The following is a 57671-nucleotide window of genomic DNA, read 5'->3' on the forward strand; positions in this document are numbered from 1 at the left end:
ACGTCACCACCAACGCCGCCGCGACCGGCGAGTCCAGCGGCAACCGCACCTTTCACGGCTCGACTTACACCGGCGGCACCGGCGGCACGAACAAAGACAACAACGGCGGCGGCACCGGCGGCCGCGGCTCAGGAGGCGGCGGAGGCGCAGGCGGCATCTTCGGCGTCTATTGGTACGGCGGCGCCGGTGGCCCCGGCGCCGCATGGATCACAGCACGCACACGACGCAGCGTAGAAAGCGAGGGAGCATGAGCACCCAGGCATGGCCCGACACGTTCACCATCAAGACCCGCCGCGACGACGGCACCGCATGGGCCGACTACAACCCCACCCTCGAACAAGGCGAACCCGGCTTCGAGACCGACACCGGACTGTTCAAGATCGGCGACGGCATCGCACAGTGGACCGAGCTCCCGTACACGACCACCTCGTTCTACAGCGCGACCGAGGCCGCGCGCCTGGAGCTAGACGCCCGCATCCCCGGCGCACGGCGCCACACCATGAACGCGAACACCACCATCACGATTACCGACCCGCCGAGCGGCTACGGCGGCAACATCACCGTGGCCCTGGTCCAGGACACCACCGGCGGCCGCACCGTGACGTGGCCCGATGGCATCCGCTGGCTCAGCGGCAGCGCGCCCACCGTCGACGCCGATCCCGGCGCCATGACCATCATCCAGCTCCAGTGGTTCGGCGAATGGACCGGCCGACATCTCAGCTAGAGCGTGACTCCCGAATAAAAATGGCTCCATCCGCAACACTGGGCATCGTGTCACGTACCGAGTTACAAACTCGGCCAAGGCTCGTGAAGTTCGGGGTAGGGCAGATCGCCCCGGCTGTAAAGGGTCAGGTACCGACCGTGCCAGAATCCAGTGTCCGCCTGCTGATCTGCGGCCCACTTCACTAGGAAGCCCACAGGACCGACTGACAGTTCGGTCACATGGTCTACGACGATTCCACGTGATCGACTTGCGGTCATAATGTGCGGCCCGTTGGACAGGATCTGTATGGATCGGGCGTCGTCATCCCTCGCGCGCATCCGCGCGGCCCGTTCATGAGAGTAGAACGCTGCCATTTGGATGGACCGCGAAGACTCGTCCCCGTTCAGGTAGGCCAGTAGGTCGGACGGGACAGCAAAGTCGTTGGCGGCGATCTTGCACCCGAAGTGCTTCAGTACGTACCGCGCAAGTTCAGTCGCGTGGGTGCCAATGGGCTTGGGGAACACATCCCGGAAGTAGATACGTCGGGCGTCGGCAAGGGAGTCCCAGTTGGCGTGGACGTACTGACTAAACAGATCCCAGGCGCGGTCGGAGTCCTGGCTTCGTGCGTTGTTGCACTCGGCGCACAGATTCGGCCTGAACTTTGCAAGGTCGGAGTTTGGACCCTGGACGTGTTTGACCTGCATGCCGTCCGTCCAGAGAACCTTCGTCCCTGACGTGAACAGGCCTTTGAGGTCCACGCGTTTGAACTTGTGTTCCCCGGTCAGTGTGGTGTCGCCGCACCACCAGCACTTCCCATCGAACGGTGTTGAGTACTCCGCCACCTCGTCGGCCGTGCGGTAACGCTGACCATGTTCGTTCTCCACAGCACCGTCCCGCTTCTTCCATATCAGTTGGACCTTCGAAGCTTATGTGTACCGACCGATGCCGCGCGGCCGCCTGGCGGTATCCACTCCCCCTCCTCCGCTTTCCAGGAGGAGGATCATTTCGCCAGGTGCATCCGAGAGAGATTAGGAGACACCTCCTAGGCCACAGCAGCCCGTTCACCCGCAGGCTGTGGGCAGTGTCAACTCGTGGAAGCAATCGGCTCGGCCAGTAGCTTCGTGAACACCTCCCGCGGGGTGAGGAAGCCGAGTACCGCGCGTGGCCGGTCGTTGAGCTCGTCGGCGATCGTGTCCAGGTAGGGCTGGTGGTCGGTGATCTCGATGCCCTTCGGCAGGTACTCGCGGATCAGCCCGTTCGTGTTCTCGTTGGTGCCGCGCTCCCACGGCGAGTGCGGATGAGCGAAGTACACCTTCAGGTCCGTGGCCGTGGTCAGCGCGGCATGCCGGGCCATCTCGGTCCCCTGATCCCAGGTCAGGGAACCGAGGATGTGCCGGGGCATGCCGCTGACCGTATCGATGAGCACATCTGCGAGGCCGTCGGCGTTCTTACCTGCGGGAAGACCGCAGATCAGGGTGAACCTGCTGGTGCGCTCGACCAAGGTGGCGGCCGCGGACTTGCCGCCCTTCCCGATGATCAGATCGCCTTCCCACGATCCAGGAACCCTGCGGTCGGAGGCCTGCTCGGGCCGGTCGTCGATCGAGACCATGCCGACGATCTTCGCGCCGGTGCGCTCGCCGAGCGCCTTACGGGGCTTGCGGCGGGTGCGCTTGGAGCGCAACAGGATCCCGGACTTGGCGAGCTCGCCCTTGGGCAGCGCGTAGATCCACTGGTAGATGGCCTCGTGTGAGATGGTTCGGCCTCCGGCGTCAGGGGAATGCACCATGGTGTCCACGCTGTCGTCGGTAGCTTCACGGTGCAACCTGCCGGCGATCTGGCGGGGCGTGCGTGAGTGGCGCAGATCGGTGCGGACCCGCAGCTCAAGCTGCGGGTCCGCGTCGATCTTGCGGGTCTGTGGTCTGCTACGGCGCCCTCGTGCTGCGCGGTCGGCGGCCACTGGCCGGTAGCCGCCGGCCGCGCTGGCGTTGCGTTTGCGTTCGCGCCAGATCACCGTCGGGTTCCGGCCGATGTCCTCACCGATCTCCGCGTCGGACAGACCGGCCTTGATCCCGACCGCGATCTGCACTCTGTCGTCCAGCGTCAGCTGCCGCCGCCCCAACCCACCACTCCTACCGTGTCACCAGCATCATTGCTACGACGCTATGACACCGCCGTGGGTTAGGTTGAAGCCCACCCCACAGCCAGCACGAGAGGACCAGCAGTGGCCACGCACGACCTCATGTCCCGCGGGACGATGATCGCCAACCTCAACGGCTTCGCCAAACGGTGGCGCGAGAACATCGACTCCTGGGACAACGTCCAGCGTGGCCACTCCGAATCCTCATCAGCACAAACGTTCTGGTCCGACCTGCTCCGACAGTTCGGCGTCATCCCCGAACGCATGACCATCTTCGAGGCCGACGCGCGCCGCGCCTCCACCGGCAACACCGGCAGCATGGACGTGTTCTGGTCCAGCGTGTTCCTCGGAGAAGCGAAATCCGTCGGCAAGGACCTCGATGCCGCCTACCACCAGGCCCTCGACTACCTGGCAGGCGGCAGCGTCAAACAGCACGAATGGCCCAAGTACATCGTCGTCACTGACTTCGAGCGGATCCGAATCGACCGGCTCGGCGACCAGCCGTGGACCGCTGAGTTCGGCATCGACGACATCGCCGAGCACGTCGACCAGCTCACGTTCCTCGCCGGCCACGAAACCGTGTCCAAGAAGGAAGAAGCCGACGCCTCCATCGAGGCCGCCCGCATCATGGCCCAGCTGTACGAAGCCATGACCGGAATCGACGCCGACGCCCCCGTCGCCGACGACGCCGCCACGGACGCCGACGACGAAGACGACGCCATCGAACAAGCGTCGATCTTCCTCACCCGCCTGCTGTTCCTGCTGTACGGCGACGACGCCGGCCTATGGCGCGACGACCTGTTCTACGACTACGTCCTCAACTACACCCAGGACGACGGCGCCGACCTCGGCCCCAAGCTCCACGCCCTGTTCGACACGCTCAACACCCCCGCGAACAAGCGCAGCCCCCGGCTCGGCAACATGCTCGCACAGTTCCCCTACGTCAACGGCTCCCTGTTCACCGCCGACAACCGAGTCGAGTACTTCGACGCCGCCATGCGCGAAGCGCTCCTCGACGCCTGCCGATTCCGATGGACCCGCATCAGCCCCGCCGTGTTCGGCTCCATGTTCCAGCTAGTCAAGTCCAAGGAGGCCCGCCGCGCGGCCGGCGAGCACTACACGTCGGAAACGAACATCCTCAAGACGATCGGCCCGCTGTTCCTGGACGACTTACGCGGCGAGGCCGACCGGCTCATCCGCAACAAGTCCACCCGCGTCAGCGAGCTGAAGGCGTTCCGTGACCAGCTGGCCACCCACCTGTTCATCGACCCCGCGTGCGGGTGCGGCAATTTCCTGGTGGTCGCGTACCGCGAGCTCCGCCGCATCGAGACTGACATCATCGTCGAAATCCGCCACCGCGAAGGGCAGGCAGGCGCATCGCTGGACGCCACGCTGGAGACCAAGCTGACCATCGGCCAGTTCCACGGCATCGAGCTCAACTGGTGGCCCGCCAAGATCGCCGAAACCGCGATGTTCCTCGTCGACCAGCAGGCCAACCGCGAGCTCGCCAAGGCCATCGGCCAGGCACCGGAACGCCTGCCCATCACCATCACCGCCCACATCCACCACACCAACGCCCTCCAGGCCGACTGGAACGAGCTCATCCCCGCGGCGGCCGGCGCGACGTACGTGTTCGGCAATCCGCCGTTCATCGGGCAGTACACCAAGACTGCCGAGCAGACAGCCGACATGCGGAAGGTGTGGGGTACCGACTACGACGGCTATCTCGACTTCGTCACCGGCTGGCACGCGCAAGCCCTGCACCTGTACGCCGACGGGCGCCCCGGCGAGTTCGGCTACGTGACCACCAACTCGATCACCCAAGGCCAGCCCGTGCCTGCCCTGTTCGGGCCGATTCAGCGCGAAGGGTGGCGCATCAAGTACGCGCACCGCACGTTCGCGTGGGACTCAGAAGCGCCCGGCAAGGCCGCCGTGCACTGCGTCATCGTCGGATTCACCCGCGACCGCGGCGCTCAACAACGGCTCTGGGACTACCCCGTCGTCAACGGCGACCCCGTACGTCAGCAGGTAAGCACAGGCATCAACGCCTATCTCGTAGACGGCCCTTGGGTTCTGGTCGCTAAACGACTTTCGCCGCTCTCAACAGAAATCGCGCGGGCCCGATTCGGCTCAAAGCCAGTTGGAACAGCACTGATCATCGAGCCAAGCGAAAAGCCGGAGGTTAATGCCGATCCGGTCGCGCGCAAGTACGTCAGGCCCTTCCGCATGGGCATGGAGTTGGTTAACGGGCTCGACCGATGGTGCTTGTGGATGGCCACCGACGACTTCGACCCAGCCGACCTGCGCAGGTCCAAAGTGCTGAACACACGCGTTGCGAGCGTACGAGCGATGCGCGAGTCAAGTGCAAAGCGAGCGACGCAAGAGAGTGCAGCCACCTCGCACCTGTTCCAGGAAAACCACCAACCAAATACTGACTATGTCGGCATACCTGCCGTCGTCTCCCAAACCCGCCCGTATTACACGGTGGCCCACCTATCTTCCGATGTGATCGCCGGGAACAAAGTCTATACGATCCCCGACCCAGACGGGCTCCAGTTTGCATTCCTTTCGTCTGCGATGCTCATTACCTGGCAGCGGGCAGTCGGCGGACGGTTAAAGTCGGATCTCTCGTTCTCGAACACAGTCGTATGGAACACCTTCCCCGTGCCGGAGCTCACCGACGACATCCGGCAGCGGATCGTCAAGGCCGGCCAAGGCGTGCTGGACGCGCGCGACCAGCACCCCGGCCGGAGTCTCGCCGATCACTACAATCCGCTCGCGATGGATCCGGCACTGGTGAAGGCGCACGACGCGCTCGATCGTGTCGTCGACCGAGCGTTCGGCGCGCCGCGCAAGCTCACCGGCGAACGCCAACGGCTCGAGCTGCTCTTCCAGAACTACCAGGACCTCACCCGCGACAGCTGAGAGGCGAACACCAGGGGCCGGCCACCGTCACGGTGGCCGGCCCCTCGCTGTGTGACGCTCCGCACATACGGCCCGATCGGCGCCACGGCCGCAAGTTCTGCTGTCTGCCAGCTGTCTGACAGCTGTCGCTCGTTCGCAATCACCTGCACTTATGCGCAACCATCCGCAATGTCCCAGATACGACGAAACGCCAGGTCAAAACAGTGTTTGACCTGGCGTTTCGCTTGCTCCCCCGACTGGACTCGAACCAGTAACCCTTCGATTAACAGTCGAATGCTCTGCCATTGAGCTACGGGGGATCACACCGGCGACAGGCGGTGCCCGCGCCGATGTCAGACTCTAGCGCACACCACACCCGGCACGCCAAATCGCCCCCGCCCGCCGCCCCGATTCCATCCGATGCGGCAAGCGGCGTCCGGTTCCCGCACCCACTATCCTGGCTGGAAGTATGGGTCCCGGGCCACGTGCCCGAACCTCGGGAGCCGGTCGCCACACAGGAGGCCGGCCCGCGTCGACGGAGGAGAGCCGATGATCGGGATCGTGTTCGCGGCGGGCGCCGGCTACGTGCTGGGCACCAAGGCCGGACGGCGCCGCTACGAGCAGATCAGCCGCGCTGCCAAGGCCATCGCGGAGAGCCCCGCCACGCGCACCGCCCTCGACGCCGGACGTCAACGGCTGTCGGAGGCGCTGAGCACCGAGCCCCGCTTCACCAGAATCGAGTCGATCGACGACGAGACGTCGGTGTACATCCCGGAGGCGGAGGACCAGCACCGCTGACGGCGGGCCGGCCGGGGGCCGCTGACGGCGGGCGGCCAGGTCAACCGATGGGCCCGGTCAGCCGATGGGGACGTCGTCGCGCGCCCCCACGGCCTGGTCGAGCAGCCCGCGCCGGTACTGCTCCAGCGCCACCAGGTCGCCGAAGAGGGCCCGGTACCCGTCCGCGTCCTCGGCCGGGGACATACGCTGGAGTTTCGACTTGAGGTCGGCGATCTGCTCGCCCACCCACACTTCCTGCAGGCGTGCCAGGACCCCGCCGATGTAGCGGGGCACGTCCGCCTCCGCCACCCGCATGTCCTCCACCGCCAGTTCGGAGACCAGCGAACGCACTTGCGCGCCGGTCATCCGCGGCGTCCCGTCGCCGGGACCGCTGACGAGGTCCTCGCCCGCCACGGACACGGCCTCCACCCACTCGCCGCCGCCGAGGCCGGCAGACGTGCCGCCCGCCGCCTCGATCGCCGAACGCACGGTGGCGTACGCCGAGTGCGTGAAGCTGTCCGCGGGAAGCGAGTCGAACACCGCCCCGGCGATGCCCGGCTCCTGGAGAGCGGACTTCAGCGATTCTCGTTGCGGCCACAGCACCGGGTCGCGGCGATCCGGCCGCGGCACGGCGGGCGCCTCCTGCGGCTGCACGGGGTCCGCTCCACGTGCCCCCGGGCGCGCCGCCCTCTCGGGCGCGCGCCGACCGCTGCGACGCGATTCCTCGCGCACCCGGCGCACCACCTGCGGAATGTTGGGCCAGCCCACCCAATGGTCCGCGAGCCGTGTGGCGTACCCGTCGCGCAGTGACGGATCCTTGATGCGGGCGACGATCGGCACCGACCGCCGCAGCGCCTCGACCCGCCCCTCCTCGGTGTCGAGGTCGATACCGGAGATGATCGATCGGATCGCGAACTCGAACATCGGCACCCGGCGCGCGATGAGGTCGCGCACCGCGGCGTCCCCGTCGGCCATGCGCAGCTCGCACGGGTCCTGCCCGTCCGGCGCGATGGACACGAAAGTCTGGGCGGTGACCTTCTGATCGCCGTCGAACGCCTTGAGCGCCGCGGCCTGCCCGGCGCTGTCGCCGTCGAAGGTGTAGATGATCTCGCCGCGGAAGTAGCTGTCGTCCAGCAGCAGCCGGCGCAGCAGGGTCAGGTGGTCGCCGCCGAAGGCCGTGCCGCACGCGGCGACCGCCGTGGGGACGCCCGCCAGGTGCATTGCCATGACATCGGTGTACCCCTCGACGATGACGGCCTGGTGCCGCTTGGCGATCTCCCGCTTGGCCAGATCCAGCCCGAAGAGCACCTGCGACTTCTTGTACAGAAGCGTCTCCGGCGTATTGACGTACTTGGCCTGGATGGGGTCGTCCTCGTGCAGCCTGCGCGCCCCGAACCCGATGACGTCGCCCGTCAGGCTGCGGATGGGCCACAGCAGCCGGCGGTGGAACCGGTCCATCGGCCCGCGCTTGCCCTGCCGGGACAGCCCCGCGGCCTCGAGCTCTTTGAACTCGAACCCCTTGCTCAGAAGATGCTTGGTCAGCGTGTCCCAGCCCGCGGGCGCATAGCCGCAGCCGAACGTCCGGGCGGCCTCCGCGTCGAAATCGCGTTCCCGCAGGTACGCACGTGCCGCCTCCGCATCCGGCTGCGCGAGGCGCTCGGCGTAGAACTCCTGCGCCGCGGCGTTGGCGGCGACCAGCCGGGCGCGCGTTCCGCGGTCGCGCCGGATCGCCGTGCCGCCGCCCTCGTAGTTGATCTGATAGCCGGTATTGTCGGCCATCTGCTCGACGGCCTCGACGAAACCGATGTGCTCGATCTTCTGCAGGAAGCTGAAGACGTCGCCGCCCTCACCGCACCCGAAGCAGTGGAAGTGGCCGTGGTTGGGGCGCACGTGGAACGACGGGGTCTTCTCGTCGTGGAACGGGCACAGGCCCTTCATCGAATCGGCACCGCCCCTGCGCAGTGCCACATACTCGCCGACGATGTCCTCGATGCGGACGCGCTCTCGGATCGCTGCGATGTCGCGTTCAGGGATTCGGCCGGCCACACGTGCAGTGTAGAGGCGTGGGGTCGGCAAGGGCAGGCGCCCTGGCGTACCCGGCAACCCGCGCGCCCGTTCTGCCGGCCGAGCGCACGTTCACGCGCCCCAGGCTGGAAACGGTACTCGGAACGGCAGCGCCGCGCGCCGCTAAGCCCAGCCGGCCTGGTCGGAGCGGCCCTCGCGGTCGATGCGCTCGAGCCGGCTCTCGGTGTACGAGGCGATCTGGTCCACCACCACCCGCACACGCCGGATGTCGTCCGGGGCCCGGTCCCAGTCGGCGCGCAGCATCGGGTCCAGCGACCCGGGCGCGGTGCTCAACAGCCATTGCGCGGCCCGGTGGATCCGCTCACGCTCGCGATCCTGCCGCTTGCGGTGCCCCGGATCCGACATCACGTACCGCAGCGCGACCGTCTTGAGCAGCAGCACCTCCGCCGCCACGACGGCCGGCACCTGCAGGTCGGCGTCGTAGCGCGCGAGCCGTCCTCTCCCCGCGACCGACCGCGTGCCGGCGATCGCCGCCGACGTGAAGCGTCCCACCAGTTCGCTGGTCATCCGCTTGAGCGCGACCGACGACGGAAGGGTGCCGTCGTAGACGCCCACCGATTGCACCACCGGCAGGACGGAGAGCCTCTGCGCGGCTTCGATCAGCTCGTTCTCCCCCACCGCGGAGAACTCGGACCAGCCCATCGCGGCGAGGGCCCGCTGCTCGGCGGGGTCGGCCAGTGCACGCAGGTCGATGCGCCCCGAGATCACGCCGTCCTCGACGTCGTGCACCGAGTAGGCGACGTCGTCCGCCCAGTCCATCGCCTGCGTCTCCAGGCTCTGCCGCCCCTGCGGCGCTCCCTGGCGGACCCAGGCGAGGATCGCGGCGTCGTCGTCGTAGGCGCCGAACTTGGCGCCTGGGGCCTGCCGCAGCCACGGGTACTTCATCGCCGCGTCGAGCGACGCCCGCGTGAGGTTGAGGCCCAGGCCCTCCCCCTGCGGGCCCAGGACCTTGGGTTCGAGGCGGGTGAGGATGCGCAGGTTCTGCGCGTTGCCCTCGAACCCGCCGCACGGCGCGGCCACCTCGTCGAGCGCCCGCTCCCCGTTGTGGCCGTACGGCGGATGGCCGATGTCGTGGGCCAGCCCGGCCAGATCCACCAGGTCGGGATCACATCCCAAACCGTCGGCGATGCCGCGGCCGATCTGCGCCACCTCGATCGAATGGGTCAGGCGCGTACGCGGGGTGTCGCCCTCGCGGGGACCCACCACCTGGGTCTTGTCCGCCAGCCGGCGCAGGGCCGCGCTGTGCAGGACGCGGGCGCGGTCGCGGGAGAACGCGCTCCGGTGCTCCGCATCCGCCCCGGTGAGGCCGGCCGTCTTGGGCGCCTCGTCCCCGATGCGCTCGAGGTCTGCGGTCGTGTATCCGCTCACCGGCGTCCTCACTCCTTGATCACGTCGGGAAAGTCGGCCTGGTAGTGGGTGAGCTGGTACCACAGCAGCGCACCCGTCTCCCGCACTATGCCCTTGAACTGCGCGGACCGGGTGGTCACGGCCGGTCCGCTGCGAGTGGGCGCGACGGTGGCCTCCAGCCCGGAATCGCGTGCCATCGTGCGCGCCCGCAACGAATGCCACGGGTCCGAGGTGATCACGATCGAGTCGACGCGCCGACTCTGCAGCATGGCCGACACCGCGTCGATGCTGCCGAGGGTGTCCGAGCCGACCGCCACGGCGAGCACGCTGTCGCCCGGCACGCCCTGCCGGATCAGGTATTGCCGGCCCGCCTCCGCCTCGGTGGTGGAATCGCCCTGGATCTTTCCACCGACGGTGACGACCATGGGCGCAACGCCCTCATCGAACAGCTCGGCCGCCATGTCCAGCCGGGCCTGGAACACCGGCGACGGCGTGCCGTTGTACTGCGCGGCGCCCAGCACGAGTATGGCGTCGGTCGGCGTCCTGTCGTCGATCCTCGCCACCTGCCACACGCGGAAAGCGGTGCCTGCCACCAGCAGCACGCCGACGATCAGCACACCTGCGACGCCTCGCCGCAGCCACCGCGCCAGCGTGCCGCCGACCCCCAGTCCAGTGTTCATCGCCGACCAGTCTGCCAGCGCGCGTGCCCGCGCCGCGACGCCGCACCCCGGGCCGATACATCACCCCGTCGATACGGCTAGGTTCTGGGTATGCGACCCGCCCTTCCCCGCACAGCCGGACGCACCGCCTGCCCACCTGCCGCGGAGCATCCTTGCGTCGCCGGCACCATCATCCAGGCATCCCGTCGGTTGTTCGCCGCCGCGGCAGCGCTCGTCGTGGTGTTCGTGCTGGCGTGCACCGCGCTGCTCGCACTGCCGGGCGCTGCTGGTGCCGAGGCCCCCTTGCGCCTGCCGCAGCAGATCACCGACCACACAGACGCTCTCGGGGGACGCACGGGAGACGTGCAGGACGCGGTCGACGATCTCTTCGCGAAACACCACGTGCAACTGTGGGTGGTCTACACCGACTCCTTCGACGGCATGGACGGCGAGCAATGGGCGCGGCGGACCGCGGCGGCCAGCGGCTTCGGATCCGACACCATGCTGCTGGCCGTCGCCACGGCCGACGGAGCTTTCGGGTTCACCGGATCGGTGGCAGGCCTGAGCAACGCACAACTCTCGTCGGTCCAGAACGACGACATCGTCCCGAAGCTGCGCGAGGACGACTGGGCGGGGGCGGCGATCGCCGCGGCGGGCGGCCTGTCATCCGCCCTCGACGGGCCCGGCTCTGCGCCACTGGTCGTCGGCGTGGTGATCCTCGTCCTCATCATCGGCGGCGCCGCGGCATGGGTGTGGATCCGCAGGCGCCGCAGGCGGCGGGAAGAGGCCGCCACGGCACGCGGCACCGACCTCACCGACCCGCGCAACCTCGCCGGACTGTCCACCGAGGCGCTCGATCAACGCTCGCGGGAGCTGCTGGTGGAGACCGACAACGCGCTGCGCACGAGCTCCGAGGACCTGCGGGTGGCCACCGAGGAGTTCGGCACCCGCGCCACGGAGCCGTTCCGCACCGCGTTCACCGCCGCGCAACAGGCGCTGTCGGCGGCGTTCGGCATCCGCCAGCGACTCGACGACGCCATTCCCGAGACGCCGGACCAGCGGCGCAGTCTGCTCGTCGACCTTCTCGTGCACACCGGCCGCGCCAACGCCGCGCTGAACGAGCAGGTCGCCGCATTCGACGCGATGCGCGACCTGGTCATCACGGCGCCGGCCCGGCTCGACACGCTGACCGAACACCTGGTCGCGTTGAAGGCCCGCTTGCCGCGCGCGCAGTCCACCTTCGAAGATCTGCAGTCACGCTTCGCAGCCTCCGCCCTCGCCGCCATCGCGCCGAACATCACGATCGCCCGGGAGCAGGCCGACTTCGCCGACGAGGGCCTCGAGGCGGCGCGCGCGGCGGTGTCCGGCCCCGGCGGCGACCCCACCGACGCGGTACGCGGCATCCGCACCGCCGAGCGCGCCCTGGACCAGGCGGGGACCCTGCTCGACGCCATCGACTCCGCGGGATCCGACATCCGGCACGCCGTCGCGGAGATGGCGGCGACGCTCGCCGACGCGCAGCAGGGTGTGGACGCCGCCCGGAGTCTGTCGGACTCGGGATCGGTCCAGGTGGAGGCCAATCGCGCCCGGCTCGACGAGGCGCGCGCACGCGTGGAGGCCGCGCTGGCCGACGCGCAGCAGCACAAGGAGTCCGATCCGTTGGGCACCTTCGAGGCGGTGGTCGAGGCGGACGCGGCGCTGGACACCGTCTACGCGGAGACCGCGGACCGGGTGCAGGAGAACCGGCGGGCGCGGGCACTGGTGGACCAGACCATGGACAGCGCGCGGGCACGGCTCGACGCCGCGGAGAGCTTCATCACGCCGCGACGGGGCGGCATCGGCCCGGAGCCGCGCACCCGCCTGTCGGAGGCGCACCGCCACTACGACGAGGCGCGACGCCTCCGTGACACCGACCCGCAGGCGGCCCAGCGCGAGGCCCACGCCGCGGCGTCGCTCGCCCAGCAGGCGCTCGACCTCGCGCAGCGGGACTTCACGCACTGGTCCGGGCCGGGCGGCTACGGCGGCGGCTACCGCGGGCGACGTTCCTCCGGGGCCGGGGCGATGCTCGGCGGGATCCTCATCGGCTCGATCCTCGGCGGCGGCCGCGGAGGCGGCTTCGGCGGCGGCTTCGGCGGAGGCGGCGGCTTCGGCGGCGGCGGAGGCGGCGGCGGATTCAGCGGCGGGGGCCGGTTCTGAAGTTCCGCATCCCCCGCACCGCGGCGGCGCCGGACACCCGGCCCGGCTCCGACGGAGGACGGGGGCACCGCGGCGACGGCGGCGCGAGCGCGGCGGCCGCGGCATTCCGGGACACCATCGCCGTAGGGTTCGGGCTCTTCCCGCTGGGTCTGGCCTTCGGCGTGCTGCTCACCCAATCCGGGCTGGCATGGTGGTGGGCGCCGGTGTTCTCGATGATGATCTACGCCGGGTCGCTGGAGTTCCTGGCCATCGGCCTGCTGCTCGCCATGACGCCGCTGGCGCAGGTGGCCCTGACCGCGTTCATGGTGAACTTCCGGCACGTCTTCTACGCGCTTTCCTTCCCGCTGCACAAGGTTCGCGGGCGGCTCGCCCGGACCTACAGCATGTACGCGCTCACCGACGAGTCGTACGCCGTGACCGCCACCCGCCCGGATGCGGAGCTCACCGGTGGACGGGTCCTGGGCATCCAGATGTTCTGCCAGCTCTACTGGGTCGGCGGCGGGATCGCCGGGGCCCTGGCCGGACTCGCGATTCCGGGGCGGGTGGAGGGCCTCGATTTCGCCCTGACAGCGCTGTTCGCCGTGCTCTCCGTAGACGCCTTCCGCGTGCGCAGAGACATCCCCACCCCGGTCCTGGCGCTCGGCTGCGCGATCGGCGCGCTGTTCGCCCCGTCCGACGCGTTCCTGGTGGTCGCGATGGGCGCGTTCACCGCCGTCCTGCTCGCCCGCTACGGCGTGCGCCGCGCGCGTTTGCGGCGCAGCACGCCCCGGGTCAGGTGGCCGGAGCCGGACGCCGCGGGCCCTGAAGCGCCGAACGCCCGCGAGGGGGTGGGGTAGCCATGCCGTCCACCGGGTACCTCCTCGGCGCACTCACGGTGATCCTCGTCGTGACGTTCGGGCTGCGCGCGCTGCCGTTCGCCTTCGTCGCACCGGTGCGCTCGTCGTCGCTGCTGCGGTTCCTCGGAGCCCACATGCCCGTGGGCATCATGGTGATCCTCACGGTGTACACGCTGGTGGGAACCCCGCTCACCGTCGCCGGGGCGGTCCCCGCGGCGACGGCGCTGGCGGTGAGCGTGGGGCTGCACCTGTGGCGTTCGAACGCGCTCGTCAGCATCATCGGCGGAACGGGCGTGTACGTGCTGCTACTGCAGTTGTGGGGCTGACGGGGTCCGGCAGCAGCCCCAGGAGCATGTCGATGCTCGTGGACTTGCCGCCGCCGACGGGCCGGTACCCGGTCCGTCGATCACGGATCGACCGTGACAGATGTCATGATCGTCCCGGTGTCCGTTCGTGACGCGAGTCATTCCGCCACGCACGCACACGCCTGCCCACCGCCGAGAAGAAGGCCGATGATGACCCTCCCCAGCGAACCGAGTCCCCGCGCCCGCCGTCCCCGCAATCCGCTTTCGGCGCTCGCCCGGTTCCTGGGCCGCCACGAATGGTTGATGCGTCTGGCGCCTGCGATCATCCTGGTCGAGTCGTTCATGCGCCGTTGGACCGGCAACCGGCTGAGCCTCGTGGGCATCGCAGGGCTGCCGTCGGTGCAGATCACGGTGCCCGGCCGGCGCACGGGCATCCCGCGCACGACGGCGCTTCTGGCAGTGCCGCTGGACGACGGCTTCGTCGTCACCGGGTCCAATTGGGGCCGCGCCAAGACGCCTGCCTGGGCGTGGAACCTCGGCGCAGTCGGCCGCGCCGAGGTGCATGTCGGCGCCCGGATCGAGACCATGCGGGTGGACCGCGTCTCCGAGGCCGAACGCGCGCAGTACTGGGCCGACATCGTGTACTACTGGCCCGGCTACGAGATGGAGCAGCGGCTCGCGCCGGGTCGGCGCTTCCCCATGTTCCACCTGCGCACGGACAGCGATGCGCACGCGAGCGGCCGGCGGGCGCAGGGCGCCGCCCCCGTCGGTGAAGGCACCGACGGGGGCGGCGATCGAGCGGCGCCCACCGGGCATCGGCCGCAGGGGAAACGGCCCGCCTGATGGACTGACCCGGACTCGATTCAGCTCAGCCCGGAGAGCGAGTCGATCAGCCCGGAGCTACCCAGTCCGGAACTGCCCAGGCCCAGGTCGGTGCTTCCCAGGCCCGACTGCGCGAGTGCGGTGCTGCTTCCGGCGCTGAAGAGTTGGAAGATCACGTTGACGGTGATCGGCGTGTCCCCCGAGACGACGTTGTTGGGCACTGTGTCCTGCTTTCTCGTGGTGTGGCTGGTGATGCAGCGGTGGGCTTCCGTGCCCAAGCCTGTGGACGGTCCGGGCCGGGCTGAGTCGAGCGGTTCTAGACCAGGCCTGCCTGGGCGCCGCCGTCGACCGGGCCGGTGTCCCCCGGCGTCGTCGGGACGTTGCCGTTGCCGATCGCGCTGCTTCCCAGGTTGAAAAGCTGAAGGATGACGTTCGAAACCGCGGCGATCGCGCCGCTGGTGGGTCCGTTGATCACGGGTACTCCTGAACTGTGTTCCTGCACTGAGTGAGGTCGGCGCCGGGCCGGGCGTACGGTCGTCGGAGAACTGCGAATCCGGCGACGCCGTGGTGCCACGGCCCGGCGCTTCCGCTCCGGAGCGGGTCAGCTGGCGAAGAGACCGCCGCCGTCCTGCGAACCCGTCCCGCTGCTGCCGGCGTTGAACAGCTGGAGGATGGTATCGAGCATCACGGCGATGACGCCGTTGTTCTGGCCGTTGTTCACGTTCGTGCCTTTCGTAGCGGATTTGTGTCGTGGTGCTTGGCACCGCGGTCAGTTCTATCCGCCGGCCGGGCAGGAGCGTAAGCCTCGCAGACGATCGTTCAGATATGTCTTAAAGCACGGTGTGACGTCTCACAGAGGGGCTGGACCGCCCGTCGAACAGGCGCCTATGCAGCATCGAGAACACGTTCTGGCCATCAGGACGCACGTCCTATACAATATCCTCGACATTGTGATGTGGGTCACTTACGGTAACGATCGCGCACCAAACCACGATCGATATCCGCGGTCCGGGTCGGCACGCCTGGACGGCGGATGCGGCATGGTGCCGTCGCCCCTGCCGAAGTCCCACGGACTACCGACCACGGGGGGTCGAGATGACACGAACTGCAATGGACCGCGGCCGCACCATGATGCTCAACGGCCGGCCCGCCTCACACACGCTGGCGGACACGACCGCGCTCGCCGAGGAGGTCCTGCGGCACCACGCCGCCACCAGCACCGACTACCGCCTCTACCGGATGGCGGACGTGCACACGGAGATCGTCCGCTCCGTCGCCGCCGGGTTCCGCCTGGCCGCGCGTCTGCTCGACGGCGGCCCGCTGCCCACGGAGGACGAGCTGTCCGGAATCCTCACCCTGATCGCGGAGAAAGCGCTGGTGGGCGTCCCCCTCAGCGCCATGATGTCGCTGACCGATGAGACCGTCGGAAAGCTACGCGCCACCGTCCTCGCCCCGGCGGACGCACGCGACAACGAAGATCTGCGCGAGATCAACGACCGCATTTTCGCTTTCGCCCAGCACATCCACACCACGATCCCGATCTGCTACATCAATGCCGCGCGCCGGCCCGAGGGCCCCGGCACCGCGCCGTCCCTCGCAGAGGCGCTGCTGGCCGGACGCGCCCCGTCGGGGGACGTTCCCCGCGGCTACCTGGTCGTGCGGCTCGTGGTGGACCCGTGGTCCGCGGCGCCTTCCGCCGTGCCGAGGGGGACGGACCCCGCGCGCATCAGCGTGGGCCCGGGAGCGCTTCCACCGCACCTCGCGATCAAGGCCGGTCACGATCTGGGCGAGGCCTGTCGCCAGCTGAGTGCGACGTTCCCCGGCACGCTCATCGCACCCGAGCCGCACCACGGACTGCTTCTCGCGCAGGCTCCGGTGGACGCGTTGCGTGCAGCGTTGCGCGAGATCGGCACGGTCCTGGGCACGGAGATCTCCGCGGTCACCGACACTGTCGCGACGGCACAGATCCCCCGTGCCGTGGAAGACACCCGTGAACTGGCGCGCATCATCACGCGCCTCCGCTACCCGGCCGGCGTCTACACGTTCAGCGACCTCGCCGTGGAGTACCAGCTCACCCGCCCCGGCCCGGGACGTGACCGGCTCGCTGCGGCGCTCGATCCGCTCGCCGCCAACGCCGGGTTGATCGAGACGCTGGGCGTGCACATCGGCAACGACCTGGACCGCCGCCGCACCGCCACCGCCCTCGGGTTGCACCCGAACACCGTTGATCACCGGCTCAAGCGCATCGCCAAGCTCACCGGGCATGACCCGACGCGGGCGCGCGGCCTGCGGCACCTGCATGCGGCGACGGTGGTCGGCCGATTCCTCCAGGCGCCGATGCCCCGCACCGCCCACCTGGAGCAGGCGGCCGGCTCCCGCCTCAGCAGCCGATGAGGCGCTGCGCCAGGTAACCCTCCACCTGGTCGAGCGCGATGCGCTCCTGGGACATCGAGTCACGCTCGCGAATGGTCACCGCCTGGTCGTCGAGCGTGTCGAAGTCGACCGTGATGCAAAACGGCGTACCCACCTCGTCCTGACGGCGGTACCTCCGGCCGATCGCGCCCGCGTCGTCGAAATCGACGTTCCAGTTGCGCCGCAGCTGCCGGGCCAGGTCCTTGGCCTTGGGCGTCAGATCCGCGTTGCGGCTCAGGGGCAGGACAGCGGCCTTCACCGGCGCGAGCCTGCGGTCGAGGCGCAGCACCGTGCGCTTGTCCACGCCGCCCTTCGCGTTGGGCGCCTCGTCCTCGGTGTATGCATCGACGAGGAAGGCCATCAGCGAGCGGCCCAGGCCGGCAGCCGGCTCGATGACGTAGGGCGTGTAGCGCTCGCCCGCGGCCTGGTCGTAGAAGCTCAGGTCCGCACCCGAGTGCTCGCTGTGCGTCGAAAGGTCGAAGTCCGTGCGATTGGCGACGCCCTCGAGCTCGCCCCACTCGCTGCCGGCGAACTCGAACCGGTACTCGATGTCGATGGTGCTCTTGGAATAGTGCGAGAGCTTCTCCTGCGGGTGCTCGTAGAGCCGCAGGTTGTCCTCGTTGATGCCCAGGTCGGTGTACCAGCTGAAACGCTGATCGATCCAGTACTTGTGCCAGGTCTCGTCCTCGCCGGGCTTGACGAAGAACTCCATCTCCATCTGCTCGAATTCGCGGGTGCGGAAGATGAAGTTGCCGGGCGTGATCTCGTTGCGGAAGCTCTTGCCGATCTGGCCGATGCCGAACGGCGGCTTCTTGCGCGCTGTGTTGAGCACGTTCGCGAAGTTGACGAAGATCCCCTGGGCGGTCTCGGGGCGCAGGTAGTGCAGCCCCTCCTCGCTCTCCACCGGCCCCAGGAAGGTCTTGAGCATCATGTTGAAATCGCGCGGCTCGGTCCACTGCCCCTTGGTGCCGCAGTCCGGGCAGCCGAGCAGGTCCATGGCCACGGTGTCGGGATCATCGATCCCGTGCTTGGCGGCGTAGGCCTCCTGCAGGTGGTCCTGGCGGTGCCGCTTGTGGCAGTTGAGGCACTCCACCAGCGGGTCGTTGAACACCGCGAGGTGGCCGGACGCCACCCACACCTGGCGCGGAAGGATCACCGACGAATCGATGCCGACGGTGTCGTCGCGGCCGGTGATCATGCTGCGCCACCACTGGCGCTTGATGTTCTCCTTGAGTTCGACGCCCAGGGGGCCGTAGTCCCAGGCAGAGCGGGTTCCGCCGTAGATATCGCCGCTCGGGAACACCAGGCCGCGACGCTTGGCCAGGTTGACGACGGTGTCGATACGGTTGGACTTGCCTGCCACTGACTTACCTGCCAATCGGGGTGAGCTTCAGATGCGGGGCCCGCAGGCGCTCGCGATACCCGCTCAGCCTATCGGGTGACCCGGCCGGCACCCGTACCACCCGCCGCACTTCGACCCCGCATTGACATGCGCGATATCGCATATGAAAATGATTTGCATGGCGACGGTCGAGTTGGACAACGCGCGGCGACGTTCGCACGGGACGGCCCGCCCCGCTCCCCCGGCGGGGCCCCGGGCCCTCGACGGCCCGGCTCCCGGGGATCCGTCTCCGGAAATCGCGCGGCCCGGGAACGCGGCGCCCGACGACGCACTGCTCGACACCGCGGGCGCCCTGCTCCGGGCGCTCGCCGCGCCGGCCCGGATGGCGATCGTCCTGCGACTGCGCGAGAGAGACTGCTGCGTCCACGACCTCGTCGACGCGCTCGCGCTACCGCAGCCCCTGGTCAGTCAGCACCTCCGCGTGCTCAAGACCGCAGGCGTGGTCCTGGGCCAGCGGGACGGCCGGGAGGTGCGGTACCACCTGGTGGACGAGCACCTCGCGCACATCGTCACCGACGCGATCGCGCACGCGGACGAGTTGCTGGCACAGGCGCCGACGGCCGGGGACGAGGGTGCATCGTGACCTCCGCCGGCCGTCCCGCCGTCGGTGTGCGGTCCACCAAACAGCGCAGCGCGATCACCGCGATGCTCGAGGAGATCACGGACTTCCGGTCCGCCCAGGAACTGCACGACGAACTGCGCCGGCGCAGGGCCACGATCTCACTGACCACCGTGTACCGGACCATGCAATCGCTGGCCGAGTCCGGCGAGGTGGACGTGCTCCGCACCGACACCGGCGAGACGGTGTACCGGCGCTGCTCGTCCGGGCATCACCATCACTTGGTATGCCGCCGTTGCGGGTTCACCGTGGAGATCGACGGCCCCACAGTGGAGGCCTGGACCCGCACCGTCGCCACCGAGCACGGCTTCACCGACCCGAGCCACACCCTGGAGGTGTTCGGCGTCTGCTCCGAGTGCGCCGCCGGGGCCCGGTAGCCGGCCTCAGGCCTCCGCGCCCTCCGCCTCGGGGATCTCGTGCGGCCGGTACCGCGGCAGACGCGAGGCGGGGAGTATCGCGGTGGCGCTGAGGGCCGCGAGCACGAGCAGACCGAACTTGAGGGTCTGCAGCCGCACGTCCTCGTTGACCGCCACAGCACGGTCCACCTGTTCCGGTGAAGCGTCGGTGGTCGTCTCCAGGTGCTCGCGCAGCTGGTCGTTGCGCACGAAGTCCACCTTGTCCAGGTCCACCTGCGCCACGAGCGAGTCCGGGACTCCCGTCTGATGCGCGACGGCGTTGCCGATGCCGATCGACAGCAAGGACACGAGGATCGCCCCGATGACCGCCGTCCCCACCGCCGACGCGAGGTTCTGCGTGGTGCCCCGGATGGAGCCGACGTCCCCGGCACGTTCGGCGGGGACGCTCGTGATGAGCACGTTGAACACCAGGGTCACCAACGCGCCCTGGCCGATGCCGAACACGATCAGCCCGATGATCGTCGGCGCGGTCTCCCAGTTATTGCTGACCACATAGGCCAGCCACACCAGCGCCGCCGTGGTGAGGATGAACGACGTCACGCCGATGACGCGCGGGCTGAACCTCCGGTAGAAGCGCACGATCAGCGTGGCCGTGACGAAGACGGTCAGGTTGAACGGCAGCATCGCCAGCGACGTGTCGAACGCGCTGCGCCCCTGCACGATCTGGATGTACAGCGGCACCGTGAAGTTGAGCGCCGCCTCCATCGCGACGACGATGAACATGGCGTACACGGCCGCGCGCTCGCTCGACGAGCCCAGGACCGACAGGTCCACCAACGGGGTCTTGCCCGCCCGCACCCGCGCACGCGTCCACTGGAAGAACCCCTGGCCGACGACGAGTCCGATCAGCACCGACAACGGCGCGGGCGAGACGCCGACGATGTCGAACGGGGCTTCGGGCGTGGCGAACCACACCCCCCACGCATTGAGGTTCTGGAAGCCGACGGTGATGAGCACGATCGACGCGCCGATGAGCACCGCGGCGACGAAGTCGATGTCGATGCCCGCATCGCCCTCGTCGCCCCGCAGCGTGAAGCTGAGCAGGAATACGACGACGGCGATGCCGAGCACGATGACGAACGACGGGCGCCAGCCCACGGTGCTGGCGAGCGCGCCGCCGATGAGGAACGCGCTGACTCCCGACAACGCGCGCGCGGAGCCCAGCGAGCCGACGGCGGTGGCCTGCTGGTCGCCGCGGTAGTTCTCCGCGATCAGCGCGACCAGCGCCGGCACGATGATCGCCGCGGACGCGCCCGCCAGCCCCTGACCGGCGATGGCCCACCCCACGTCGGGCGCGACGAGCATGACCACCGACGACACGGCGAACAGCGCGACCACCGCGCGGTACACGCGCAGCCATCCCACCTTCTGGCCGATCTTGGCGCCCACCATCACCAGCGCGGCCACCACGAGCCCGTAGACGACGATGGTGCCCGCCACCGTGGTCGGTGACGCATCGAAGCTCTCGACCATTCCGCCCAACGAGACCGGCAGCACCGCGACGTTGAACGACATCAGCATCTGCGCCAGGAACAGACCGATCATCGGCGTCCACGAGGCCTTGACGGCGGCGCCTTCCGGCGCGGTGGTGCTGGTACTCACAGTGCGGGTTCCTCCCTGGAATCGATAGCCCGCGTGGCGTCGCCGTCCCCGTCCGGGCCGTGCGGGTCGGACGCGAACAGGTTGAGGCCCAACGCCCGTGACAGGTACGCGGTGGCCCGTTGGCCACGGACGCTGTTGCCGGCGGGGTCGAGTCGTGGGGAGAAGGTGCCGATGGCGCCCTTCCCCGGCGCGATGGCGACGATGCCTCCCGCCACGCCGGACTTCGCGGGGACCCCCACCTCGAACATCCACGTGCCGGAACGCTCGTACATCCCCGTCGAGGCGAGCACCGCGAGCGTGTCGCGTGCGGTCTGCGCCGACACCACGCGCTCGCCGGTCACCGGGTTGACACCGCCGTCCGCCAGCGTCGCACCCATGATGGCGAGATCGTGTGCGGTGACGCGCAACGAGCACTGCCGCGTGTAGACGTCCACGAGCGCGCCGGGGTCCACGTCGATGCGCCCGTAACTTTCCAGCAGCCGCGCGATCGCGCTATTGCGCTGGTTGGTCAGCATCTCCGAGTGATACGCCCCGCCGTCGAGTTCCAGCCCCCGTCCCGCGAAGCGCGAGAGCCCCGTGCGCACGCGCTCCCACTGCTCTGCGGGCGTCGCTCCGGGTATGAGCGCGGTCGTCGCGAGGGCCCCTGCGTTGACCATCGGATTGCGCGGGTGTCCGTCGTTCAGCTCGACCGCGATGACGGAATTGAACGGCAGGCCGGTGTTGTCGACCCCGACCCGCTCACGCAGGGCCGGGTGCCCGTGCGCCTCGCAGGCGAGGGCGAAGACGAAGGCCTTGGAGATCGATTGGATCGTGAAACCGGCGCCGGCGTCTCCGGCCTCGTGGACGTCGCCGTCGATCTCCGTCACCGCGACCGCGAACAGGTCCGGGTCCGCCGCGGCGAGGACCGGGATGTAGTCCGCCACGGCACCGTCCTGGTCTGTCCGGTACCGGCTGTGCGCGGCGGCCACGATCCGCTCGATCCGCTCCGGCGCAGGCAGGGTGCCGGTCGATACGGTCTGCGCGACGTCTCGCAACTCTCTGTGCACCACTGCCTCTCACGCCTCCTCTGCTACGGGGCGATTATTCCACGCGAAGAGTACCCGGACCGGGATTCGCGGCGGCTCCCTGCATGTGCGGGGGCGGCCTACTCCCCCAGCGCGGCGAACACCGCGCGGGCATCCGCCGCACCGCCGAGTACCAGCAGCAGCAGCGTCCGCAGCGGCTCATCGGCCAGGCCGGACCCCGGAAACGCGTACTGCAGCACCACATCAGCGCTACCGCCGGTCCCCTGCGCCACCGCCCGGAGCGTGCCGAACTGAGTGCGTTCCCGCGCGGCGGCGAGCAGCGCACCGAGCCGGTCGTCGTCGGGCACGTCCCAGGCCACCACACAGGTCACCGAGATCATCTCCAGCCCGTCCGCGATCTGCGCCACGTGCACTGCGCACGGGGCGCCGCCGAAGTGGAAGCTCACCGAGCCGTCACCGTTCGACTGCCTCGACGGCGACTGCACCTCCGCGTCGTCCGCCACCGAGGCGAGTCCGCGCGCGACCCGCCCACGCAGGCGCGCGACCGCGTCCACGTGCGCCCCGTCGCCTTCGGGATCCCCTGGCAGGCGGCTCATTTGACGCCTCCGAACCGGCGGTCGCGCCGGGCGTACTCCAGGCAGGCCGCCCACAGGTCGCGCCTGTCGAAGTCGGGGAAGAGCGTGTCCTGGAAGACCAGCTCCGCGTAGGCGGACTGCCAGGGCAGGAAGTTGGACGTGCGCTGCTCGCCGGACGGCCGCAGGAACAGGTCGACGTCGGGCATGTCCGGCTCGTCCAGGTACCGGGCGAACGTCTTCTCCGTGACCTTCTCCGGATCGATGCGTCCGGCAGCCGCCTCGCGGGCGATGGCGCGCGCCGCGTCGGCGATCTCCGCACGCCCGCCGTAGTTGACGCACATGGTCAGGGTCATCACGGAGTTCCCCGCGGTGAGCTCCTCGGCGGCCTCGAGCTCGGTGATCACCGACTTCCACAGCTTGGGCCTGCGCCCCGCCCAGCGGACGCGCACGCCCATCTCGTTCATCTCGTCGCGGCGCCGCCGGATGACGTCCCGGTTGAAGCCCATCAGGAAGCGGACCTCCTCCGGGCTGCGCTTCCAGTTCTCCGTGGAGAAGGCGTAGGCGGACAGGTGCTGCACGCCCATCTCTATGCACCCGCACACCGTGTCCATCAGGACGGCTTCGCCGCGCTCGTGCCCGGCCGTGCGGTTCAGGCCGCGATCCTGCGCCCAGCGGCCGTTGCCGTCCATAACCAGCGCGACGTGCCGCGGCACGAGCGCTGCGGGGATGTCCGGCGGCGTCGCACCGGAGGGGTGCAGGTCCGGTGGCCGTGGCGGCGCAGCAGGGCCCGGACCTGCGGCGCGCGCCGCCTCATCGCCCGTCCGCCGCGTTCGTCGTCGCTGGATCACGCACCTCATCCTGCCCTGATACCGCGTCCGCGCGCACGCCCGCCCCACCCGGCGCCGGGTGCGGGGCGACCCGCTCGATCATCGGCAGCGTCCGCAACTGACGCTCCAGGTGCCATTGCAGATGGGCGGCCACCAGCCCGCTCGCCTGCGACCGGGCCTTCGCCGGCGCCGCCTCGGCGACCTCCCAGACCCCGCGCTCAAGCGCCAGCATGAGCTCGAGCACCCCCTCGGCGGGGGTCGCCGATCCCGGCGGCCGGCAGTGCACGCACACCGCTCCGCCCGCCGCGACGTGGAAGGCCCGGTGCGGCCCGCCCTGCCCGCACCGGGCGCACTCGGTGAGCGCGGGCGCCCACCCCGCGACGGACATCGCACGCAGCAGGTAGGAGTCGAGGATCAGCCCGGAGGGCCGGCGCGCCGATGCCAGCGCCCGCAGCGCGCCGACCGCGAGAAGGTACTGGTCGCGGGCGGGGGCATGCTCCTCCCCTGCGAGCCGCTCGGAGGTCTCGAGTACCGCCGAGGCCGTGGTGTAGAGGGAGTAGTCGGCGACGATCGGTTCCGTGAACGCGTCGAGGATCTGCACCTGGGTGACCGTGGCGAGCCCGCGCCCCGGGTTGCGCCCCGGATACAGCTGCACGTCGATGTGGCCGAACGGCTCCAGTCTGCCGCCGAACCTCGACCGCGTGCGCCGCACTCCCTTCGCCACCGCGCGCACCAGCCCGTGGTCGCGGGTGAGCAGGGTGATGATGCGGTCCGCCTCCCCCAGCTTGTGCCGGCGCAGCACCACCGCACGATCCCGGTACAACCTCACCGCTCGGCCTCCACTCGCACCATCCTAGGCGGCGGGTCCCCCGTCGGCACCACACGCACTGTTCGTTCGAACGAACAGTGCTAGCGTCGGCTGCAGACGACCATCGACGGAGGTGCCATGACCGAACAGAGCAGGGCGGCCGCGAGCCCGGCGGACCCGGCCGCCGCCCCCGCGGCGGCCACCATCGGCGACCTGCATTCGGCGCTCGCCGCCGGGTCCACCACATCCGTCGAGCTCGTCACCCGCGCGCTCGACGCGGCCGAGGCGGCACAGCCCACCCTCAACGCGTTCCGCTACTTCCGGCGCGAGCACGCCCTGGCGGAGGCGGCGGAGGCGGACGCGCGCCGCGCACGCGGCGAGGACTCCCCGCTCCTGGGCGTTCCGGTAGCGATGAAGGACGACGTCGACATCGCCGGGCTGCCCACCGCGTTCGGCTGCGACGACTCCGGCCGGGCACCCGCCGCCGCCGACTCGGAGATGGTGCGCAGGCTCAAGGGTTCCGGCGCGATCATCATCGGCAAGACCAACTCGCCGGAGCTGGGCCAATGGCCGTTCACCACCGGCCGGTTCGGGGTCACCCGCAACCCGTGGAGCCCCGACAGCACGCCCGGCGGGTCGTCCGGCGGCAGCTCCGCCGCAGTCGCCGCCGGCATCGTGCCCGCGGCCATGGGGTCCGACGGCGCCGGGTCGGTGCGCATCCCCGCCGCGTGCACCAACCTCGTGGGAATCAAGCCGCAGCGCGGGCGGATCCCCTCGTTCCCCGAGGCGGAGCAGTTCCACGGGCTCACCGTCCTGGGGCCGCTCGCGCACACCGTCGCCGACGCCGCGCTGCTGCTGGACACGCTGTCCGGCGGTCACCCGCGCGACGCGCACCGCCCGTCGCCCGTCTCCACCTCCGAGTGGGTGGGACGCGACCCGGGCCGCCTGCGCATCGGGCTGTCTTTCGACTCCCCCTTCACCGCCACCCCGGTCGCTTTGGACCCGCGAGTCGTGGCCGCGACCGAGCGGGTCGCCAACGCCCTCGTCCGGCTCGGGCACGACGTGGTGCTCGACGGCCCCCGGTACGGCGTCCTGTTGGGCCTGAACTTCCTGCCCCGCTCGATGGCGGGCCTCGAGCAGTGGAGCCGCCGGTTCCCCGACCCGTCCGTCCTCGATGCGAGGACGCTCGGCAACGCCAGGAACGGGCGCCTGCTCGGCGGCCTTCCGCTTGCCGCCGCGCGCAAGGCCGAGCCACGCATCCGCCGGCGCATCGGGAAGGTATTCGACAGGGTCGACGTGGTGCTGGCCCCCACCACCGCGACGCCGCCTTACCCCGCGGACGCCATCGACGGCCTGGGCGGCTGGGACACGGACAAGGCCATCACCGCCTTCTGCCCGATGACCTGGCCCTGGAACGTCCTCGGCTGGCCGGCGGTGAACGTGCCCGCCGGATTCACCGACGACGGGCTGCCGATGGGCGCGCAGTTGATGGGCCACACCGGCAGCGAACCCCTGCTGGTGAGCGTCGCCGCGCAGCTCGAGTCGGAGCTGCAGTGGCACCGTGCCGCCCCGGACCGCTGGTGGTGACGGGGCCCGACACCGCGGGGGCCTCCCCGGCGGGCCCCTTCCCCGCCGCGTCCGCCCGTGACCGCATCCTCGCCTCGGTGCTCGGCGTCATCGGCGTCGCGGGCATCCCCGCGGTCACCAACCGGCGGATCGCCCTGGAGGCCGGGGTCTCGCTCGGGTCGATCACGTACCACTTCGCCTCCCGCACCGACATGCTGCGCGAGGCCCTGCTGCGGTTCGTCGACGAGGAGTCCCGCCGGCTGGGGGACCTGGCGCAGACCTACGGCCGCCGATTCGCCGACGGTGCGGCGCCGGATCTCACGGAGGCGACGAAGCTGGTCTCGGAGGTCGCCGAGGGCCTGGCGTTCACCGCCGAGCAGGTCGCCTCGTTCGAGCTGTACGTGCAGGCCGGCCGCGATCCCGCGCTGCGCGACGCGGCCGCCGCGTGCTTCTCCGCGTACGACGGCCTCGCGGTGACCGTCCTGGCCGCGCTGGGCCTACCGGACCCGGAGGATCTCGCCCCCGCCGTCGTGGGCATGATCACCGGGCTGCAGCTCCGACGACTCGCCACGGGCGAGCCCGGGCGCCGGGTGGGCGAGGCGCTGATGCTGCTGCTGACGACCTGACGGCAGGCCCGGCGGGTTCAGTCAGAACCCCAGCTTGCTCAGCTGCTTGGGGTCGCGCTGCCAGTCCTTGGCCACCTTCACGTGCAGGTCCAGGTAGATCTTCGTGCCCAGGAGCGCCTCGATCTGGGCCCGGGCCGCGGTGCCCACCTCGCGCAGCCGCGCGCCGCCGCGCCCGATGACGATCCCCTTCTGGCTCTGCCGCTCCACGTACAGGATGGCGTGGACGTCGAGCAGCTCGCCCTGCTCTGGCCGGCGGCCCTCGCGGGGGATGATCTCCTCGATCGCCACCGCCAGCGAGTGCGGAAGCTCGTCGCGCACGCCCTCCAGCGCGGCCTCGCGGATGAGCTCGGCCATCAGCGTGGTCTCGGGCTCGTCGGTGAGCTCGCCGTCCGGGTAGAACGCGGGGCCGGGTTCCATGGCGCCGATGAGCACGTCGCGCAGCACCTCGAGCTGCTCGCCGGAGGACGCCGAGACGGGGACCACGTCGGCGTCGCCACCGAGCAGGTCCGAGAGCGCCACCAGCTGCGCGGCCACCCGGTCGCGCCCCACCTTGTCGATCTTCGTGACGATGCCGATGATGCGTGTGCGCGGCGCGGACGCGCGGACCTGCTCGAGGATCCACCGATCGCCGGGACCGATCTTCTCGTCCGCGGGCACGCACATCCCGATGACGTCCACCTCGGCGTAGGTCTCGTGCACCAGGTCGTTGAGCCGCTTGCCCAGCAGCGTCCGCGGCCGGTGCAGCCCGGGTGTGTCCACCAGGACCAGCTGGGCGCCTGCGGTGTTGACGATGCCGCGGATGGTGTGCCGCGTGGTCTGCGGCCGGTTCGACGTGATCGCCACCTTGGAACCGACCAGCGCGTTGGTCAGCGTCGATTTGCCGGTGTTCGGCCGTCCCACGAAGCACACGAACCCCGAGCGGAACTCCGCCGCGCCCTCGCCGTGCCGCCGATCCTTATCGCCCATCGCCTGGACCTTCCGTCATGTCTTCGGATTCGGGACGGCCGTGGCCGCCGTCTTTCTGGTGGTCCCCGCCGACGTGCTCGGCGGGGACGGAGTCGGGGTCGCGCGCGGCCAGCACGGTGCTGATCCGGATGCGACCGCGCGGATTGGTGCCGCCCTCCCCCGTCAGGATCAGCCCGCCGGTGCGCACCGTGGAACCCGGCAGCGGGACGCGTCCCAGGGCATGCGCCAGCAACCCCCCGGCCGTGTCCACCTCCGGATCCTCCAAGTCGACGCCGAACAGCTCGCCCAGGTCGTCCAACGGCAGCCGGGCCGACACCCGGAACCGCCCGTCGTCCAGCTCCGCCACCGGCGGCGTCTCCGCCTGGTCGTACTCGTCCGCGATCTCGCCGACGATCTCCTCGAGCACGTCCTCGATGGTGACGAGCCCGGAGATCCCGCCGTACTCGTCGACCAGCATCGTCATGTGGTTGCGGCTGCGCTGCATGTCGTCCAGCAGTCCGTCGAGCCGCTTGGAGTCCGGAGCGAAGACCGCGGGGCGCATCAGCTCGCCCACGGTGACGCTCCGCCCGCCGTCCACGGAATAGTAGGTGCGGGTGACGAGGTCCTTGAGGTAGACGACACCCAGCACGTCGTCGGCGCTGTCGCCGATCACCGGGATCCGCGAGTGCCCGCTGCGCACTGCCAGCGAGGTCGCCTGCCCCGCCGACTTGAACCGCTCTATCCACACCATGTCCGTGCGCGGGACCATGACCTCCCGCGCCGGGGTGTCGCCCAGGTCGAAGACCGACTGGATCATCCGGCGCTCCTCGTCCGCCACCACGCCGCGCTCCTGGGCCATGTCCACCAGCTCACGCAACTCGATCTCGGTGGCGAACGGCCCCTGCCGGAAGCCGCCGCCCGGCGTGATGGCATTGCCGAGCACGATCAGCAGCCGGCTGATCGGGTGCAGCAGCGTGCCCAGCCACTGCAGCGGAAGCGACGATGCGAGCGCGATGGAGTAGGCGTGCTGCCGCCCCAGGGTGCGCGGCCCCGCGCCGATCACGACGTAGCTGAGCACGACCATGACCGCGGCGGCCGTCACCAGCGCCCACAACTGCGACATGGCGTCGATCAACACCGCGGCGAGCATGACCGTGGCCGCGATCTCGCAGACGATGCGCAGCAGCACCAGCAGGTTGATGTAGCGGGGGCGGACGGCCACGACCCGCTGCAGCCGCGCCGCGCCGGGCCGCTCGTCTTTGACGAGCTCGTCCAGGCGCGCCGGGGAGATGGACATGATCGCGGCGTCGAGCGCGGTGAACACGCCTCCCAGCGGGATGAGCGCGACGATGCAGACGAGGAGGACGATGATGTCGGCGTCCACCGTCAGGCCCGGCCCCGCGCCCCGGCTCCGCCGGTCGCGTCCCCGCCCTCAGGCCCGTCGCCGGTCGCCGAGCCGCTGTCGGCCTCCTCGGCGGCCAGGAAGCCCATGCGCCCCAGCAGCCGGCTGTCCCGTTCGGCGAGGGCGACCCGCCGGGCGGAGTCCTCCTGCTCCCGGTACCAGCCGTTCAGGAGCTCGGCCTGCAGCGCGAACATCTCGCGCTCCTCCTCCGGCTCCGCGTGGTCGTAGCCCAGCAGGTGCAGTACCCCGTGCACGGTCAGCAACGCCAACTCGTGCTCCACGGGATGACCGGCCTCACGCGCCTGGCCGTCGGCGAACTCCGGACACAGCACGATGTCGCCCAGCACCGCGGGCCCGGGCTCGGTGGCGTCGGGCCGGCCGCCCGGGGTCATCTCGTCCATGGGGAACGACATGACGTCGGTGGGCCCGGGCAGGTCCATCCACCGCACGTGCAGGTCGGCCATCGTGGCGATGTCCACCATCGTCATCGACAGCTCCGCGGCAGGGTGCACGTCCATGCGCGCGAGCGCATACCCGGCCACGTCGATCAGACCGGCCTCGTCGACGTCCCAGCCGGACTCGTTGGCCACCTCGATGCTCACCGTCGGGAACTCACTTCCACCGTCCACCTGTCGCTGCTCGTCCTCCGGCGCGCGTCCGTCCACGCGTGCCTCATCGCCGCGGCGAGGCGTGGCGCCCCTGGCCTGCCCGCCGCTGTGCCCTGTTGCCCGCGAAGTCGGCGGTGGCCGACTCGTCGTTCTCGAAGCGTTCGTACGCGTCGACGATGTCCGACACCAAGCGATGACGCACCACGTCCTGGCTGGTCAATTGGGTGAAGTGGATGTCGTCGATGCCGCCGAGGATCTGCTCGGCGGCCCGCAGCCCGGAGCGAGCCCCGCCGGGCAGGTCCACCTGCGTCACGTCACCGGTCACCACCACCTTGGAGCCGAAGCCCAGGCGGGTCAGGAACATCTTCATCTGCTCGGCGGTGGTGTTCTGGGCCTCGTCGAGGATGATGAAGGCGTCGTTGAGCGTGCGACCGCGCATGTAGGCCAGCGGCGCCACCTCGATGATCCCGGCCTCCATGAGCTTGGGGATCGCCTCCGGCGCCATCATGTCGTGCAGCGCGTCGTACAGCGGCCGCAGGTACGGGTCGATCTTCTCGTTGAGCGTCCCCGGAAGGAACCCCAGCCGTTCGCCGGCCTCCACGGCCGGCCGCGTCAGGATGATGCGGTTGACCTGCTTGGACTGCAGCGCGCTGACCGCCTTCGCCATCGCCAGGTACGTCTTGCCGGTACCCGCCGGGCCGATGCCGAAGACGATGGTGTTCGCGTCGATCGCATCGACATAGCGCTTCTGCCCCAGCGTCTTGGGGCGGATCGTCTTGCCGCGCCGCGAGAGGATGTCGAGACTGAGGACCTCCGCCGGCGACTCCGGGGCGCCCTCCGAGAGCATGCCGACCGTCCGCCGCACCGTCTCCGGCGTGATCTGCTGCCCCGAGCGGCTGATGCGCACCAGCTCCGAGATCGCCCGCTGCCCGAGCGCCACCGCGTCGTCGGTCCCGGTCAACGTGATGTCCGTGCCGCGAACATGGACGTCCGCCGCCAGCCCTTCCTCGAGGACCCGCAGATTGCGGTCGGCAGTGCCCAGCAGCGGACGGATGGAATCCGGATGCACCGTCACCGTGGTTCGCACCGTGTCCGAAGCGGCCGGTCGTGCTGTCACAGGATTGCTCTTGTCGGTCACGGGGTTGATGCGTCCTGCTTTCGATCGAAAGGGTGTCGGGGCCGGAGTGCCGGGACCGGGGTATTCGAGCTTGGGCCGTCAAGCTGGAGTCGGGCGGCACCGCTGCCACTCCCAGTCTACCGCCTCAATCGCCGGATTCGAGAGGAGAGCCGTCCCACCTGTGAGTGAGAACGCCAATCGCCCCCAACGCCACCGCCGCCGCCGCGGAGGTCCGCAACACCTCCGGGCCCAGCCGGACCGGCTGCGCGCCCGCCTCGGTGAGGGCCGCGATCTCCGCGCCATCCACCCCGCCCTCGGGGCCGACGATCAGCGTCACGTCGCCCGCTGCCGCGATCGCCTCCCCCGGCAGAGTGCCGGTGGCCGACTCGTGCAGCACCATCACCAGTCCGCCGGCGGCGGTGGCGTCCCGCACCCGGCGCACGAGCGCAGGAGTGTCGTGCAGAGGCTCGACGTCGGGCAGGCGCGGCCGGCGGGCCTGCTTGGCCGCTGCCCTGGCCGTCGTCGCCCACTTGGCCAGCGCCTTGCGTTCCTTGTCCTCCGACTTCCACCGGGCCACGCACCGCGCGGCGGCCCACGGCACGATCGCGTCCGCCCCCGCCTCCGTGGCCAGGTCGACGGCGAGCTCCGCGCGCTCGGACTTGGGCAGCGCCTGCACCACCGTCACACGGGGGTATGCCGGCTCGACGGTGCGCGCGCGTTCGCAACGCAGATCGAGGGCATCCCGGGACGCCCCGTCCACCACGCACTGTGCGACCGTGCCCCGGGTGTCCGACAGCAGCAGCCTGTCCCCGGGGCCGAAGCGCCGCACCGTCGCCGCGTGCCGCCCCTCCGGACCGTCGAGCGTCAGCCGGCCGCCCTCGGCGGGCAGGCTGTCGACGTAGAAGACGGCGCCCGCCACCGGATCAGCGGCCTGAGAACACGTCGCGGAGCCGGGAGAACAGGCCCGCGCCGTTCTGGCTGCGGGAGCTGACGATCTCCGGCCCGTCGGCCCCGACCGCCTCGCGGAACGCCGCGAGGGCCTCCGTCTGCTTGCCGTCCAAGTGCGACGGCACGACGACCTCCAGATGCACGACCAGGTCACCGCGCTGGTTCGAGCGCAGCCGCGGCATGCCCAGCCCCTGCATGCGGACGGTCTGCCCCGGCTGCGTCCCCGCCGCGATGTCCATCTCCACGGGACCGTCGATCAACGTCTCGAGCTGCATCGTGGTGCCCAGCGCCGCGTCGGCCATGGGCACGCGCACCGTGCAATGCAGGTGCTCGTCCTCGCGGACGAAGACGTCGTGCGGCTTCTCGTCGACCTCCACGTAGAGGTCGCCCGCCGGGCCGCCGCCCGGGCCCACCTCGCCCTGGGCGGCCAGCCGGATGCGCATGCCGTCGCCCACGCCCGCCGGCACTTTGATGGTGATCTCGCGCCGCGTGCGGACGCGCCCGTCGCCACTGCACTTGCGGCACGGGTCGGCGATGATCTCGCCGACTCCGCGGCAGCTGGGGCACGTGCGCATCGTCACCATCTGGCCCAGGAACGAGCGCTGCACGGACTGCACCTGCCCCGCCCCGCCGCATGTGCCGCAGCGGGTGGGCTTGCTGTCGCCGTTGGTGCCCTTGCCGCTGCACACGTCGCACAGCACCGCGGTGTCCACGGTGATCTCGCGGGTGAGCCCGGTGGCGCACTCCTCCAAGGTCAGCGACATGTTCAGCAGCGCGTCCGAACCGGGCTGGACACGGCTGCGCGGCCCCTGCCCGCCGCCGCCCGCGGCTCCGCCGAAGAACGCCTCGAACACGTCGCCGAGGCCGCCGCCGCCGAAGCCGCCGAAACCGCCGCCGCCGCCGAAGCCGCCCGCGCCCGCGGACTCCATCGGATCGCCGCCCATGTCGACGATGCGCCGCTTCTCGGGGTCGGTGAGGACCTCGTAGGCCGCGGTCACCTCGCGGAACCGCGCCTGCGCGGCCTCGTCGGGGTTGACGTCCGGGTGCAGTTCGCGCGCGAGCTTGCGGTAGGCCCGCTTGAGCTCCTGGTCGCTCGCGTTCTTGTCCACGCCCAGAATCGCGTAGTAGTCCCGTGCCACGTCCAGTCCAGTCCTCACCTGATCGAAACTCTTGTCATGCGCCGGCCCGCACCGGCCGGCCCGCCGCGGGGCCGCCCGTCACCGTCCGGCGATGGCCTCGCCCACATACCTGGCGACCGCGGCCACCGCAGCCATTGTCCCCGGATAGTCCATACGGGTGGGACCCAGGACCCCCATTCCGCCGAACGTCGTGCCTGCGGCGCCGTATCCGGTGGTCACGACGGAGGTGCCGCGGATCTCCTCGACGTTGGTCTCTTCGCCGATCCGCACCAGCACCCGCCCGTTGTCATGCGCTGATTCCAACAAGCGCAGCATGACCACTTGTTCCTCGAGCGCCTCGAGCACCGACCGCAGCGACCCCGGGAACCCCGCCCCCGGGGCGAAATCCTGCACGTTGCGCGTGAGGTTGGCGGTGCCCCCGAGCAGCAGCCGCTCCTGCGGGTCGTCCACGAGGGTCTCGATGAGGATCGTCGCGACGCGCAGCACGGCGTTGCGCAGGTGCGTGGGCGCCGTGTCCGGCAGCTCCGCCACCGCGGTGGACGCGTCGGTGAGCTTCTTGTCCGCCAACGCGCCCACGAACATGTCGCGTAGCGCCGCGAGGTCGTCGTCGGTGATGACGTCGCCGAGCTCGACGATGCGCTGGTCCACCCGCCCCGAGTCGGTGATCAGCACCAGAAGCAACCGCGCGGGGGTCAGCTGCACAACCTCCAGGTGCCGCACCGACGAGGCGTTGAGCGTGGGGTACTGGACGACGGCCACCTGATGCGTCAGCTGCGCCAGCAACCGCACGGCCCGGCGCAGGACGTCGTCCAGGTCCACCGCTCCGTCCAGGAACTGCGCGATGCCGCGGCGCTCGGCCTGCGACAGCGGCTTGATCGACGAAAGCCTGTCCACGAACTGGCGGTATCCCTTGTCCGTGGGCACCCGCCCCGAGCTCGTGTGCGGTTGGGTGATGTACCCCTCAGCCTCCAGAACCGCCATGTCGTTGCGCACCGTCGCGCTGGACACGCCGAGATTGTGGCGGTCCACCAGGGCCTTCGAGCCCACCGGTTCCTGGGTGGACACGAAGTCCGCGACGATCGCCCGCAGGACCTCGAACCGCCGATCCTCGGTGCTCGACACCGGACTTCCACCTCCTGGCTGCAACAGTGCAGAATGTTCCATCGCGTACGCGGGCGGGCGCCGCACTCGGACTGCGCACCGGGACCTCACACTCGGGACCTCACACTCGGGACGGCGCGGGGTCGCGTGCCGCACCGCCAGTCTAGTCGGACGGGGTCGGCCGGCGGCCGGGCCGGAGGGCGTACCGCCGTCCGCCGGCCGCCCGCCTCCGTACGCAGGCCCTGTGCATCGAGATCTTTTCGTGACTATCCTGCGACATGGCTGTTGCATACTCGACGGGGCTCTCGGCGCCCGCAGGACGGGGAGGACGGGACAACCGGCACGAGCAGACACGGTCCGCGAAGACGACCAGCTCTGCGAAGACGACCAGCGAGGACGGTGCGATGATCTTCAAGGGAGTCCGGGAGGGCAAGCCCTACCCCGAGCACGGCATGTCCACACGCGACTGGTCCAAGATCCCGCCCCGCCAAGTCCGCCTGGACGAACTTGTCACCGTCACCACCGTGCTGGCGCTGGACAGGCTGCTGTCCGAGGACTCGACCTTCTACGGCGATCTGTTCCCGCACGTGATCCAGTGGAAGGGGACGCTGTACCTGGAGGACGGCCTGCACCGCGCGGTGCGCTCCGCGCTGCGCGGCCGGCCCGTGCTCCACGCGCGGCTGTTCGATTACGACCAGCTCGCGCCCGCGCCCGCCCAGCACGGCGGGACGCCGCGGTTCGCCCTCGAGGACCTGGCCGAGTAGCCGGACCGCCTCGCCCTCCGGCCCGCCCGCGGCGGGGAGTCCACGGCTCACTCCAGGATGTCGCGCACCACGGCATCGGCGAGCAGGCGACCGCGGTCGGTGAGCACCAGCCGGTCGCCGGTCAGGACTGCCAGCCCGTCCCCCGCCGCCCGCTCCGCCGCCGTCCGCTCGGGCCCGGTGAGCTCCGCCAGCGGTAGCCCCGAAGCCAGCCTGATCGTCAGCAGCACCCGCTCCACGTGGCGGTCGTGCGCGTCCAGCACCTCTGTGCCCGCCACCGGCAACACCTGCTCCGCGAGCGCCGCCGAGTACGAGGCGGGATGCTTGACGTTCCACCAGCGCACCCCGCCGATGTGGCTGTGCGCGCCGGGGCCGGCCCCCCACCAGTCGCCGCCGTCCCAGTAGCCGATGTTGTGGCGGCACTCGCCGCCGGGCCGCGCCCAGTTCGACACCTCGTACCAATCCAGACCGGCGCCCCGCAGCCGCCGGTCCACCATCTCGTAGCGCGCCGCCAGCACGTCGTCGTCCGGCTCCGGCAGCTCGCCCCGCCGGACCTTGCGCGCCATCGCGGTGCCCTCCTCGACGATCAGCGAGTACGCCGAGACGTGGTCCACGCCCGCATCCAGCACGGCGTCGAGGGAGGCGGCGAGGTCCTCGTCGCGCTCGCCCGGGGTGCCGTAGATCAGGTCCAGGTTCACGTGCTCGAAGCCCGCGGCGAACGCCTCGCGGGCGGCGTCGACGGGGCGCCCCGGGGTGTGCACCCTGTCGAGCGTGGCCAGCACGTGCCGGGCCGCCGACTGCATGCCCATGGAGATGCGCGTGTAGCCGCCCGCGCGCAGCCGCTCGAAGAACCGTGGGGAGGTGGACTCCGGGTTCGACTCCGTGGTCACCTCGGCGCCCGGGGCCAGACCGAAGGTGTCGCGCACCACGCCGAGGACCTCGACGAGGCGGTCCGCCCCCAGCAGCGACGGGGTGCCGCCGCCGATGAACACCGTCTGCGCGGCGGGCGCGTCCACCCCGCGCCGCGCAAGCAGCTCGACCGCCGCGTGCATCTCCTTGCGGTACGCCTCCGCCCAGGACTCCGGCGATGCGGAGGTGCCGAGCTCGCCGGGGGTGTAGGTGTTGAAATCGCAGTAACCGCAGCGCGTCGCGCAGAACGGCACGTGGATGTACACGCCGAACGGGCGCCCCTCGCCCCAGCCGGCACCCGGCCGTGCCGGATCCGGTAGCGCCGGATCCGGTAGTGCGGAGTCCGGCAGCTCCAGCGGCACGGTCCGCGCGCGCCTCATGCTCGTGTCCACCCGCGCATCCGCTCCTTCATCCGCCCGCGTTCCCGTGCTCCAGTGTCCCGGTGCCGGGGCGGCGCCGCACATCCGGGCACCCGCAGCCGAAGCCGCGCACCCGTTGCACGGACACGCCGCGAGAATCGGCGCGCGGCCGCGGATCAGATGCTCGGAATGCGCGCACACCCGAAACCGCACGCGCCGCCCCCCCGGGTGTGCTCCAGATCACGTGATCATGATCATGTGTGACCGGACTCTCCTGGCCTGGGACATTCGGCGATCGGCGGAATCCATGGCAGACTGTCCCCCGTGATCGGAAACGGAGTGTTGCTGGCGGCCCGTCGCCACGTCGACCTCAAGCGCACCTGCAGCGGCATCTGTATGCCCTGCGGCATGTGTCGCATGCACATGCCCTCGATGCACTGATCCGTTCTTTCCTCTTTTCTGAACGATTCATTTTCTGCATCTGTGCGCAATCCACGGTCACGCGCTCTGCCGCGCCGTCCCGTGAGTGATGCCGTACGCCGCCGGTCACGCCAGGGCCCCGCCCCGCCGGTCGCACCCCCATCACCACGGACGCCGCGCACCGCCGCCGCCTCGGCGCCCCTTCGCGGCCGCCGCTCCCCAGGATTCCGCACCGGTGCAGAGGACCCGGGAGCCCCACCATGTCACCGAAACCTCCTGCCGCCGGCACCACCGCGGTGCCCGGCACGTCCGACTCCGCCGCGCCCCAGGCCAAGCGCCCGCGCCCCAAGAAGACCCGCTCGGAGGGCCAGTGGGCCAAGGGCTACCGCGAGCCGCTGAACCCGGTGGAGCGGTTCAAGCGCGACGATGCGCCGCTGAACGTCCGCGACCGCATCACCGACCTCTACGCGGAGCTCGGCCACAGCAGCATCGACGCGAACGACCTGCGCGGGCGCTTCCGTTGGATGGGCCTCTACACCCAGCGCACGGCCGGCTACGACGGCACCTTCACCGGCGACGACAACGCCGACCTGCTCGAGTCGCCCTACTTCATGATGCGGGTGCGCGCCGACGGCCAGAAGCTGGACCTGGACCGGATGCGCACGATCGCCGGCATCTCGAAGGACTTCGCCCGCGACACGCTCGACATCACCAACAGGCAGAACTTCCAGTACCACTGGATCGAGGTCGAGAGCGTCCCGGAGATCTGGCGGCGCCTCGGCGAGGTCGGCATGCAGACGACGTCCGCGTGCGGCGACTGCCCCCGCGGCATGCTGGGCTCGCCGCTGGCGGGCCTGGCCGTCGACGAGGTGCTCGACGCCAGCCCGGCGCTGGACGAGATCGTGCGCCGCTACATCGGCGACCCCGAGTTCGCGAACCTGCCGCGCAAGTACAAGACCGCGGTCTCGGGCCTGCAGGACCTGCCGCACGAGATCAATGACATCGCGTTCGTCGGCGTCGTGCACCCCGAACACGGGCCGGGCCTGGACCTGTGGGTGGGCGGCGGACTGTCAACGGTGCCGCACTTCGCGCAGCGCCTGGGCGCGTGGGTTCCGCTCGACGAGGTTCCCGACGTGTGGGAGGCGGTGACGAAGCTGTTCCGCGACTACGGCTACCGGCGCCTGCGCAGCAAGAACCGGCTCAAGTTCCTGGTCAAGGACTGGGGCCCGGAGAAGGTCCGCGAGGTGCTCGAGAACGAGTACCTGCACCGGAAGCTCATCGACGGCCCCGCGCCCACACCGCTGACCAAGGTCCGCGACCACGTGGGCGTGCAGAAGCTCAAGAACGGTCTCAACGCGGTGGGCGGCGCGCCGGTGTCCGGCCGCATCTCCGGCACGCAGCTGGCCGAACTCGCCGACGCCGTCGAGCGGGCCGGCGGCACCGAGGTGCGCACCACGCCCTACCAGAAGCTCGTCGCGCTCGACATCGCCGACGACAAGGTCGATCAGCTCGTCGCCGACATGGAGCGCATCGGCCTGCCCACCGACCCCACGCCGTGGCGCCGCAGCATCATGACCTGCACCGGCCTGGAGTACTGCAAGCTCGCCTTCGTCGAGACCCGACGCCGCGCCATCTCGCTGCTGCCGGAGCTCGAGGAGCGCATGGCCGACCTCAACTCCCAGTTGGACGTGCCGGTGACGGTGCACCTCAACGGCTGCCCCAACTCGTGCGCGCGCATCCAGACCGCGGACATCGGATTCAAGGGCCAGCTGATCGAGCAGCCCGACGGCACCAAGGCCGAGGGCTTCCAGGTGCACCTGGGCGGCAGCCTGGGCGAAGACCTCGGCTTCGGCCGCAAGGTGCGCCAGCACAAGGTGCTCTCGAGCGAGCTCGGCGACTACATCGAGCGCGTCATGCGCAACTTCATCGCGCAGCGCGCCGAGGGCGAACGCTTCGCGCAGTGGGTGGCGCGGGCGGACGAGGAGGATCTGCGATGAGCACGGTTGTGCACGAGCGCCTTCGGGACACCGACGAGCTGCGGAACATCGCCGGACGGGGCGCGGCTCTCGTGGAGGGCGGGAACCTCGACGAGACCGACCCCGCGGCGCTGCTCGCCTGGACCGCGGAGCAGTTCGGCGACGGTTTCATCGTCGCCTCCAACATGCAGGACGCCGTCCTCGTGGACCTGGCTGCGCGCGCCAAGCCGGGCGTGGACGTCCTCTTCCTCGAGACCGGGTACCACTTCGCCGAGACGCTGGGCACGCGCGACGCCGTCGTCTCCACCTACGACGTGAACCTGGTCGAGGCCAGGGCGGAGGCGTCGGTGGCCGAGCAGGATGCCGCCGAGGGCAAGGACCTGTTCGCCCGGGATCCCGGCCGCTGCTGCGGGCTGCGCAAGGTGGTGCCGCTGAAGAACACGCTCGCCGGCTACGACGCCTGGGTGACCGGCATCCGGCGCGTCGAATCGCCGACTCGGGCGCAGGCCCCCGCGATCTCGTTCGACGAGGGCTTCGGGCTGGTGAAGATCAACCCGATCGTCGCATGGGACGACGACAGGTTCCAGCAGTACATCGACGACCGCGGGGTGCTGGTCAATCCGCTCGTGTTCGACGGGTACCCGTCGATCGGGTGCGCGCCGTGCACCGCGAAACCACTCCCCGGATCCGACCCGCGCAGCGGGCGGTGGGCCGGTTCGACCAAGACGGAATGCGGGTTGCACTCATCATGACCATCGATCTGACAGACCAGTTCACCACCGGGACGGCCTCGGACATCGACGCACTGTTCGCCGGGCGGACCACCCCCGCGGATTTCGACACGCTCACCGCGCTGGAGTCCGAGGCGATCCACATCTTCCGCGAGGTGGCCGGCGAGTTCGAGCGCCCCGTCATCATGTTCTCCGGCGGCAAGGACTCCACGGTGCTGCTGCACCTGGCCATCAAGGCCTTCTGGCCGGCGCCGATGCCGTTCCCGGTGCTGCACGTGGACACCGGGCACAACCTGCCGGAGGTTCTCGAGTTCCGGGACCGCCTCGTGCAGAGGCACGGCCTGCGTCTCGTCGTCGCCAGCGTGGAGGACTACCTGGCCGACGGCCGGCTGCAGGAGCGTGCCGACGGCATCCGCAACCCGCTGCAGATCCAGCCCCTGCTGGACGCGATCGGCGACAACCGGTTCGACGCGGTCTTCGGCGGCGCCCGGCGCGATGAGGAGAGGGCCCGCGCCAAGGAGCGCATCTTCAGCCTGCGGGACGCCTTCGGGCAGTGGGACCCCAAGCGCCAGCGCCCCGAGCTGTGGAACCTCTACAACGGCAGGCACGCCCCCGGCGAGCATGTGCGCGTGTTCCCGCTGAGCAACTTCACCGAGCTCGACATCTGGCGCTACATCGCGCGGGAGGACATCGAGCTGGCGTCGCTGTACTACGCGCACGAGCGGTCCGTGTTCAATCGCGACGGCATGTGGATGACGCCCGGACCGTGGGGCGGTCCCGGCGACGGACAGGAGCTGGAGACCCGCTCGGTGCGGTACCGCACCGTGGGCGACGGCTCCACCACCGGCGCCGTGCTCTCCGACGCCGCGGACAACCAGGCCATCCTCGACGAGCTCACGGTCAGCCGCCTCACCGAGCGCGGTGCGACGCGCGGCGACGACCGGGTCTCCGAGGCCGCGATGGAAGACCGCAAACGCCAAGGCTACTTCTGAACCGATGGGGACACCTCTGATGAGCACTGACAAGACCGCGCAGCCGGACCTGCTGCGCCTGGCCACCGCGGGCAGCGTGGACGACGGGAAGTCCACGCTGGTCGGGCGGCTGCTGTACGACACGAAATCGGTTCTGGCCGATCAGATCGACGCCGTGACCCGCGCGTCGGTGGACCGCGGCCTGGCCACCCCCGACCTGTCGCTGCTGGTGGACGGGCTGCGAGCCGAGCGTGAGCAGGGCATCACGATCGACGTCGCCTACCGGTACTTCGCCACGCCCACCCGCACCTTCGTGCTGGCCGACACCCCCGGGCACGTGCAGTACACGCGCAACACCGTCTCCGGCGCGTCGACCGCGCAGCTGGTGGTGCTGTTGGTGGACGCCCGCAGCGGGGTCGTCGCACAGACCCGCCGCCACGCGGCGGTCCTCGCGCTGCTCGGCGTGCCGCGCCTCGTCCTGGCTGTGAACAAGATCGATCTGGTGGACCACGCCGAGTCGGTGTACCGGGAGATCGCGACGGAGTTCGCCGAGCTCACCGCCGGCCTGGGCTGGGATCCGTCCGCCGTGCAGTCGATCCCCGTATCGGCACTGCACGGCGACAACGTGGCCGTGCGGTCGTCGAACACGCCGTACTACGACGGTCCCACCCTGATCGAGCATCTCGAGTCCGTGCCGGTGGACGCCGAACCGGACACGGCGGGCCTGCGCTTCCCGGTCCAGTACGTCATCCGGCCGCGCACCGCCGAGCATCCCGACTACCGCGGATACGCGGGCCAGGTCTCGGTGGGCACCGCTCGGGTGGGGGATCCGGTGGTGGCGCTGCCCTCCGGCGTACGCAGCACCATCGAACGCATCGACACCGCGGACGGCACGCTCGACGCGGCACAGCCGGGTCGCAGCGTCACGCTCGTGCTCGCCGACGACATCGACGTCTCGAGGGGTGACGTCATCTCGTCCGTCGGCGATGCGCCCGCCCCGGTGCGGGAGTTCGCCGCCACCGTCTGCTGGCTGGCCGAGCGCCCGCTGCGGGCCGGCGCGCGCGTGCTCGTCAAGCACGGAACGCGGACGGTGCAGGCCATCGTCGACGCCGTGGAGTCACGGTTCGACGAGCAGGCGCTGACCGTCACTCCCGCACCGGACGAGTTGGGGCTCAACGACATCGGACTCGTGCACCTGCGCACCGCCGGCGACCTTCCGGTGGACGACTACCGGGCGAGCCGGCGCAGCGGGTCCTTCCTGCTCATCGACCCCGCCAGCGGCAACACGCTGTCCGCCGGGCTGGTGGGCGATGCGCTCGAGGCGGTCCGCACCGTCGCAGCACAGCCGGCATGACCGGCGCCGGCCCCGCAGCCGGGCCCGAACGGGACGGCCCGCCGCTGATCGCCGTCGCGCACGGCAGCCGGGATCCGCGGTCCGCGCAGTCGATCCACGCGATCGTCGACGGGCTCCGCGCCGCGAATCCGGGGATCGAGGTGCACGTGGCGTTCCTCGACCTGTCCGTGCCCTCGCTCGGCGACGTGGTGGAGACGGTGGCACGCGCCGGCCACCGCAGCGCCGTGGTCGTCCCCCTGCTGCTGGGCAGCGCCTACCACTCGCGGGTGGATCTGCCCGCGCTGCTGGCCGCGGCGTCCGCCCGGCGTCCCGGAATGGAGTTGATCCAGGCGCCCGTCCTCGGCGACGACGAACGCCTGGTCACGGCGATACGCGACCGGATCGTCGGCGCCGGGGCACGGGTCGACGATCCGTCCGTGGGCGTTGCGCTGTCCGCCGTCGGCTCGTCGTCCGCGGAGGCCAACGCGGTGACGCGCGCCCTCGCCGCCCGGGTGTCCGAGGGCACCGCTTGGCACGGCGCCCGGGTGTGCTTCGCCGCCGCGGCGGATCCGACGGTGGAATCCGCCATCGACTCGCTGCGGGCGCAGGGCGCGCGGCGCATCGTGGTGGGCTCCTGGTTCCTCGCGCCGGGCCTGCTCGCCGACAGGGTCCGGCGGCGGGCCCTGGAAGTGGAACCGTCCGCGATGATCGCCGAGCCGATCGGGCCGCATGCGCTTGTGCCGCAAGTGATCGTGGACCGGTACAGGCGGGCGGCGGCCACGGTCACCGTCGCGGCCGCACGCACCGACGCGGCATGAGCGGCCTCTCTGGCGGTTACAGGTCCTCGGCCCGCAGCTGCTCCGGCGTCTTGGGCGAGAGCAGCCCCGGCGCCACGTCGTAGAGCGTCTTGGCGCCGACATCGCCGCGCGCGTTCATCCGGTGCGCCGCACGCGCGTAGGCCACCAGGACGCTGGAGGTGAATCCCGGGTTGCTGCCGAGCTTCAGGCTGAACTCGTAGACCTGCCCGGAGGGGTCGTCCGCCGGGCCGGTCTCGCCGCTGCGGATCACGAAGCCGCCGTGCGGGATCCCGGCGTGATCGCGCGTCAGTTCGTCCGCGGTGATGAAGTGCACCGTGGTGTCGTAGGGCTCGAAGTAGTGCGGCATGGTCACGATCGCCTGGCGGACCGTGTCCGCGTCGGCCCCGTCCTCGAGCACCACGAAACACTCGCGCACGTGCTTTTCGCGCGTGGACAGTTCCGGCCGGTCGCCGCGCCGCACCGCCTCGACGGCTTCCTCCGACGGGATCGTGTACTGCACCCCCGCCGCCACGCCCGGCACCTTCCGCACGGCGTCCGAGTGGCCCTGGCTGACCCCGCGCCCCCAGAAGGTGTAGGTCTCCCCCGCCGGCAGGATCGATTCGCCCAGAACACGGTTGAGCGAGAACAGCCCCGGGTCCCAGCCGGTGGAGATCACGGCGGTGGTGCCGGCCGCCCGCGCGGGGCCGTCCACGGAAGCGAAGTACTCCGGGATGCGCGCGTGCGTGTCGAAGCTGTCGACGGTGTTGAACCGCGCCGCGAGTTCCGGTCCCTGCCTCGGCAGGTCCTCCTTGGAACCGCCGCACAGGATGAGCACGTCCACCTCGTCCTCGAACCGTGCGAGGGCGTCCCACCCGTACACCCGGGTCCCGTCCGCCTGCGGCGTCACCGCGGCGGGCTCGCGCCGCGTGAACACGCCCACCAGTTCCATGTCGGGCGTGCGCGCCACGGCGGCCTCCACACCGCGCCCCAGGTTCCCGTAGCCCGCGATGCCGATCCGGATCTTCTCGCCCACAGCGCCGTTCTCCTCGTGAAGTATGCCGCGGCGCGCGCCCCGAGGGCGGCGCGCCGTGCCGCGCCGAGGTCCGGCGCAGTGACGTCCGAGGCTACCTGCCCCGTACCGGGTTCTCCCCGGCCCGGCTCTCCTGCACCCTGCCACGGTGGAGCCCGCGCGACCGTTGTTCAGCCCGCAGCGAGCAGGCCCGCCTCCCGCGCCGCCTCGAGCAGCCGCAGCCACGCCTCGGAAACGGTGGGGAACGCGGGCACCGCGTGCCAGAGCCGGTCCAGCGGCACCTCCCCCACCACGGCGATCGTCGCGGCATGCAGAAGCTCCGCCACCTCGGGTCCTGCGAACGTGGCGCCGACGAGGACGCCGCGCGCACGGTCCACCACCAGTTGCGCACGCCCCGTGTAGCCCTCGCGCTGCAGCGCCGCCCCGGCGATGGCGCCCAGATCGACGGACACGCTGTGCGCGTCGATCCCGGCTGCGCGGGCGCGGGCCTCGGTGAGCCCCGTCCACGCCGCCTGCGGGTCGGTGAACACCACCTGCGGCACCGCCGTGTGCCCCGGATCGGCGTGGAACCGGGACGCCTCCACCGGCCGTCCCTCCGCACGCGCCGCGATGACGTCCCCGCACACGCGGGCCTGGTACTTGCCCATGTGCGTCAGCGGCGCCCGGCCCGTCACGTCGCCCACTGCATAGAGCCCGGCCACCCCGGGCACGGCCATGTGCGCGTCGGTGCGGGGCGGATGCCGCGGGTCGAGGCCCACGGCCTCCAGGCCCAGTCCACGCACCGCCGGCCGCCTGCCCGCGGCGACCACCACCTCGTCCGCGGAGACCGTGCCCGCGGATCCGCCCGCGTCCCCGTGCCCGGACGGTTCGACGCGCAGAGTCACCGGCGCACCGCCGGGGACACCCGGCCCGTGCGCGGGTACCGCGTCGCGCTCCGCCTCATACGCCTGCGTGCCGAACAGGATGCGCACCGGCTTGCGCCCCGGCCCGCCCTGCCGCAGCGCGTCGGCCACCAGCGCCCCCGCGAACGGCTCGGCGCCGCCGAGCAGCGCACCGCCCCGCACGATCATCGTCACCTCGGATCCGAGCGCGCTCAGCCACGTCGCCGCCTCGCAGGCCACCACCCCGCCGCCGATGATCGCCACCGAGCCCGGCACCTCGGTCATCGCCGTGACGTCCCGCGAGGTCCACGGCCGCGCCTCCGCCAGCCCCGGCGTGGGGGGCAGCGCGGCCTCGGAGCCCGTCGCCAGCACCACCGCATGCCGGGCCTCGATCACCGTCGCCCCGCCGTCGCCGACGGCCGGAACGACCTCGACCGTGCGTTGACCGACCAGGCGGCCGGCCCCGCGCACCACGTCGATTCCGGCGCCGCGCGCCCACCGCACCTGCCCGGAATCGTCGGGCATAAGCGACCCGTCCGGGCGGCCGATGAAGGAGTCGCGGCGCGCCAGAACCGCCGCCGCGTCCAGGGGGCGATCCCCGACCAGGCCCGTCACGCCGGGAAGCGCGGAGGCCGCGCCGCGGACGGCGGCCGGGTGCAGCAGCACCTTGCTGGGGATGCACGCCCAGTACGAACACTCGCCGCCGACCAGCTCGGGTTCGACGATGGTCGCCGTCCGGTCGCTTCCGGCGACCGCGTAGGCGGCGGCGTTCTCGCCTGCCGGCCCGCCGCCGAGGACGACGACATCGCACTCACGGACCGCGCGTTCGCGGCCGACACCGCGGGGTTCCGACACCATGCCGTCCAGCGTAGGTGCTGCCGATCACACGGGGAGCCGTTCCGGCCCCGCGCCGGCGTCCGCCGTCCGTGTCCGTGTCCGGGCCTACGCCCCGGCCTCCTCGAAGATCCGCGTGATCGCGCCGTCGTCGCCGTCGAAAAGCTCCGGGTACACCGACTCCCAACCGCCCAGGTCCTCGATGGTGTACAGGCGCACGGGGGACGGGAACTCCCCGGCGAACTCGGCCGCGACCCCCGGATCGACGGGCCGGAACCCGCTGCGCGCCCACAGCCGTTGTCCCTCGGCGGAGTAGAGGAAGTTCATGAACGCCCGCGCGGCGTCGGGGCGCCCGCTCCGTCCGGAGACGGCGAAGGGGTATTCGACGCGGATGGTGGCGTCCGGGATCACGTGCTGGACCGGGGCCCCGTCCCCTTCGATGCGCATCGCCTCGCTTTCGACGGTGATCAGCACGTCACCGGCGCCGTCCAGGAACCGTTCGGTCGCGGCGCCCGCCGATACGGGGCCGTCCGATACGAGGCCGTCCGCCAGGTGCCCGGCGACGAGCATGCGGATGAACTCCAACCCGGCATGCGGGTCGCCGGCGGCCGCATAGGGAGCCAGCATGTTCCACATACCCACGCCCGAGGTGCGCGGGTCGGCAGTCACCACATCGACGTCCGGACGCAGCAGGTCGTCCCAGCCGTCGATCCCCAGCGGATCCCCGTCGCGCACCACGAGGACCACCACGGACGCGGACGGCACGCCGCGCGTCGCGTCCGTATCCCAGGTCGGGTCCACGACGCCCGCGTGCACGACCCTCTCCATCGCGGGCCGGGCGGTGAACGCCACCGCGTCCGCGGGCATGCCGGCGGCCACCTTCCGCGACTGTTCCGCGGACGCCCCGTACTCCGCGGACACGGCCAGGCCCGCACCCGGATCGCCGGCGCGGAACCCCTCGATGACGGCGTCGAACCCGGTCTCCGAGAGCGACGGAGCGACCAGCGTCAGCTCCGTCTGCGCATCCGGTCCGCCGGCACCCTGCGCGCCGACCCGCTGCGCGTCCGTGCCGTGCCATACGGCGCAGGCGGCCGTCATCGCCGTCGCAGCCACGAGCGCAATCGACGCGACGGCGCGGCGTCCGGCGCCGGTCACCGTCCCGCACCCTCGCCGGGACGGGCGGCGGCCACCGTCACAGCAGGCTGACCAGCCAGGCCACGACGACCAGGACCAGCAGAAGCAACAGCACCAATGTCACGCGTGACCTGGGCATCAGTCCTCACTCTCGGTGGTGTGCGGGCGTGGACCGCCGGCCGTGTCCGGGCCGTCCTCGTCGTCGGCCCGGCCGTCGTGCGGGTCGCCGCGACCGACCAGGGCGAAGCCCTTCGTCACGACGACGTCGAGGGCGATGGCGACGAGCGCGGCCAGCGGGACCAGGACGATCATCACGACGAGCGCCTGCAGGGCGAACGGCAGCCCCGTCACCCACAGTTCCACGCCGTCCCACCAGCGCCCGATCGCTTCCACGTGACCAGCGTAGACATGCACGCCGCGCAGGCGGCCACCGGACGCGGACCCGGATGACGGCGGTCTCATATCCGGAGATCGCCGTAATCCGTGGACGGGGCGGGAACCGCGCGACAGTATGGGACGCATGGCACATCAGGAGAGCACTGCCAGCACGCAGCCCCGCGCGGGAACGCCTGCCGTCGACGGCTCACCTTCCGGGAACGGCGCGCCCGGCGGCGATGTCTCCCCCGACGATGCATCCCCCGGCGATGCATCCCCCGACAAGACAACAGCCGGCGGCGTCGCGGTGCCGCCCGCGGACGTCGCCGCGTTCCCCCCGATCGCCGACTACGCCTTCCTTTCGGACTGCGAGGCGAACTGCCTGGTCGCGCCCAGCGGTTCCATCGAATGGATGTGCCTGCCCCGCCCGGACTCCCCCAGCGTCTTCGGCTCGCTCCTCGACCGCAGCGCCGGCCATTTCCGCATCAGCCCCTACGGCGTCACCGTGCCCGCGGCCCGCCGTTACCTGCCCGGCAGCATGATCCTCGAGACCACCTGGCAGACCGGCACCGGCTGGGTGATCGTGCGCGATGCGCTGGTGATGGGCCCCTGGCACAACCGCACCCGGCGCTCGCGGACCTACCGGCGCACACCCGACGACTGGGACGCCGAGCACGTTCTGCTGCGCACGGTCCGGTGCGTGAGCGGAACCGTCGAGATGGAGCTGACCTGCGAGCCCGCCTTCGACTACCACCGCCGCTCCGCCGCCTGGTCGTACATCGGCGACGACTACCACCAGGCCGCCGCCGAGGCCGTGCCCGCCCCGCGCGACCGGCCCCGGCCGACGGATGTGCGCACCGCGGCCGACCGCAACACACCGGAGCCCGACTCCCCCACCCTGACACTCACCACCGACATGCGGCTGGGGCTCGAGGGCCGGGACGCGCGCGCCCGCACGCGCATGGTCGAGGGCGACACGCTCTACGCGGCGCTGTCCTGGTCGGCGCTGCCCCCGCCGCACAGCTACGACGAGGCGGCCGACGCGATGTGGCGGACGGCCGAGTACTGGCGGCAATGGATCAACATCGGCTCGTTCCCCGACCACCCGTGGCGCGAGTACCTCCAGCGCAGCGCACTGACGCTCAAGGGCCTCACCTACGCCCCCACCGGCGCGCTGATGGCGGCGGCAACGACGTCCCTGCCGGAGACCCCGGGAGGGTCGCGCAACTGGGACTACCGCTACACCTGGGTGCGCGACTCCACGTTCGCACTCTGGTCGCTGTACACCCTGGGGCTCAACCGTGAGGCCGACGACTTCTTCGCCTACATCGCCGAGGCCGGCAGTTCGGACGACGGAACGGAGCGGCCGCTGCAGGTGATGTACGGGATCGGCGGCGAACGCACGCTCACCGAGGGGACCCTCGATCACCTCGGCGGGTACGAGGGGGCGCGGCCGGTGCGCATCGGCAACGGCGCTTACGACCAGGCCCAGCACGACATGTGGGGGGCCCTGCTGGACTCGATCTACCTGCACCTGCGCTCCCGGGACCAGATCCCCGAGTTCCTGTGGCCGCTCATCGTCGAGCAGGTGGGCAAGGCCATCGACAACTGGCGCAAGCCCGACCGCGGCATCTGGGAGGTGCGCGGAGAGCCCAAGCACTTCACCGCCTCCAAGGTCATGTGCTGGGTGGCGCTGGACCGCGGAGCACGGCTGGCCCGCATGCACGGCGAGACCGGGTACAGCGAGAAGTGGTCGAAGATCGCCGACGAGATCCGCGACGACGTCCTGGAGCACGGGCTCGACGAACGCGGCGTGTTCACCCAGTACTACGGCGGCACCGAACTCGACGCGTCGCTGCTGCTGGTGGTGCTGCGCAGATTCCTGCCGCCGGACGACCCCCGCGCCCGCGCCACCGTCCTCGCAATCGCCGACGAGCTCACCGTCAACGGCCTGGTGCTGCGCTACCGCCCCGAGTCGACCGACGACGGGCTCGACGGCGAGGAGGGCACCTTCACCATCTGCTCGTTCTGGCTCGTGGCGTCGCTGGTGGAGATCGGCGAGGTCGCCCGCGCCCGGCGGCTGTGCGAGCGGTTGTTGTCGTTCGCCAGCCCGTTGATGCTCTACTCCGAGGAGCTCGACCCGCACACCGGAAGGCACCTGGGCAACTTCCCGCAGGCGTTCACCCACCTGTCGCTGATCAACGCCATCGTCCACCTGATCCGCGCCGAGAAGCGCGTGGCCACCGGCCGGTTCCGCCCGGCGTACCGCGGGTGATCGGCCCGGTCACCGCAGGCGCGCCAGCAGCTCCTCGGCGTCGGCGGCGATGCGCCGGATCACGTCGTGGGCCGGCTCCGCTGCGGCCACCAGGCCGGCGGACTGGCCCGCGTTGACCACGCCGAGGTCGGGATCGTCCTTGTCGTACGACGCGGCCAGGTCCGCGTCGGAGACCTCCGGACGGCCCGACCACCGCCGGGTGAAGTCGTTGACGATCACGCGCGCGCCCCACCGCGTGGGCCACGGCTGGCTGCGGGCACGGTCGAAGACGTCCGTGTAGACGGTGTCGGTGCCGCCCGCCGACACCACCCGCCGCCGGGAGTATTCGGGGCCGTCCGCCTCCGGGCTCGCCAGCAGCGCGGTGCCCACCAGCCCGCCGACGGCCCCCGCCGCCAGCACCGCCGCAAGCCCCCTGCCGGAGCCGATCCCGCCGGCGACCACCACGGGCAGGTCGGTCGCCTCGAGCACCATCTGCATCAGCGGCAGGGTGGCCACGTGACCGGTGTGGCCACCGGCCTCGCCGCCCTGGGCCACGACGAAGTCGACCCCCGCGGACTCGACCACGCGCAGGTCTTCCAGAGAATTGATCTGGGAGCACACCAGCGCGCCCGCGTCGTGCGCCCGCCGCACATACGGCTCAGGGTCGCCGAACGACAGCGACACCAGGTCCGGCCGCTGTTCCAGCGCCGCGCCCAGCAGCGTGTCGTCCGCGTCCAGCGACCAGGTCATCAACCCGATCCCGAGCCGTCCGCCGCCGCGCTCGCGCGCCACCGCCGACTCCTCGGCGATCCATTCCGCCGTGGTGTAGCGCGCGGCCCCGAGCATGCCGATACCGCCCGCGCGGCTCACCTCGCCCGCGAGCCTGCCGCCCGCGCGCCCGCCCATCGGCGCGCCCACGAGAGGCAGCGTCAGCCCGAGCCGCTCGGTCAGCCACGTCGAGATCACTGGATGCTCCTCACCGGATCGGTATCACTTCTTGGGCTTGTCCCCGGTCTCGCTCGACAGCGCCGCGACGAAGGCCTCCTGCGGAATCTCTACGCGCCCGATCGTCTTCATCCGCTTCTTGCCCTCCTTCTGCTTCTCGAGCAGCTTGCGCTTGCGGGAGATGTCGCCGCCATAGCATTTGGCCAGGACGTCCTTGCGGATGGCGCGGATGTTCTCGCGGGCGATGATCCGCGAGCCGATCGCCGCCTGGATGGGCACCTCGAACTGCTGGCGCGGGATCAGCTCCTTGAGCCGCAGGGCCATCTTGTTGCCGTACGAATACGCGGAGTCCTTGTGGACGATGGCGCTGAATGCGTCCACGGCCTCACCCTGCAGCAGGATGTCCACCTTCACCAGGTCGGACGGCTGCTCGCCCGCCTCCTCGTAGTCGAGGCTGGCGTAGCCGCGCGTGCGCGATTTGAGAGAGTCGAAGAAGTCGAAGATGATCTCGGCCAGCGGCATGGTGTAGCGCAGCTCCACGCGCTCCTCGGACAGGTAGTCCATGCCGCCCAGATCGCCGCGCCGGCTTTGGCAGAGCTCCATGATGGAGCCGATGAACTCGCTGGGCGCGATGACGGTGACCTTCACGATGGGCTCGTAGACCGCGCGGAGCTTGCCCTCCGGCCAGAACGACGGGTTGGTCACCTCCAGCTCCGTGCCGTCCTCCTGCTCGACCCGGTAGATGACGTTGGGCGCGGTGGAGATGAGGTTCAGGTTGAACTCGCGCTCCAGGCGTTCGCGGGTGATCTCCATGTGCAGCAGGCCCAGGAATCCGCAGCGGAAGCCGAACCCCAGCGCCACCGACGTCTCCGGCTCGTAGCTGAGCGCGGCATCGTTGAGGCGGAGCTTGTCCAACGCGTCACGCAGCACCGGATAGTCGGATCCGTCCACCGGGTAGAGGCCGGAGTAGACCATCGGCTGCGGTTCGCGGTAGCCGGTCAGCGGCGCGGCGGCGCCGCCGCGCGCGGTCGTCACCGTGTCGCCCACCTTCGACTGGCGCACGTCCTTGACACCGGTGATCAGGTAGCCGACCTCGCCGACGCCCAGGCCCGCGGTGGGCTTGGCCTCCGGCGAGACGATGCCCACCTCCAGCAGGTCGTGGGTGGTGCCGCTGGACATCATCTCGATCTTCACCCGCGGTTCGATCCGGCCGTCGACCACGCGCACGTAGGTCACCACACCCCGGTAGGCGTCGTAGACGGAGTCGAAGATCAACGCGCGCGCCGGCCCGTCCGGGTCGCCCTGCGGGGCCGGTACACGCTCGCAGACGCGGTCGATCAGTTCGGCCACGCCCTCGCCGGTCTTGCCGGAGACCCGCAGCACGTCGGCCGGATCGCAGCCGATGATCCTGCCGATCTCCTCCGCGTACCGGTCCGGGTCCGCCGCGGGCAGGTCGATCTTGTTGAGCACCGGGATGATCTCGAGGTCCTTCTCCATGGCCAGGTACAGGTTGGCCAGCGTCTGCGCCTCGATGCCCTGTGCGGCGTCCACCAGCAGCACGGCGCCCTCGCACGCCTCCAGCGCACGGGAGACCTCGTAGGTGAAGTCGACGTGTCCCGGCGTGTCGATCAGGTGCAGGACGCGACGGCTGCCCTCGAACTCCCCGCCGGTCACCGTCCACGGCAACCGCACGTTCTGCGCCTTGATCGTGATGCCGCGCTCACGCTCGATGTCCATCTTGTCCAGGTACTGCGCGCGCATCAGGCGTTCCTCGACCACCCCGGTGAGCTGCAGCATCCGGTCCGCCAGCGTCGACTTGCCGTGGTCGATGTGCGCGATGATGCAGAAGTTCCGGATCATCGACGGATCCGTGAACGTCGTCTCGGCAAAGTTGCTGGTCAAGCGTTGTTCCTTCGTCTCATTCGTCTCCAGGGCGGTCGACGGCGGCCGACGGCAGGGACTCCGTCACCACCGGACACCGCGTCGACGACCCGGGGCCGGGCATGCTCGCCTCCAGTGTGACACCTGCGAGGTTCACCGGGACTACCGGTCGATTATGCTGGACGCAGGTGGAACCACCCGGCATCGCACACGCCGGGCCCGACGGCCTGGCCACCGCCCGCGGTTTGGGCGCGCCGCACCCCGCTGGTATTCTCGAACACTGGCGTAGGCGCGTGCCCACTGCAGGGTGCGCTTCTGCCGTCGACAGACGTCCCGGCCGGTCCCCTCCGCGGAGGCCCCGGCCAGCAAGCAACCCCAGGTCGGCCCCGCCGGTCGGCCGCAGCACAGCCAAGACAGAGGTAATCACGCGTGGCCAACATCAAGTCCCAGAAAAAGCGGATCCTGACGAACGAGCGCGACCGTCGCCGCAACCAGTCGGTGAAGACGTCGCTGCGCACCGCGATCCGCAAGTTCCGCGGAGCGGTGGATGCCGGCGACAAGGATTCCGCACAGTCGCTGCTCATCAGCACCAGCCGTGACCTGGACAAAGCCGCCGCCAAGGGCGTCATCCATCGCAACCAGGCCGCCAACAAGAAGGCAGCCATGGCGAAGGCCACCAACAAGCTCGGAGCCTGATCGCCCGCTGTCGACGGACAGGCGACCCGCAGCATTCACATCGAGGGCCATCCCGCAGCGCGGGATGGCCCTCGATGTGCGCGGTGCCGGGGTCGGTACCCGACCGCCTCGGCTCAGCCGGCGCGCAGCGCGCAGACCCGCAGCACGGCCCGTTCCAAAGCGTAGTCCGGCTCCGGCGAACCGCCTTTGACATCGCCGTTCAGCGTGGCGACCACTTGCAGCGCGCGCCCGATCGTCTCCGGCCGCCACCCGCGCAGCTGCGCCTGCGCCTTCTTGACCTTCCACGGCGGCATCCCGAGCGACCCGGCCAGCGAGTACGGGTCTCCCCGCCCGGCCGCCCCCACGCGGGCGATGGTGTTGACCGCGTCGGCCAATGCGTCCGCCAGCGGCACGTGTGCGGTCCCCCGCTGCAGGGCCCACCGCAGCGCCTCCAGCGCCGCGGCCCGGTCCCCCGCGACGGCCTTGTCCGCCACGTCGAACCCGCTCACCTCGGCCCGTCCGGCGTAGTACTTGCGCACGGCGGCGGCATCCACCTTGCCGCCGGTGTCCGCCACCAGCTGCGAGCACGCCGACGCCAACTCCCGCAGGTCCGAGCCGACCGCGGCGAGCACGGCCTCCACCACCTCCGGCGCGGCGCGCACGCCTGCCGCCCGGAACTCGCCGCGGACGAACTCGCCGCGCTGCTGCGGTTTGAGCTTGGCGCAGTCGTGCACCTGCGCGCCGGCTTTCTTGAGTGCAGGGACCATCGACTTGGCGCGCCCCCCGCCGGAGTGCACGACCACCAGGTGCACGCCTTCCGGCAGATCCGCAGCCGTGTCCGCGACCAGCTTGGCAGGCTCCTTTCCCGCCTCACCCGCCGCGTCGAGGACGATGACGCGGTCTTCCGCGAACAGCGACGGGCTCAGCATCTCCGCCAGCTCGTTGACCGCGACCTCGCCGGCGCGAAGGCGGGTGGCCTGGAGGTTCTGCCCCTCCTGCGATGCCGCGCGGACCGCGGCGAGCACGCCGTTCACCGCACGCTCGATCAGCAGGTCCTCGTCGCCGAGCACCAGGTGCAGGGCGGCCGGGTCGCCGGGGCCGCCCGACGAGCCGCCGGGGGCGGGGCGGGAATCCGGTGCAAGGTCGGAATCGGCTGTAGTACGGGCCCGTGTGGTCACGGCACAATGCTGCCACGGCGCTCCGACAGCCGGGCGGGCCGCCGACAGCGGTGCGGGGCCGGCGCAGCGCAGCTCCACCCGCGCAGCTCCACCCGCGCAGCTCCACCCGCGCAGCTCCACCCGCGCAGCTCCACCCGCGCAGCTCCACCCGCGCAGCTCCACCCGCGCAGCTCCACCCTCGCAGCCACGACCGACCGTCACCCGAATCCCGTCCAGTGCGCCGGAAGCCACACCGCCTCCGCCGCCACCGTGGCCATCACCGCGCACCACCGGAACCTGCGGCTGGCGTACCACCCGCAGACGCCGACGATCGCCGCCGCGGTCAGCACCGCGCCCGCAGCGCCGTCGGGCACCGCGATCCGCGCCCACGGCAGCCCCGCACACCACTCGGCGACGTGGACCAACCACCACGCCGGCGGCCCCGCGCTGGCGACCACCAGCTCCGCGGCCCACGGCCACACGCCTGCGAGCGCCGCCGCGACGGCGCCGACGACCGTCGCCGGCGCCACGGCCGGCGCCGCCAACACGTTCGCGAGAACGGCCACGGTGCTGACCCCGCCGGAGATCGCGGCCACCACGGGAATCGTGACCAAGTCGGCCACCGACGCCACCACCACCGCCTGCACGAGCACCGAAGGCCGGCCGCGCTCCCGCAGGCCGTCCACCCAGACCGGCGCGAGCACCACCAGCGCCGCAGTGGCTGCGACCGACATGGCGAATCCCGCGTCCACGGACAACGCCGGTTTCCAGGCCAGCAGCGCGAGCACCGCCGCACCGAGAGCCGGAAGCGCCTGCCTGCGCCGGCCGGTGACCAAGGCGAGCAGCCCGATCAACCCCATCACCGCAGCGCGCAGAACACTGGGCGACGGCCGGACGAGCACCACGAACCCCACCACCGCCAGAGCGGTGAGCACCGCCGCGGGCCGCGGCCCCAGCGGGCGCACCACGAGCAGCACGAGCCCGCAGACCAACGCGAAGTTGCTGCCGGATACGGCTGTGAGGTGGGTGAGCCCGGCCGCCGTGAACTGTTGATCCGTCTGCGGAGGCATACCCGACACATCGCCGAGCACGAGACCGCGCACCAGGCCCGCCTCGCGCGCTCCGAGGACGCGGGCGCAGAGTGCGGCGAACCGGGATCGCACGCCGCTCGCAACCCGCTGCAGGAGCGAGGGATCGCTCACGGTGTTCGGAGAGCCGCGGGCGCGGATCGCCGCCACGGTGAGGTCCCGGCGGTCCGGCGCCGCCGGCCTGCCGTAGAAGCCCACCTGCTGGCCGGGGAGCAGCCCGATCCAGCCGTCGGCCGGGGCGAACACCACGACAGCGCCGGTGGCGGCGTGGTCGCGGCCCCCCGTGCGCAGCGTCCGCAGTTCCCCATGCACCAGGACGCGCGGCGATCCGCTGTGCCCCTGGCCGACTCCGCCTATCCGGCGGGGGTCGCCGTCGAGGCGCACCGTCATGTGGACCCACCGCCCGTACAGACCGGTGACCGGATTGGTCTCCACGGCGTGCGCGCGCACCGCCGTCGCCGCGGCGAACCCGCACGATGCGAGCAGGACCGCGGCGAGCGTGCCGGCCGCGGTCCTGCTGCACGCTCCCGGCCGCGCGCCGGCCCGCCACGCGACGACCGCCGCCGCCGCACCGCTTGCGCCCACGGCCAGCGCAACGCCCCACGCGGTCGCAGCGCCGCCCCACACCCCGGCGGCCGTCGCACACCACACCGCGCACGCGGCGGTCGCAAGGCGTGCATCCAGGCGCCGAAGAATCTGCTCCCCGGTTCCATCCACGCCGCCGGCGGCCGGCGGTCCGGTCACACGGTCACCGCATCGCGCAACCTCTCCAGCGTCGCGGGGCCTATCCCCCGCACCTCGGTCAGTTGATCGACCGACGAGAACCGGCCGTTCTGCGCACGCCACTGGAGGATCGACTCCGCCGTCACCGGGCCGATTCCGGGCAACGCCTCCAGCGCAGTCTTGTCCGCCGCATTCAGGTCCACAGGCGTCCCCGTCGCGGCACCCGCCCCCGCCTCCGACGGCGCACCTACGGCGGGCCCGGCCGCGCCCGCGGAGATCGTTGCGCTACCGAGCCTCGGCGCACCGCCGTCGGTGGGAGCCACGCCCACCAGCACCTGGTCGCCGTCATCGAGCCGCTGCGCGAGGTTGAGGCTCAGGAGATCGGCGCCGTCCGTCGGCCCTCCCGCGGCGCTCAACGCATCCGCCACGCGGGCGCCACGCTCCAGCCGGACCAGGCCGCTGCGCTGCACGAGCCCCTGCACCGAGACGACGATCTCCTCAGGGGCGGCGGCCGCCCGCTCCCCGGCCGGAGCGGTCCTGTCCGGCACGGGCGCGGCGGCCCCGGACGACGGTTCGGCCCCGGCCGGCGGAGTCCCAGCCGGCTCCTCTGTGCGCCCGCCTTCCGGACCTGCGCCGCTTTCCCCCGGACCCGTGCCCTCGAGCGCCACCGTCGCCGCCTGGACCTCGGGTACCCGCACTTCCGCCGGATGGTCCCGCAGCACGCCCACACCGGCCGCGACCGCCGCGAGCAGCCCCACGGCGGCGAGCACCGCTGCGCCGCGGCTGCTCACCGCGAACCGGGTGCCGCGCCAGCGCTCCGGCAGGCGTGCCGACACCCGCCCCCGCAGAGATTCCCGCGCATCGGCGGCCACGCGGTTGCGCACGAGGGCCTGCTGTTGTTCCGGAGCATTCGGATCGAAGCAGCGGCTCGCGCCGCCGGGGCCGTCCAGGACCGGGTCCTCGTGGCCGTCCTGGTCGCCGCCCCACCCACCACCGCTCGCACCCGCCCCACCGTCGGCGTCGCGGAGCCGCTGATCCTCTAGCTCCTCGCCGTGGAGCTCCTCGCCGGGGATTCCTTGGTCTCGCAGCCACGCCGGCCGGGGCACGGGCCCGCCCGCCGCCGGGCGTCCCGAGGTGACACCGGCCAGTCGGTCCATGGACGGCTGTGACGAGGTGGTGGTACGCATGTCCCGACGCTAAGCAGCGCTTCCGCGCGCCCGGACCGACCAGCCGGGTCACCGCCTGGGGATTTGCAGATTCCTGTGGACAATCAGCGCCTGTGGAGAACGCCCGGCCGCAGGATCATCGACCGTCGGCGCCCACCGCGGTCAGCACCGACACCCCCGCGGCCCCCGCCCCCAGGTGCAGCCCCAGCACCGGGCCGAACTCGCCCCGGTGCACCGTCACCTCATCGCCGAGCCGTTCGCGCAGCAACTGCTCCAGCGTCTCCGCACGGTCGGGCGCCTCCCAATGCTGCACTGCCAGCTCGGCCCGAACCCCGTCCGGCTGCGCGTCCAGCTCGGCCACCACGTGGTCGACGAGCTTGCGCATGCCCTTGCTGGGGATGCGCAGCTTGTCCCGCAGTTCGAGCGTGCCGCCGCCGATGCGCAACAGCACGCGCACCGACAGCGCGGAGGAGACGAACATCGCGGCACCGCCGACCCGGCCGCCCTTGCGCAGGTCGTCGAGCCGGTGGATGTAGACCACGCCGAACGCGCGTGCACATGCCGCCGCCGCCGTGTCATACACCTCGTCCAGCGAAGCGCCTCCTGCCGCCGCGCGCACCGCCTCGAGCACGGGCATTCCCACCGTCATCCCGGCTCCGCCGGAGTCGACCACCCGCACGCGCGGGCCTACCCGGTGCGCGGCCTGCCGGGCCGCATCCCATGTTCCGGACAGCGCCTTGGACAGGTGCACCGCAACGACGCCGTCGCCGCCGCTCGCGTCGAGCGCCTCCGCGTAGACCTGCTCCAGCTCGCCGGGCGAGGGCCCGGCGGAGGTGTAATCGTCGGACTTCGGCGCACGGGGCGGCACGTCGTCGACGCCCTCGCGATAGTCCTCCGCCCCCACGAGCACGTGCAGCGGGACGATGCGGAGGCCGGACGCGCCGGCGAGCTCGCCGCGCAGGCCGGCCGTCGAATCGGTCACGACGATCACTGGCACGGATCTACCGTATGCCCTCGGACATCGGCGCATCGGCGACCGGCACGATCCGACCGAGAGTGCCGAGCATCGCCTCGGCCACCGCGCTGTGCCCCTCGAAACCCCAGTGGATGCCGTCGGGGTTGCCGCGGCCTGCCAGCACGTGTTCGCCGGTCGCCGCGCCCAGGTCCACCAACGGGACGCCGTGCTGTCCGGCCCACCCCTCGATGGCGCGCACGGTCCCGTCCCGCCCCGCGTGCACCCGGCCGTACGCGTCGCAGATGTGCCGCGACGGAAGGGTCGCGACCACGGGAAGCCCGGGGCGCAGGTGCTGCAGCGCGCCGCGGCACTTCTCCAGATAGTGCGATGTCAGCTGCGGAGGCAGG

Annotated in this window: 53 protein-coding genes and 1 tRNA gene (2 of these 54 cut by a window edge); 21 read left to right on the forward strand and 33 right to left on the reverse strand. The window is 71.1% G+C overall.

Annotated features, from left to right (window positions below; genetic code table 11):
• Positions 1–251: the 3' portion of a glycine-rich domain-containing protein gene (locus FO059_RS12540; protein ID WP_143909232.1), read on the forward strand. It extends 469 nt beyond the left edge of the window; only the last 251 of its 720 coding nucleotides appear in the window; its start codon lies beyond the left edge, outside the window; its stop codon occupies positions 249–251.
• Positions 248–724 (forward strand): hyaluronate lyase N-terminal domain-containing protein, encoded by a 477-nt coding sequence (locus tag FO059_RS12545; RefSeq protein WP_143909234.1) that lies wholly within the window; start codon positions 248–250, stop codon positions 722–724. Before FO059_RS12540 ends, FO059_RS12545 begins: the two co-directional genes overlap by 4 nt.
• A gap of 62 nt (positions 725–786) precedes the next feature.
• Here the strand turns inward: FO059_RS12545 and FO059_RS12550 are convergent, their stop codons facing one another.
• Entirely contained in the window at positions 787–1587 is an 801-nt protein-coding gene (locus FO059_RS12550; protein ID WP_143909236.1) for a hypothetical protein, read from the reverse strand.
• A gap of 200 nt (positions 1588–1787) precedes the next feature.
• A complete protein-coding gene (locus tag FO059_RS12555) occupies positions 1788–2822 on the reverse strand; it encodes an IS30 family transposase (RefSeq protein ID WP_143905932.1) in 1035 nt (344 codons plus the stop codon).
• A gap of 120 nt (positions 2823–2942) precedes the next feature.
• Between FO059_RS12555 and FO059_RS12560 the strand changes: the two genes are divergently transcribed.
• Positions 2943–5765 carry a DNA methyltransferase gene (locus FO059_RS12560; RefSeq protein ID WP_143910725.1) on the forward strand — a complete coding sequence of 941 codons (2823 nt, stop codon included), beginning with the start codon at positions 2943–2945 and terminating at the stop codon, positions 5763–5765.
• 227 nt (positions 5766–5992) lie between these two features.
• Here FO059_RS12560 and FO059_RS12565 read toward each other — a convergent pair.
• Positions 5993–6064 (reverse strand) — tRNA-Asn (locus tag FO059_RS12565).
• 229 nt (positions 6065–6293) lie between these two features.
• On the opposite strand from FO059_RS12565, the gene FO059_RS12570 reads away from it, so the two are divergent.
• Positions 6294–6542: a hypothetical protein gene (locus FO059_RS12570; RefSeq protein WP_143909238.1), complete on the forward strand. Its 249-nt coding sequence runs from the start codon at positions 6294–6296 to the stop codon at positions 6540–6542.
• A gap of 57 nt (positions 6543–6599) precedes the next feature.
• On the opposite strand, the gene dnaG is transcribed toward FO059_RS12570, so the two are convergent.
• The 3 genes from dnaG to FO059_RS12585 form a co-directional block, all read right to left on the reverse strand.
• A complete protein-coding gene (gene dnaG / locus FO059_RS12575; protein ID WP_143909240.1) occupies positions 6600–8567 on the reverse strand; it encodes a DNA primase in 1968 nt (655 codons plus the stop codon).
• 141 nt (positions 8568–8708) lie between these two features.
• Positions 8709–9974: a deoxyguanosinetriphosphate triphosphohydrolase gene (locus FO059_RS12580; protein WP_143909242.1), complete on the reverse strand. Its 1266-nt coding sequence runs from the start codon at positions 9972–9974 to the stop codon at positions 8709–8711.
• An 8-nt stretch (positions 9975–9982) separates the two neighbouring features.
• Complete coding sequence (locus FO059_RS12585; RefSeq protein ID WP_143909244.1) at positions 9983–10633, reverse strand: YdcF family protein; 651 nt, start codon at positions 10631–10633, stop codon at positions 9983–9985.
• Positions 10634–10723: 90 nt separating this feature from the next.
• Here FO059_RS12585 and FO059_RS18905 point away from each other — a divergent pair, with 90 nt between their 5' ends.
• The 4 genes from FO059_RS18905 (at position 10724) to FO059_RS12605 (ending at position 14792) form a co-directional block, all read left to right on the forward strand.
• Positions 10724–12808: a TPM domain-containing protein gene (locus FO059_RS18905; RefSeq protein ID WP_143909247.1), complete on the forward strand. Its 2085-nt coding sequence runs from the start codon at positions 10724–10726 to the stop codon at positions 12806–12808.
• Positions 12809–12924: 116 nt separating this feature from the next.
• Positions 12925–13644 carry an AzlC family ABC transporter permease gene (locus tag FO059_RS12595; RefSeq protein ID WP_233266745.1) on the forward strand — a complete coding sequence of 240 codons (720 nt, stop codon included), beginning with the start codon at positions 12925–12927 and terminating at the stop codon, positions 13642–13644.
• A 2-nt stretch (positions 13645–13646) separates the two neighbouring features.
• Positions 13647–13970 (forward strand): branched-chain amino acid transporter permease, encoded by a 324-nt coding sequence (locus FO059_RS12600; RefSeq protein WP_143909251.1) that lies wholly within the window; start codon positions 13647–13649, stop codon positions 13968–13970.
• A 186-nt stretch (positions 13971–14156) separates the two neighbouring features.
• Positions 14157–14792 carry a nitroreductase family deazaflavin-dependent oxidoreductase gene (locus FO059_RS12605; protein ID WP_143909253.1) on the forward strand — a complete coding sequence of 212 codons (636 nt, stop codon included), beginning with the start codon at positions 14157–14159 and terminating at the stop codon, positions 14790–14792.
• 20 nt (positions 14793–14812) lie between these two features.
• On the opposite strand, the gene FO059_RS12610 is transcribed toward FO059_RS12605, so the two are convergent.
• Positions 14813–15049 (reverse strand): hypothetical protein, encoded by a 237-nt coding sequence (locus FO059_RS12610; RefSeq protein WP_233266716.1) that lies wholly within the window; start codon positions 15047–15049, stop codon positions 14813–14815.
• A gap of 38 nt (positions 15050–15087) precedes the next feature.
• Entirely contained in the window at positions 15088–15246 is a 159-nt protein-coding gene (locus tag FO059_RS18405) for a hypothetical protein (protein ID WP_158726390.1), read from the reverse strand.
• 620 nt (positions 15247–15866) lie between these two features.
• Here FO059_RS18405 and FO059_RS12615 point away from each other — a divergent pair.
• Positions 15867–17165, forward strand: coding sequence for a PucR family transcriptional regulator (locus FO059_RS12615; RefSeq protein WP_143909255.1), 1299 nt, complete (start codon positions 15867–15869; stop codon positions 17163–17165).
• Here the strand turns inward: FO059_RS12615 and FO059_RS12620 are convergent.
• Positions 17152–18546, reverse strand: a complete 1395-nt coding sequence (locus tag FO059_RS12620; protein ID WP_143909257.1) for a glycine--tRNA ligase — start codon at positions 18544–18546, stop codon at positions 17152–17154. The genes FO059_RS12615 and FO059_RS12620 overlap by 14 nt on opposite strands.
• 157 nt (positions 18547–18703) lie before the next feature.
• Here FO059_RS12620 and FO059_RS12625 point away from each other — a divergent pair, with 157 nt between their 5' ends.
• Positions 18704–19168: an ArsR/SmtB family transcription factor gene (locus FO059_RS12625; RefSeq protein WP_143909259.1), complete on the forward strand. Its 465-nt coding sequence runs from the start codon at positions 18704–18706 to the stop codon at positions 19166–19168.
• The gene (locus tag FO059_RS12630) at positions 19165–19581 is read left to right on the forward strand and encodes a Fur family transcriptional regulator (RefSeq protein WP_143909261.1); all 417 of its coding nucleotides are present in this window, start codon (positions 19165–19167) and stop codon (positions 19579–19581) included. The genes FO059_RS12625 and FO059_RS12630 overlap by 4 nt, the downstream gene beginning before the upstream one ends.
• Before the next feature lie 6 nt (positions 19582–19587).
• Here FO059_RS12630 and FO059_RS12635 read toward each other — a convergent pair whose 3' ends face one another.
• From FO059_RS12635 to recO, 5 genes are all read right to left on the reverse strand, one after another.
• On the reverse strand, positions 19588–21222 hold the full coding sequence (locus FO059_RS12635; protein WP_233266717.1) for an MFS transporter: 1635 nt from the start codon (positions 21220–21222) through the stop codon (positions 19588–19590).
• Positions 21219–22271 (reverse strand): glutaminase A, encoded by a 1053-nt coding sequence (glsA, locus tag FO059_RS12640; protein ID WP_143909263.1) that lies wholly within the window; start codon positions 22269–22271, stop codon positions 21219–21221. The genes FO059_RS12635 and glsA overlap by 4 nt, the downstream gene beginning before the upstream one ends.
• 95 nt (positions 22272–22366) lie before the next feature.
• Positions 22367–22843: a hypothetical protein gene (locus tag FO059_RS12645; protein ID WP_143909265.1), complete on the reverse strand. Its 477-nt coding sequence runs from the start codon at positions 22841–22843 to the stop codon at positions 22367–22369.
• On the reverse strand, positions 22840–23679 hold the full coding sequence (locus tag FO059_RS12650; protein ID WP_143909267.1) for an isoprenyl transferase: 840 nt from the start codon (positions 23677–23679) through the stop codon (positions 22840–22842). The genes FO059_RS12645 and FO059_RS12650 overlap by 4 nt, the downstream gene beginning before the upstream one ends.
• Positions 23633–24478: a DNA repair protein RecO gene (gene recO, locus FO059_RS12655; RefSeq protein WP_143909269.1), complete on the reverse strand. Its 846-nt coding sequence runs from the start codon at positions 24476–24478 to the stop codon at positions 23633–23635. The genes FO059_RS12650 and recO overlap by 47 nt, the downstream gene beginning before the upstream one ends.
• Before the next feature lie 117 nt (positions 24479–24595).
• On the opposite strand from recO, the gene FO059_RS12660 reads away from it, so the two are divergent.
• Entirely contained in the window at positions 24596–26044 is a 1449-nt protein-coding gene (locus FO059_RS12660) for an amidase (protein ID WP_143909271.1), read from the forward strand.
• Positions 26041–26649, forward strand: coding sequence for a TetR/AcrR family transcriptional regulator (locus FO059_RS12665; RefSeq protein WP_143909273.1), 609 nt, complete (start codon positions 26041–26043; stop codon positions 26647–26649). Before FO059_RS12660 ends, FO059_RS12665 begins: the two co-directional genes overlap by 4 nt.
• A 21-nt stretch (positions 26650–26670) precedes the next feature.
• On the opposite strand, the gene era is transcribed toward FO059_RS12665, so the two are convergent.
• The 7 genes from era to hrcA form a co-directional block, all read right to left on the reverse strand.
• Positions 26671–27615, reverse strand: coding sequence for a GTPase Era (gene era / locus FO059_RS12670; protein ID WP_143909275.1), 945 nt, complete (start codon positions 27613–27615; stop codon positions 26671–26673).
• Positions 27605–28978: a hemolysin family protein gene (locus FO059_RS12675; RefSeq protein ID WP_168226621.1), complete on the reverse strand. Its 1374-nt coding sequence runs from the start codon at positions 28976–28978 to the stop codon at positions 27605–27607. Before FO059_RS12675 ends, era begins: the two co-directional genes overlap by 11 nt.
• A 2-nt stretch (positions 28979–28980) precedes the next feature.
• Entirely contained in the window at positions 28981–29598 is a 618-nt protein-coding gene (ybeY, locus tag FO059_RS12680; protein WP_143910729.1) for an rRNA maturation RNase YbeY, read from the reverse strand.
• A 70-nt stretch (positions 29599–29668) separates the two neighbouring features.
• A complete protein-coding gene (locus FO059_RS12685; protein WP_408033850.1) occupies positions 29669–30679 on the reverse strand; it encodes a PhoH family protein in 1011 nt (336 codons plus the stop codon).
• 187 nt (positions 30680–30866) lie between these two features.
• The gene (locus FO059_RS12690) at positions 30867–31640 is read right to left on the reverse strand and encodes a 16S rRNA (uracil(1498)-N(3))-methyltransferase (protein ID WP_143909277.1); all 774 of its coding nucleotides are present in this window, start codon (positions 31638–31640) and stop codon (positions 30867–30869) included.
• Between the two features lie 4 nt (positions 31641–31644).
• Entirely contained in the window at positions 31645–32808 is a 1164-nt protein-coding gene (gene dnaJ, locus FO059_RS12695) for a molecular chaperone DnaJ (protein ID WP_143910731.1), read from the reverse strand.
• 78 nt (positions 32809–32886) lie between these two features.
• A complete protein-coding gene (hrcA, locus tag FO059_RS12700; RefSeq protein ID WP_143909279.1) occupies positions 32887–33930 on the reverse strand; it encodes a heat-inducible transcriptional repressor HrcA in 1044 nt (347 codons plus the stop codon).
• A gap of 383 nt (positions 33931–34313) precedes the next feature.
• Here hrcA and FO059_RS12705 point away from each other — a divergent pair, with 383 nt between their 5' ends.
• A complete protein-coding gene (locus FO059_RS12705) occupies positions 34314–34673 on the forward strand; it encodes a type II toxin-antitoxin system VapB family antitoxin (protein WP_143910732.1) in 360 nt (119 codons plus the stop codon).
• Positions 34674–34720: 47 nt separating this feature from the next.
• On the opposite strand, the gene hemW is transcribed toward FO059_RS12705, so the two are convergent.
• On the reverse strand, positions 34721–35959 hold the full coding sequence (hemW, locus tag FO059_RS12710) for a radical SAM family heme chaperone HemW (RefSeq protein WP_143910733.1): 1239 nt from the start codon (positions 35957–35959) through the stop codon (positions 34721–34723).
• A 659-nt stretch (positions 35960–36618) separates the two neighbouring features.
• Between hemW and FO059_RS12715 the strand changes: the two genes are divergently transcribed.
• From FO059_RS12715 to FO059_RS12735, 5 genes are read left to right on the forward strand one after another with little or no spacing between them, the layout of a single operon-like run.
• Positions 36619–38355 carry a nitrite/sulfite reductase gene (locus FO059_RS12715; protein WP_143909282.1) on the forward strand — a complete coding sequence of 579 codons (1737 nt, stop codon included), beginning with the start codon at positions 36619–36621 and terminating at the stop codon, positions 38353–38355.
• Positions 38352–39086: a phosphoadenylyl-sulfate reductase gene (locus FO059_RS12720; RefSeq protein ID WP_143909284.1), complete on the forward strand. Its 735-nt coding sequence runs from the start codon at positions 38352–38354 to the stop codon at positions 39084–39086. Before FO059_RS12715 ends, FO059_RS12720 begins: the two co-directional genes overlap by 4 nt.
• Positions 39065–40057, forward strand: a complete 993-nt coding sequence (gene cysD / locus FO059_RS12725; RefSeq protein WP_143909286.1) for a sulfate adenylyltransferase subunit CysD — start codon at positions 39065–39067, stop codon at positions 40055–40057. Before FO059_RS12720 ends, cysD begins: the two co-directional genes overlap by 22 nt.
• A gap of 19 nt (positions 40058–40076) precedes the next feature.
• Positions 40077–41390 (forward strand): sulfate adenylyltransferase subunit 1, encoded by a 1314-nt coding sequence (locus FO059_RS12730; RefSeq protein WP_143909288.1) that lies wholly within the window; start codon positions 40077–40079, stop codon positions 41388–41390.
• Positions 41387–42187, forward strand: a complete 801-nt coding sequence (locus tag FO059_RS12735; protein ID WP_143909290.1) for a sirohydrochlorin chelatase — start codon at positions 41387–41389, stop codon at positions 42185–42187. Before FO059_RS12730 ends, FO059_RS12735 begins: the two co-directional genes overlap by 4 nt.
• Positions 42188–42203: 16 nt before the next feature.
• Here FO059_RS12735 and FO059_RS12740 read toward each other — a convergent pair whose 3' ends face one another.
• The 4 genes from FO059_RS12740 to FO059_RS12755 form a co-directional block, all read right to left on the reverse strand.
• Positions 42204–43199: a diaminopimelate dehydrogenase gene (locus FO059_RS12740; RefSeq protein WP_143909292.1), complete on the reverse strand. Its 996-nt coding sequence runs from the start codon at positions 43197–43199 to the stop codon at positions 42204–42206.
• A gap of 167 nt (positions 43200–43366) precedes the next feature.
• Positions 43367–44935 (reverse strand): dihydrolipoyl dehydrogenase family protein, encoded by a 1569-nt coding sequence (locus tag FO059_RS12745; RefSeq protein WP_143909294.1) that lies wholly within the window; start codon positions 44933–44935, stop codon positions 43367–43369.
• Between the two features lie 84 nt (positions 44936–45019).
• The gene (locus tag FO059_RS12750) at positions 45020–46009 is read right to left on the reverse strand and encodes an extracellular solute-binding protein (protein WP_143910734.1); all 990 of its coding nucleotides are present in this window, start codon (positions 46007–46009) and stop codon (positions 45020–45022) included.
• A 174-nt stretch (positions 46010–46183) separates the two neighbouring features.
• Positions 46184–46438: a hypothetical protein gene (locus FO059_RS12755; RefSeq protein WP_143909296.1), complete on the reverse strand. Its 255-nt coding sequence runs from the start codon at positions 46436–46438 to the stop codon at positions 46184–46186.
• A gap of 127 nt (positions 46439–46565) precedes the next feature.
• Here FO059_RS12755 and FO059_RS12760 point away from each other — a divergent pair, with 127 nt between their 5' ends.
• Positions 46566–48695, forward strand: coding sequence for a glycoside hydrolase family 15 protein (locus FO059_RS12760; RefSeq protein WP_143909298.1), 2130 nt, complete (start codon positions 46566–46568; stop codon positions 48693–48695).
• 9 nt (positions 48696–48704) lie between these two features.
• Here the strand turns inward: FO059_RS12760 and FO059_RS12765 are convergent, their stop codons facing one another.
• Both FO059_RS12765 and lepA read right to left on the reverse strand, forming a co-directional pair.
• A complete protein-coding gene (locus FO059_RS12765; RefSeq protein WP_143909300.1) occupies positions 48705–49640 on the reverse strand; it encodes an NAD(P)H-dependent flavin oxidoreductase in 936 nt (311 codons plus the stop codon).
• A gap of 24 nt (positions 49641–49664) precedes the next feature.
• A complete protein-coding gene (gene lepA / locus FO059_RS12770; RefSeq protein ID WP_143910735.1) occupies positions 49665–51479 on the reverse strand; it encodes a translation elongation factor 4 in 1815 nt (604 codons plus the stop codon).
• Between the two features lie 450 nt (positions 51480–51929).
• Between lepA and rpsT the strand changes: the two genes are divergently transcribed.
• Complete coding sequence (rpsT, locus tag FO059_RS12775; RefSeq protein ID WP_143909302.1) at positions 51930–52196, forward strand: 30S ribosomal protein S20; 267 nt, start codon at positions 51930–51932, stop codon at positions 52194–52196.
• 113 nt (positions 52197–52309) lie between these two features.
• Here rpsT and holA read toward each other — a convergent pair whose 3' ends face one another.
• The 5 genes from holA to octT all read right to left on the reverse strand — a co-directional run.
• Entirely contained in the window at positions 52310–53254 is a 945-nt protein-coding gene (gene holA / locus FO059_RS12780) for a DNA polymerase III subunit delta (RefSeq protein WP_199257006.1), read from the reverse strand.
• A gap of 296 nt (positions 53255–53550) precedes the next feature.
• Positions 53551–55164, reverse strand: coding sequence for a ComEC/Rec2 family competence protein (locus FO059_RS12785; protein WP_143909306.1), 1614 nt, complete (start codon positions 55162–55164; stop codon positions 53551–53553).
• Positions 55161–56330, reverse strand: a complete 1170-nt coding sequence (locus tag FO059_RS12790; RefSeq protein ID WP_233266720.1) for a helix-hairpin-helix domain-containing protein — start codon at positions 56328–56330, stop codon at positions 55161–55163. Before FO059_RS12790 ends, FO059_RS12785 begins: the two co-directional genes overlap by 4 nt.
• Before the next feature lie 115 nt (positions 56331–56445).
• Positions 56446–57306 (reverse strand): DegV family protein, encoded by an 861-nt coding sequence (locus FO059_RS12795; RefSeq protein WP_143909308.1) that lies wholly within the window; start codon positions 57304–57306, stop codon positions 56446–56448.
• Between the two features lie 4 nt (positions 57307–57310).
• Positions 57311–57671: the 3' end of a diglucosylglycerate octanoyltransferase gene (octT, locus tag FO059_RS12800; protein ID WP_143909310.1), read on the reverse strand. The gene runs 428 nt beyond the window's last position; the window shows 361 of its 789 coding nt (coding positions 429–789); the start codon falls outside the window, past its right edge — the gene reads right to left on this strand; it ends in the stop codon at positions 57311–57313.

The sequence above is a fragment of the Tomitella fengzijianii genome (assembly GCF_007559025.1).
Classification (GTDB): domain Bacteria; phylum Actinomycetota; class Actinomycetes; order Mycobacteriales; family Mycobacteriaceae; genus Tomitella; species Tomitella fengzijianii.

Coding starts and splice junctions, on each gene's coding strand:
- FO059_RS12790 (WP_233266720.1), bottom strand. CDS start 56,330: ATGCGTACCACCACCTCGTCACAGCCGTCCATGGACCGACTGGCCGGT.
- FO059_RS12585 (WP_143909244.1), bottom strand. CDS start 10,633: ATGAACACTGGACTGGGGGTCGGCGGCACGCTGGCGCGGTGGCTGCGG.
- FO059_RS12745 (WP_143909294.1), bottom strand. CDS start 44,935: ATGGTGTCGGAACCCCGCGGTGTCGGCCGCGAACGCGCGGTCCGTGAG.
- FO059_RS12705 (WP_143910732.1), top strand. CDS start 34,314: ATGATCTTCAAGGGAGTCCGGGAGGGCAAGCCCTACCCCGAGCACGGC.
- FO059_RS12545 (WP_143909234.1), top strand. CDS start 248: ATGAGCACCCAGGCATGGCCCGACACGTTCACCATCAAGACCCGCCGC.
- FO059_RS12760 (WP_143909298.1), top strand. CDS start 46,566: ATGGCACATCAGGAGAGCACTGCCAGCACGCAGCCCCGCGCGGGAACG.
- FO059_RS18905 (WP_143909247.1), top strand. CDS start 10,724: ATGCGACCCGCCCTTCCCCGCACAGCCGGACGCACCGCCTGCCCACCT.
- FO059_RS12600 (WP_143909251.1), top strand. CDS start 13,647: ATGCCGTCCACCGGGTACCTCCTCGGCGCACTCACGGTGATCCTCGTC.
- FO059_RS12645 (WP_143909265.1), bottom strand. CDS start 22,843: ATGAGCCGCCTGCCAGGGGATCCCGAAGGCGACGGGGCGCACGTGGAC.
- FO059_RS12615 (WP_143909255.1), top strand. CDS start 15,867: ATGACACGAACTGCAATGGACCGCGGCCGCACCATGATGCTCAACGGC.
- FO059_RS12750 (WP_143910734.1), bottom strand. CDS start 46,009: ATGACGGCCGCCTGCGCCGTATGGCACGGCACGGACGCGCAGCGGGTC.
- FO059_RS12660 (WP_143909271.1), top strand. CDS start 24,596: ATGACCGAACAGAGCAGGGCGGCCGCGAGCCCGGCGGACCCGGCCGCC.
- lepA (WP_143910735.1), bottom strand. CDS start 51,479: ATGATCCGGAACTTCTGCATCATCGCGCACATCGACCACGGCAAGTCG.
- FO059_RS12570 (WP_143909238.1), top strand. CDS start 6,294: ATGATCGGGATCGTGTTCGCGGCGGGCGCCGGCTACGTGCTGGGCACC.
- FO059_RS12560 (WP_143910725.1), top strand. CDS start 2,943: ATGTCCCGCGGGACGATGATCGCCAACCTCAACGGCTTCGCCAAACGG.
- FO059_RS12730 (WP_143909288.1), top strand. CDS start 40,077: ATGAGCACTGACAAGACCGCGCAGCCGGACCTGCTGCGCCTGGCCACC.
- FO059_RS12720 (WP_143909284.1), top strand. CDS start 38,352: ATGAGCACGGTTGTGCACGAGCGCCTTCGGGACACCGACGAGCTGCGG.
- FO059_RS12625 (WP_143909259.1), top strand. CDS start 18,704: ATGGCGACGGTCGAGTTGGACAACGCGCGGCGACGTTCGCACGGGACG.
- FO059_RS12735 (WP_143909290.1), top strand. CDS start 41,387: ATGACCGGCGCCGGCCCCGCAGCCGGGCCCGAACGGGACGGCCCGCCG.
- hemW (WP_143910733.1), bottom strand. CDS start 35,959: ATGAGGCGCGCGCGGACCGTGCCGCTGGAGCTGCCGGACTCCGCACTA.
- FO059_RS12715 (WP_143909282.1), top strand. CDS start 36,619: ATGTCACCGAAACCTCCTGCCGCCGGCACCACCGCGGTGCCCGGCACG.
- FO059_RS12650 (WP_143909267.1), bottom strand. CDS start 23,679: ATGAGGTGCGTGATCCAGCGACGACGAACGCGGCGGACGGGCGATGAG.
- cysD (WP_143909286.1), top strand. CDS start 39,065: ATGCGGGTTGCACTCATCATGACCATCGATCTGACAGACCAGTTCACC.
- era (WP_143909275.1), bottom strand. CDS start 27,615: ATGGGCGATAAGGATCGGCGGCACGGCGAGGGCGCGGCGGAGTTCCGC.
- FO059_RS12605 (WP_143909253.1), top strand. CDS start 14,157: ATGATGACCCTCCCCAGCGAACCGAGTCCCCGCGCCCGCCGTCCCCGC.